Source organism: Propionimicrobium sp. BV2F7 (assembly GCF_000510445.1).
GTDB classification, from domain to species: Bacteria; Actinomycetota; Actinomycetes; order Propionibacteriales; family Propionibacteriaceae; genus Propionimicrobium; species Propionimicrobium lymphophilum.
The window spans coordinates 1-57,671 of the sequence record NZ_AZIS01000004.1 but is presented as its reverse complement, the minus strand read 5'-3'; the positions used below and the strand labels follow the sequence as shown (position 1 = coordinate 57,671).

Below are 57,671 nucleotides of genomic sequence, written 5' to 3'. Positions count from 1 at the left end.
AGCCCGTCTATTCGTGGCATGGCTCGCGCTGTTCGTCACCTGGTTACTGTCGAAGAGGTGAAGTGACATGGCGATCAAGATTCATCACCTTCGTCCGGCTCCGGGCGCTCACCGTGATGCCTATCGCGTTGGCCGTGGTGAGGCCGGTAAGGGCGGCAAGACCGCTGGCCGTGGCACTAAGGGCACGGGCGCTCGCAAGAATGTCCCCGAGGCATTCGAGGGTGGCCAGATGCCACTGCACATGCGCATGCCGAAGCTGCGTGGCTTCCAGAACCCGTTCAGGGTCAACTATCAGGTGATTAACGTCGCCAAGTTGGCCGAACTGTTCCCGGAAGGCGGCGACGTTACTGTTGCCGATCTGGTTGCTGCCGGCGCTGTGCGCGCTAACCGTCCGGTTAAGGTGCTTGGCACTGGCGAGATCGACGTCAAGGTCAACGTGACCGCTGACAAGTTCTCTTCCAGCGCGAAGGAAAAGATCGAGAAGGCTGGCGGCTCGGTTAACGAGGCCTAAGGCTAAAAGTAAAGGGCCGTCTGGGTGAAAACCCGGGCGGCCCTTTTCTATTGTTTTCGTTACAGAGTCAATTTTGGCTCGGCTACGAACCAAAATTGACTCTGTAACGCAGCGAGTGCTTCACGCTGGATTCCTAGGGCACTGTAGAATGGGCGGAGCTACCGGCAAGCCCATTGAGCGTGTCAACTGGGCGCGTATACCGATCACGATTCACGTTGTCGAGTTCGTGCTGCCCAAGACGGGCGTGGTTAGCCTCAACTACGTTGCGGGTTACGCGGTGCTGTTGGTAGTTGCTTTGACGGGGGTGGCTACCTGCGTCAGAATAGACACGGAGAGTCCACGGCTTAAGTGGGGTCCGCTGGCCGGGCAGCCGAAACTGGCCGACCGGTGGAAAGCCAAACGCTTCACCGCGTGTCTAAAAGCGTTTAGGCACCGATGTAAGAGACATAATCAGCAACCTGGTTGCTGCACATAATAGGGGGCATCGGATTGATGCCGAAGGCTGATTTTCGAATCAGCAAAACAAGACATCAACTGATGTCAAAAATGAAATTGAAAGGAATGGTAATGACTAAGAGAAAGTCATTCCGCAAGCTGCTAGCCGCAGTCTGCGCGCTGACCCTGGTCGGCGGCATGGGTGCGGCGGCCACGGCCAACGCAGCCGATCCTGCCCCATGGGCACCAGGGGCTCCGGCAAAAGGCTCCATCACAATCACTAAGACTCAGCCTGACAAGACAACTCCAGTTAAGGGCGCCGAGTTCACCGTTACGCCGGTGACCGAGATCAACGGGGCAACTTTCGACCTCAAGACCCAGGATGGCTGGGAGACCGTCGCCAAACAGGTCAACAAGTTGAACGCTGACCCGACCGAAGGTGTCAAGCTGGGCACCGCTCAGAAGAAAGATACTGACGCTCAAGGCAAGGCGAAGTTCGGCTCGCTGAACATTGGTCTGTATAAGGTCGAAGAAACCAAGGTTCCTGCCGGTTACTCTTCGGACGTTAAGCCGTTCTTCATGACGATCCCCGAGATCACCGGAACAGACTCCGCTAACCTGACCTACAACTACAATGTTGAGGCCAAACCAAAGAACAAGGACGTCAAGGACTCTGTGTCCAAGACTGGCGACTACTCAGCGACTGTCGGTGAAGGCGACAACGTTTCCTACACCATCACTTCTACCCTGAACAAGAAGGGCAAGTTAACGAAAGATGACATTCAGGGCTTCGCGATCTTCGATGACGCGCAGACTGACGCTTTCGCTACTATTGATGGAGCGGCCGTCAAGTCGGTGAAGATTGACGGTGGCGCTGACCTGAACCTCACTGAGGACTACACCGTTGACGTTACTGCTGATCCTGCCGGATATGAGGTTGGTCAAAGTGGCCGTACCCGCGTTCAGGTGAATTTCACCGACGCTGGCCTTGCCAAGATCGCCGCAGCTTCCACCGATTCTGCTGCACCTAAGGTTCTCGTTAATTTGACCTTCAAGCTGAAGACTGGCGACGCCGCTCCCGACAGCGTAACTAACAAGTTCGGCTTCGTCCCGGGTAAGGGCGCCGGCGAGCCGGTGCAGCCTCCGGTCATCCGCGAGCCTAAGGATCCGGATCCGAATAACCCGAACGACCCGAACTACCCGAACCCGACTGTGAAGTTCCGTCAGTTCCAGATCAACAAGACCAACGCGACTGACAACAAGCCACTTGCTGGTGCCGATTTCATTGCGTTTGCTGATAAGACCAAGGCTGAGAAATGTGTCGAAAACGACAACCGCGGTTCTTGCGAAGGTGCCTCTGCTAACTTCGGCACCAGGACTACCGGCACCGACGGCAAGACCCCTGCCTACAAGGCTAGGGTCGGAGCAACCTTCTACGTCGTTGAGAAGAAGGCTCCTGAGAAATTCATCCTCTCCAACACGGTTACCGAAGTGACCATCGACGCTGGTAATGACGCCTTCGAGACGAACATCGCCAACGTCCCGATCCCGAACTCCGACCCAAAGATCGCCTGGTTCAAGATGCCGAGCACCGGTGCCGTCGGAGTTGGCATCTTCGCGCTGCTGGGCGCTGGCCTGGTAGCTGGCGGCACCGCGATGCACATGCGTTCGCGTCGTCGCGAGAATGCCTAAGCTCGTCTGCTAATGACTAGCTGCAGCTAAATAACCTTGTGGGGCTGACCCAATCCGGGTCGGCCCCACAAGCTGTGTGAAAGAGCGACCCGACAAAAATCAAGGGATACCGGCGCTTCTCAAATCGAAAGCGAAACGCCTTGTCAACGCACTTCAGCTTTTCAAAGGGCTAAAGCGGGCGAGCCCATGTTGCAGCTTTTGTCTGGTCGAACCAAAACCTTACTGTTCAGATCGGCGGAAACATGACTGATTCGCGAGACCCTCAAGGGTTCGGCGAAGACAACGGCCCCGAGCGGACGGCAGCCGAGACGCGTCCCGCCGAGCAGCTGACCGAGGTGGAAAAGGCCAAGAAGGCTCGCCGCCAGCGTATGCTGCCGCTGATTTTCATTCTGCTGGGCGTGCTATGCCTGGCATATCCGATCACGTCGACGGTCTGGAACAACCACCAGGCTAAACTGGTCAGCAAGGCTTACGAGAACCACGTGAACACTCAGTCGCAGGAGTTGAAAGACTCCTACATCGCTCGCGCCCGCGAATACAACGCAACCCACAAGGGCTTCCCGGTTCTTGACCCCTTCCTGGGTGACGTGGCGCCAGATTCGCCGGAATACCGCGAATACCTGAGCGTGCTGGATCAGCCGTCGGGCATGATCGGCGTCGTCAAAATTCCGAAGATTGAGGTCAAACTGCCGATGCGGCACGGCACCGACCATGACACCTTGAATGCCGGTGCCGGCCACATGTTCGGCACTGACCTGCCCGTCGGTGGGGTAGACCGTCACGCGGTAATCACCGCGCACACCGGCCTGCCCAACTCCACGATGTTCGATCGTCTGACAGACCTGGAAATTGGCGACGAGTTCTTCTTCGAGGTGCAAGACCAGTCGTTTGCGTATCGCGTCACTCGTATAGACGTGGTGGAGCCGAACGACCCGAGCCTTCTTGGTCGTGAAAAAGACAAAGACCTCGCCACGCTTTTGACCTGCACGCCATACGGTATTAACTCTCACCGCTTATTGGTGACAGGTGAACGAATTATTCCAACACCCATGAGCCCCGCTGTCGACGGCACCCAATGGAGCTGGTGGATGACGCTCTTCCTGCTGGCGATCCTGATCTCGCTTCTCCTCGCGGCTCGAGTGGCCCGCTACCTGGCGGCAAGGCGCAAGAAAGAGAGAGAAGAAGAGGCCCCCGAGTCGCTTGCCGAGGACGAACTCGCCTAGCCAGACCCGTTTGGCTTCCGGTAAACCTGGCTTATTTGAAGAATGCCGAGGTGGTGGCCTGGTGTCTGGAGCGTCGTCGTGTTCCTGCGCCGCGCGCACGATCACGCGGGTGCAAGCCATTCACTTTTTGATGGTGATTCGATTGAGTTTCAACAACCAATCAATAAAGTTACTTCGATAGCTGCAACCGTTTGGCTATACCCCGAAGGACGAACGTGTTGGAAAACAAAAGAATGATAAAATAAATCAGGGTGTCTAATACTGAAAACATGAAATCGGAAGACTGCATGCACAACGTCAAAAATGAAGCTGGTTCTTTTCTAGCAGTAAACTCCGGCAGGGCGGTGCGAAAATTCGCCAATTTCTTAAAGAGATTGGCTGCCATCGCTCTCGTCTGCGTCTTGGGTTTTACGCTATCTAGCTCGTCTTTGGCTAATGCCGAAGATCAGCAGATTGGCTCGCGCGCTGGCGAACAAAGCGTCAGCCCGACTTTGGAAAACACTCCAGGCTTCGAAGCTACTTTGCAGTCAGGCGACGGGCTAGAGATCGGGCCGGAGATTATTGGGCAACCCGTGCGGGGCACTATACCGGCACCGACCATTAAAAAAGTCTTTTACGATGCCACAACTATTTCCGGCGGTAATGTTCAACGAAAAAGAGTAAAAGGTGTAGGGACTGTAAGATCGACTGTGTATGTGACCCTAAAAGATAAGAATGGTAACGAAAAAGCCACTGTTTCCGTTACCCCTACAAGTGGAACTGCTTGGACGGTAAATCTACCTAACAACATTAAAGTTGCTCCAGGCGACACCGTGACGGCCTATCAAACTTTGCTTGGCGATACATCACCTGTGGTGACCGCAAATGCTCAGCCATCAAAAGCCTTGGAGAATAAAGACAAGATCAAAATGCCAGTAGGCGAAATCTGGATTGAACAAACTAACGCCAACATTGTAAATAACGATGAGCAAGCAGAAGCTATCGAAATGCTGAAGAACGCCAATCCGGACATTGCGAATGACTTTAAGAGTGTTAATTTCTCTATCGATGGCACGGAACATGCCTACTATGAAGTGACCTATACCGATGGATCAACTTCCGGAAAAATTGAAGCTACGGACCTAAAAATCAAAACGGTAACGGAAAAATCTACTGCTCTGACAATAGAAAAAGTCCAGGTAACAGACGGACAGATTATCGTCACACTTGCTAATGAGGTTGCCGCAGGTACGAAATTTAATTTTATCAAAAACTTTACAGACGGAGAGGAGAAGAATTTCAGCCCAAATGGAAGCTGTACAGTGGACAAATCTGACTCAAAAGAGATGTCTCAAGCAGTATCCGTTAACGGCACAACAGTTACTTTCCCAATCACGGATAAGGTTAATGATTTAAAACTCGGAAGAGAGTTCGGCATCCTTGTCAAAGAGCCACATAAACTCCGTTCTTGCGCGAAGTCTGAGCCGGTAGTAACAACCCCCGACAAAGTCGCCGTGAGAGATCCTCACAAATTAACGGATGAAGATAAAGAAGCCATCGATAAAGCTATTCGAGATGCCAATACGGTAAATGGCGTATCCAAACTCCCCGATGGAACTGGATATGTAAGCGATCCTGCGTTTATTGAATTTGATAAAGACGGAAACGTTACAATAATCAGTCCTAATGATGTGGAAACTGATTGGGATAGTAACTACAATCCGGTATATGTAAAAAATGCCGATGGAACCTATAAAGTAAAAGATGGGGCCAAAGTCACTAAATTCCCTGCCAAAGATCTGGTGAAGAATATCGCACCTAGATCTCCGGCGATTGCGGTAGATACGAATACCGGCAAAGTCACCATTACCCCACCGGCTTATAAAGATCCCGGTGATGATACCGACTTGGCGTCCTACACGATTACCTATAAAGATAATTCGGGAGCGAAGAAAACCGTCACAGCAACGCGAACCGTAGACAAAGCTTCCGGCAAGACCACTTGGGCAGCCGATAATGCCGAGGTTGATACGAACACCGGTGTGATTACTCTGAGTGTCGAAGACATCGAACTCGCCGGGACCATCACGGCAACCGCAAAGGATAATGGCGGCTTAATTGAGGAAGAGAAACCGCTCGATTCAGATGAGGCCAGCAAGACGCTCGGAACTGCCACTGTTAGCTACGATGGCAACGGCGGTACCGGCGAAATGGATAGCAAGACGCTCAACAAGGGTTCAAAGTATACGATTTTGGATAATGTTTTTTCTGCTCCTAGTGCCACTCCGGAGTTTAAGACTTGGGAAATTGATGGTAAGGAAGTAGCGCCAGGCACCGAGATTACGGTGACCAAAGACACCGTGGTGAAAGCTCTCTGGAAGGCCGCTGAGCAGAAAATTGAGCTGAAAGTCGATCCCAACGAGGTAACCATCGTTAAGGGTTCGCCGATGCTCAAGCCGATGAACGTCGAGGCTCACTCTACGTCTGTGGGCGGCGACATCACTCTGCAGACGATCTGCCTGCCGAATCACGATGGTGCTGCAAATACGGATAATCAAAGTATGCCGAGCGGTGTGGAGCTGATGGAACCCACGCAGGATGAGACGCCGCCAACCGGCTACAAGGCCCGCGCCACGGCAAAGATCGACGGCAACGCTAACAAGGCTGACGTCGGCACCTATCGCTGCTGGGTTTACGCTAACCTGAACGGCATCACCATCGACGCGAATGGCAATGCCACCGGCAGCGGCACGACACAAGCCGCAGAGGGTGTCAACTGGGTGCGCCAGCCGATCACGGTTCACGTTGTCGAGTTCGTGCTGCCCAAGACGGGCGTGCTTAGCCTCAACTACGTCGCGGGCTACGCGGCGCTATTGATAGTTGCTTTGACGGGGGTCGGCTACCTGCGTCAGAACAGGCGTGAAAAGTCCACGGCTTAAATGAGGTCCGCCGGCCGGGCAGCCAAAACTGGCCGACCGGCGGAAAAGCCAGATAACTAATCTTGTGTCTGTTGGCGACCTTGATCTCGCTGATCCTGGCCGCGCAAGTGGCCCGCCACCTGGCTGCAAGGCGCAAGAAAGAAAAGGAAGAGGAAACCTCCGAAGAATCCTCTGACGAATCCGATATCCAGAGCGTTGCGGGGCGATAAATCGCCAAAATGCGGACACAAATAACGCTCATTTAATGGACAAAATTATTTTTTTAATGCAGTTTCAGTGGCTGTACTAGTAACGAATAATTATTCTCTATGTCACAAAGTAGTCACAAATCGGACAGCCTCCGCAACCTATCCGCTAACCCCGCTAAAGTCTGTACCTAAATAAAAGGGCGGCCACTAAGACGAGCCGCCGCCCTGCGTCCCAAAAGGGCCCAGTGGGGAAATCCCGATTTTAGGAGAGACTATGAGGCTGAAGAAGTCTTTGGTGGCTGCAGCCGCCGTCTTTGCTCTCGCGCTTTCTGCCTGTGGCGGCAACGCGACCAACGAAAAGGCCACTTCCGGCGACGGTGCCTCCACCGGCGTCGTTCTGGCTAACTGTTCAGAGCCGCAGCGCCCGCTGATTCCGGCTGACATCAACGAGACCGGTGGTGGCCGCATTGCCGACCTTCTGTTCAGCGGACTGTTCTACTACGACGCTGAAGGCGAGTCCAAGCCCGAGATGGCTGAGTCTGTCGAATCTGACGACAACATCAACTGGACCGTTAAGCTGAAGAAGGGCAAGAAGTTCTCTGACGGCACCGAGGTCAAGGCCCACAACTTCGTCGACGCATGGAAGATGGGCGCAAAGGAAGGCTTGCTTTCCAGCGCCTTCTTCGAGCCGATTGAGGGTGCTTCTGCTGACGGCACTGGCGATCTGACCGGTCTGAACGTCGTTGACGATTACACCTTCACCATCAAGCTGAAGCAGGCAGAGTCCGACTTCCCGGCACGCCTAGGCTACTCCGCCTTCTACCCGCTGGCTGATGCCGCCCTAGCCGACACCAAGGCTGCGGGCGAGAACCCGATTGCCAACGGCCCCTACAAGTTCGCAAACGATAAAGCTTGGGAGCACAACGTTAAGCTCGAGCTCGTTCCGAACGAGGCCTACGAGGGCGACCGCAAGGCTCAGAACGGTGGCATTAACTTCATCTTCTACACCAGCCAGGATGCGGCATACGCCGACCTGCAGGGTGGCAACCTGGACGTCATCGACCAGGTTCCCGAGTCTGTTTTCGCAACCTACGAGAAGGAACTCGACGGCCGCGCTGTAAACCAGCAGACCGCGGTATTCCAGGGCTTCACCATTCCGATGGGTCTGGAACACTTCAAGGGTGAAGAGGGCAAGCTGCGTCGCCAGGCTATCTCGCACGCTATCAACCGTGACGAGATCACCAAGGTCGCATTCAATGGCACCCGCACCCCGGCTAAGGAGTTCACCTCCCCGGCAGTTCCTGGCTTCGACGAGAACATCAAGGGCAACGAGGTTCTGAAGTACGATCCGGAGAAGGCCAAGGAGCTGTGGAGCAAGGCTGAAGAGATCTCGAAGTACGAGGGCACCTTCACCATCGCCTACAACTCCGATGGCGGTCACCAGACCTGGGTTGACGCAACCGCCAACTCCATCAAGAACTCTCTTGGCATCAATGCAGAGGGCAAGCCTTACCCGGACTTCAAGTCCCTGCGTAACGACGTCACCAACCGCACCATCACCGGCGCCTTCCGCACCGGCTGGCAGGCTGACTACCCGTCCATGTACAACTTCCTGGCCCCGGTCTACATGACCGGCGCTGGCGCTAACGACGCCGACTACGCCTCGCCCGAGTTCGACGGCATGATGAAGGAAGCCGCTGGCATGACGGATCATGAAGCTTCTCTGAAGAAGCTGAACGAGGCTCAGGAGAAACTCTTCGAGGATCTCCCCGCCATCCCGCTGTGGTACGCCAACGTTAACGGTGGCTGGTCTGCAAACGTCGACAACGTTGCGTTCGACTGGCACTCGGTGCCGGTGTATTACAAGATCACCAAGCAGGCATAACTGACTGAATTAATCAGTCTCTGAGACGGCAAGCGCGCTGCAAGCAATTGCGGCGCGCTTTCCGTCTCATTTATGAAATTTTGTGGCAGATAGACACCCTTTTGGGGTATCGTCTCAAAAGTTCAGGATGCGGTTTACTGTTTTCCGCCTTCCAGATGTAAATTGAAGAGCTAAAGCTGTCGATACAGCCAGGCTCAAAAACAAGTTCGTTTAAGGAAATGCGTATGCTCCGATATGTCGGGCGAAGGCTCTTGCAGACCATACCGGTCTTCTTTGGAGCCACGTTTCTGCTTTTTGCCATGGTTTACCTGATGCCGGGCGATCCAGTCGCCGCACTTGGTGGCGACCGCGGTTTGAGTCCCGAAGTTGAGGCCCGAATCCGTGCAGACTACAACCTTGATAAGCCTTTTTGGATGCAGTATCTGCTGTACATGAAGGGCGTTTTCACTCTAGATTTCGGCAACACCTTCTCAGGCCGTCCAGTTATCGACGTGATGGCACAGGCGTTCCCGGTGACCATCAAGCTGGCCGTCATGGCGCTGCTCATCGAGGCGATCTTCGGTATTACGCTGGGTGTCATCGCCGGCATTAAACGCGGCGGCTTCTTCGACTCATCGGTGCTGGTGCTTTCGCTAGTTGTTATTTCTGTGCCGACGTTCGTTATCGGCTTCGTGATGCAGTTCATCTTCGGCATCAAACTGGGCTGGGTGCCGCCCACGGTCGGCCCCAACGTGTCATTCCATAGCCTGATATTGCCTGCGATCGTGTTGGGCGCGCAGTCTTTGGCATACGTTTTGCGCCTGACCAGGCAGTCCATTTCCGAACACGTCACGGCTGACTACGTGCGAACCGCTCGCGCGAAGGGCCTGACCGGCGGCTTGGTTATGCGTCGCCACGTGCTGCGCAACTCGCTGATTCCGGTCGTTACGTTCCTCGGCGGCGACCTTGGTGCTTTGATGGGCGGCGCGATCATTACCGAGGGCATTTTCAATATCAACGGAGTCGGCGGCACGCTGTGGCAGTCGATCCTTAAGGGCGAACCTTCCACCGTCGTCTCGTTCACGACAGTGCTGGTTCTGGTCTACATTTTGGCCAACCTGATCGTCGACCTGCTGTACGCCGTGATTGATCCGAGGATTCGTTATGACTAGTCACATTCCTTCCAAGTTAATTGAGCGCCACCGCGCAGGCCAGGAACACTTCGTTTCTGACGTCGACGAGACCGGTTTGGGCGCAGTAGACGCGGTTGCTGACGAATCAGCGCCGGCCTCCATGTGGGGGGAAGCCTGGAAGACTCTGCGCAAGCGTCCATTGTTCTGGATTTCTTTGACGATCATCATTTTGGCGATCACGCTTGCGCTGTTCCCTGGCCTGTTCACGTCGCTGGACCCGCGGTTCTGCGAGCTAAAGAACTCCCTTGCGGACCCGGCCCCCGGACACCCGTTCGGTTACGACAAGCAGGGCTGCGACATCTACTCGCGAGTTATCTATGGCGCCCGCGCCTCCGTGTCCGTCGGCATCGTTACCACGGTCATGGTTGTTCTGATTGGCGGCACGATCGGCGCGGCTGCCGGCTATCTCGGTGGTTGGCTCGACTCGCTGCTCTCGCGCATCACCGACATCTTCTTCGCGATTCCGCTGCTGCTGGCCGCGATCGTGTTCATGCAGATGTTCAAGGACAATCGAAACGTGGCCATGGTTATTACCGTGCTTTCGCTGTTCGGCTGGACGCAGATTGCTCGTATCACCCGTGGTTCCGTGCTGTCCACCAAGAACGAGGAATATGTCACGGCTGCCCGGGCGACGGGTGCTTCGAGGTGGCGCATTCTGACCAGCCACATCCTGCCCAACGCCGCCGCCCCCATCATCGTTTACGCGACGGTTGCCCTTGGCACGTTCATCGTTGCGGAGGCGTCGCTTTCGTTTATGGGCATCGGGTTGCCGCCGAGCGTCGTCTCGTGGGGTAACGACATTTCCGCTGCCCAGCACGTACTGCGCACCAAGCCGATGGTGCTGTTCTACCCGGCTATCGCGCTGGCCATCACAGTATTGAGCTTCATCATGATGGGCGACGTCGTTCGCGAGGCTCTCGATCCGAAGGCTAAGAAGAAATGACAGAAGACATTCCGGCACGCCGCCAGCTGACCGAAGAGGAGCTGAACGCGGCTGTTGACAAGGCAGTTCTTACCGACGCCGAGCCCCAAATCCACCCGGATGACGCGAACCCGCTACTCAAGGTCACCGACCTTGAGGTGCAGTTCCGCTCATCTACGGGCATGGTGCCCGCGGTTCGCGGCGCTAACCTGACGATCTACCCAGGCCAGACGGTCGCAATCGTCGGCGAGTCCGGCTCCGGTAAGTCCACCACGGCAGCCGCCATCATCGGCCTGTTGCCAGGCACGGGTGAGGTGACCGGCGGCTCTATCGAGTTTGACGGCCGCGAGATCAGCAAGCTCTCCAACAAGGAATGGGTTGAGCTTCGTGGCAGTCAAATTGCGATGGTTCCGCAGGATCCGATGACTAACTTGAACCCGGTGCACCGCATCGGCAAGCAGGTTGCGGAGACGCTAGAGGCCAACAACGTCGTCCCGAAGTCTGAGACGGGTAAGCGGGTGGCCGAACTCTTGGAGGACGCCGGCCTGCCAGATGCGGAGCGTCGGGCTAAGCAGTTCCCGCACGAATTCTCTGGCGGTATGCAGCAGCGCGTGCTGATCGCCATCGGCCTCGCCGCGCACCCGAAGCTACTGATTGCTGACGAACCCACCTCTGCTCTCGACGTAACCGTTCAGCGCAGGATTCTGGACCACCTGGCCAAGCTGACCGCAGAACTGGGCACCGCTGTGCTCTTCATCACCCACGATCTCGGTCTGGCTGCCGAGCGCGCCGAGCAGCTGGTCGTTATGCACCGAGGCCGAATCGTTGAATCCGGCCCCGCTTTGCAGATTCTGCAGCACCCGCAGCACCCGTACACTAAGCGTCTGGTTTCGGCGGCCCCGTCGCTGGCGTCGGCTCGGATCGAGTCCGCGCACGCCCGCGGCATTCAGGTCACCGAGGAGGAGCTGACCGGTGCTGGCGCCGGCCGCACCGCCAAAGACGAAATCATCCGCGTCGAAAACCTGACCAAGGAATTCGACGTTCGTGGCGCAAAGGGCGAGGCGAAGAAACTGCGCGCGGTCGACGACGTTTCATTCGGTCTGCGTACCGGAACGACGCTTGCTCTGGTGGGGGAGTCCGGTTCGGGTAAGTCCACCGTTGCGAACATGATTTTGAACCTGATCGACCCAACCAAGGGCAAGGTTTATTTCAAGGGCCGCGATTGCTCCACGATGAACAGCGAGGAGCTGTTCAAGCTGCGTCGCAAGCTGCAGGTTGTTTTCCAGAACCCGTACGGCTCACTCGACCCGATGTATTCGATCTACCGGATCATCGAGGAGCCGCTCGTCGTGCACAAACTTGGCAGCAAGAAGGAACGCACCGAGAGGGTAAGCGAACTGCTCGACCTGGTCTCGCTGCCGCGCTCGGTGATGCGTCGCTACCCGAACGAGCTGTCTGGCGGTCAACGCCAGCGCGTCGCGGTGGCCCGTGCGCTAGCCCTCCACCCAGAGGTTGTTGTGCTTGACGAGGCGGTTTCCGCGCTCGACGTGCTCGTCCAGAACCAGATTCTGTACCTGCTAAATGATTTGCAGGCGCAGCTCAACCTGTCCTACCTGTTCATCACCCACGACCTCGCAGTTGTTCGACAGATCGCTGACGACGTCGCCGTGATGGAACACGGCAAGTTGGTTGAGGCTGGTTCCTCCGACGAGATATTTAACAATCCGCAGCGCGATTACACCCGCGAACTGATCGAGGCGGTGCCTGGACGAAAGATCCAGTTGAACCTGTAGGGCAACGACTTTTAGGAGTCTGCTAGCGCCGTGCGGTAGGCTGGTCAGGTTGCGTCTATGCGCATTTCACGAAGTTAGTCAAAGAACGAAAGCGAGCTCGGATGGTTTCCGCGTTCCTTAATGCATTCAGGACACCGGACCTTCGCAAGAAGATCCTGTTCACACTAGGCATTCTGGTGCTTTTCCGCTTGGGGTCCTCGATCCCAACGCCAAACGTAAATATGGTTTCGATTCGCGAGTGCGCGCAGTTGTCTGCCGAGCAGAACAGCTTATACACAATGGTGAATCTCTTCTCCGGTGGTGCGCTGCTGCGGCTGACTATCTTCGCGCTGGGCATCATGCCGTACATTACGAGCTCGATTATTTTGCAGCTGCTCGTGGTGGTCATTCCTAAACTGGAGCAGCTCAAGAAAGAGGGCAGCGCCGGCCAGGAGAAGATCACCCAGTACACCCGTTGGCTGACCATCGTCCTAGCGGTGCTGCAGGCGACGTCCTTCACCATGATGGCCGTCAACGGTCAGCTCTTCCCGGGCTGCAACAAACCGGTCGTTTACGACAAGGGCATCTTCGCCATCGTCGTCATGATCCTGATCATGACCGCAGGCACCTCGATCATCATGTGGATGGGCGAGCTGATCACCGACCGCGGCGTCGGTAACGGCATGTCCCTGTTGATCTTCACCCAGATCGTCGCAACCTTCCCCTCTGCCATGTGGAACATCCGCCAGGCGCAAGAAGGCAACAAGGGCCTGGTCGTCATGCTGCTGGTTATCGGCATCGGCCTGCTGGTGATGGCTGGCGTGGTCTTCGTCGAGCAAGGCCAGCGACGCGTTCCGGTTCAATACGCCAAGAGAATGGTCGGCAACAAGCTTCTCGGTGGTACGAGCACCTACATCCCGATCAAGGTCAACCAGTCCGGCGTTATCCCGATCATTTTCGCCAGCTCCATTCTTTACCTGCCGATCCTCTGGACGATGTTCAACTCAGAAGGTTCGGTTTCCGAATGGATCGCCACCCACCTGTCTAGGGGCAGTGGCGCCTGGTACAACATGATTTACTTCGTGCTGATCATCGCGTTCGCATACTTCTACGTGTCGATTACCTTCGACACTAAGGAGATCAGCGACAACATGAAGAAGTACGGCGGTTTCATACCGGGCGTCCGCGCGGGCAAGCCGACCGAAAATTATCTGCAGTACGTGCTTAGCCGTCTGCTGGCGCCGGGCTCGTTATACCTGGGCCTGATCGCGCTAATTCCGTCCATCGCAATCGCTGCTCTTGGGGCCGACCAGAACTTCCCGTTCGGCGGCACGAGCCTGTTGATTATGGTCGGTGTAGGCCTGGACACGGTCAAGCAGATTGAAAGCCAGCTACATCAGAGGCAATACGAAGGGTTCCTAAAGTGAGACTTCTTATCATGGGTGCTCCCGGCGCGGGTAAAGGTACCCAGGCCGACGGCATCGCAAACCGCTACGACGTTCCTGCTATCTCCACCGGAGACATCTTCCGTGCCAACGTGAAGAATCAGACTCCGCTGGGCAAGCAGGTCAAGGCAATCATGGATTCCGGCGACTACGTTCCCGACGAGCTAACCGAGTCGATCGTTTTCGATCGTCTAGAGGCCCCGGACGCTTCCGCAGGCTTCCTGCTCGACGGCTTCCCTCGCACCATGCACCAGGTTGACGCGCTTGACGACTACCTCGAAAAGCACAACCTGGGCCTCGACGCAGTCGTCGTTCTGGACGTCGACGATGAGACCCTGATCGAGCGCCTCCTGAAGCGTGCCGAGATCGAGGGCCGCAGCGACGACAACGAGGAGACCATTCGCAACCGCATGAAGGTGTACAACACCTCCACCGCTCCGCTGCTGGATCACTACAAGCAGCTGGGCCTTGTCCTCGCGATCAATGGTGAAGGCACCGTCGAGGAGATCTCCGAGCGAATCCACAACGCGCTGGACAAGCTAGACAAGTAATCAATTTTTTAACGCCTCCAGAGCATTCTCTGGAGGCGTTATTTTCATTGGAGGAAATATGTTTGGACGCGGCATCGAAATCAAGTCCGACGACCAGATAAAGCTGATGCGCAAGGCGGGCCTCGTGGTTTCCGAAGCGCTGAACCTGATGGTTGCCGAGACGAAGCCGGGAATGACCACCGGCGACGTCGACCAGATGGCCAGGGAGGTGCTAGCCAAGCACGGTGCTGACTCCAGCTTCCTGAACTATGGCGCAGACTGGGGAATCATGCCTTTCCCAGGCGTGATCTGCTGCTCCGTTAACGAAACTGTTGTGCACGGCATCCCCGGCGATAGGGTCATCAAAGACGGCGATCTAGTTTCCGTTGACTTCGGCGCTATCGTTGACGGCTGGCATGGCGATGCCGCCCGCAGCTTCATCGTGGGGCAGGGCGCAGACCACGAACAGCGTGCCGAGCGCGAGGAGCTAATCAACGTAACGCGCGAATCCATGTGGCGAGGCATCGCCCAGGTCAAGCCCGGCAACAGGGTAGGCGACATCGGCCATGCTGTTGAGGACTACATCAACTCTTGCGGCAGCTACGGCATTCTGCGCGACTACACCGGTCACGGAATCGGCACCGCCATGCACCAGAATCCCGACGTGCCCAACTACGGGCGCAAGGGCAGGGGCGCGAAGCTGACAACCGGCATGTGCATCTGCATCGAGCCGATGGTCACGCTAGGCACCGAAGAAGTTGCGGAGCTGGACGACGATTGGACAGTAGTCACCCAGGACAGCAGCGACGCAGCGCACTGGGAAAACACCATCGCGATGACCAGCAAAGGTCTGTGGATACTAACCGAACCCGACGGCGGCGAGGAGCGTCTGAAAGCGCTCGGCCTGCCCTTCGGCGGCTTGGGCGATTAGGGCGCACCTGGCAAGCTATAGACATGGCAAACCGACTCAAAGAGGCCTCTTCCGCATATTTACGCGCACATGCGGGAAACCCCGTCGACTGGTGGCGGTGGGGCGCCGAAGCGTTCGAGGAAGCTAAGCGCCGAGACGTGCCCGTATTCGTCTCGGTTGGTTATTCATCGTGCCACTGGTGCCACGTCATGAACAAAGAATCGTTCAGCGACGAGGCCACGGCCGCCCTGCTGAACGACAATTTCGTCGCCATCAAGGTAGACCGCCAGGAACGCCCCGATGTGGATGCCGTCATGATGAGGGCCACCCAAGCCATGACAGGGCAGGGCGGTTGGCCGAACACAGTCTTTCTGACTCCAGATGGGCGGCCATTCTTCGCGGGCACCTATTACCCCGATAAGCCGCGCGATGGGCTGCCCAGCTTCCGTCAGGTTCTGCTGGCGATCTACGACGCCTGGAACTCGCGCAAACAGGAAGCCGTGGAGTCCGCCGCCACTCTCACCGAGCACCTGAAAGAGATGAACGAGACCCGTCCCGTCGAAGGCGATGTCGATCCGGTTCAGCTCGTCGGAAACATCCTCAGCACATTCGACGAGAAACACGCAGGCTTCGGAGGCGCGCCCAAGTTCTTTAACGCGCCCGTCTTGGACGCGCTGCTCGTGCGAACCGACAAGCTGGCTAACGAAGTGGCGCTAATAACGCTCGAGTTCATCACCCGGGGTGGCGTCTACGACCAGGTGGGCGGCGGTTTCCACCGCTACGCCGTCGATGCGGGATGGGAAGTTCCGCACTTCGAGAAGATGCTTTACGACAACGCACTCATGCTCGGCACGCTGACCCGCGGCTGGGTGCGCGCGTTACCCGGCCAGGAAACCGAGCAACGCGAGCTGCTCGAGCGCGCGATCCGCGGCACGGTTGGTTGGCTGCTGCGCGAGATGCAGCTGCCTAGCGGCGCTTTCGCGGCAAGCCAAGACGCCGAGGCCAACTACTATTTGTGGAACGCCAAAATGCTCGACGAGGTGCTCAGCGGTAACTCGCGTTTCGCGCAGGGCGTTTTCCACGTAACTTTCGAGGGCAACATGCCGGCGGGAAGCGACGCCGAGAAGGACGGCTCCGGGCTGTCCACCCTGCAGTTCCACGGCAATCCCGCACCCGAGCGCATCAGGCGCGTTTGCGCGCAGCTGCTGGCCGCCCGTCAGCACCGTGGCCTGCCCGAGCGTGACGAAGCCGTCGTGGTGGCCTGGAACGGATACCTTATCGAGTCGCTCGTTCGCGCATCGATAGTGCTAAACGAGCCCGATTGGTTGGCTGCCGCAAAGACAGCCGCCGAGGACATTTGGAGCCGCTGGGTGAACTCGTCGGACACTAAAATCGGCTCCACCAGCGACTACGCGGCAAGCGCGCTAGGCTTCGCCAGGCTCTCCGGCGCCTTAGGGGACGCCACCTGGCTGCTGCGCGCCCAGCAGATTTTGGATGCGGCACCCGAACTCTTCGGCCACCCGGATGGTGGCTTTTGGGACGCCGTCGAAGATCCGCTGCTCTTCGATCGTCCGCGCCAGCTCAGCGACGACGCATACCCTTCGGCGACAGCCACGATGATCGCCGCATTGCGGCTTGTTGCTCAACTTACAGACAAACCAGAGTATGACGAGCGAGCGGATCTGGCCTGCGAGTCCTTGCGCGAGATTCTCTCCGACGCCCCCAGATTCGCGGGTTGGGCTCTTGCCGATGAGCTTTCGAAGCTCGAGGCTGCAGATGGCCGCGGTCCCGCGCAAATCGTTATCGTCGACGAGTCCGCCGACGCTTTCAGCGAAATGAGCCAGGCGGCCTTCCGGTTGGCACCTTTCGGCTCGGCGATCGTCGTCGCGCAACCAGAAACTGAAGGTTTCGGTGAACTCCTCGAGGGCCGCAACGCCATCGACGGCAAACCCACCGCATACGTCTGCCACGGCAACCGCTGCGAACAGCCCGTCACCGATTGGGCCGATCTTCGCGAACTGCTGTGGGGCCCAGCACCAGAGGACGCCCAGACCTGCTGATCGGTTGCCGCAGATACCAGTAACTCGGTAACCATACTGGACGTTGTGAGATTAACGAGGAAGAAAATATTCGTAGTCGAGCTTTTTTCTCCTCGTTGTTTCTGGTGACGTTCGTGGTTGGCCTGGTTGTTTACCGGTTGTTGCTGATTAATTAGCTTTTGGTCGGCCGCTGGTCTGGCTTGGTTTGTCGAGCGAGTCGCCGTGTCTTCGCTTATCTCTTATCGCTGTCGCGATTGTCGAGATGTCACTCTCTCCACGCCTCGATGCTCGCCAAACCAACCCAGCCCAGCATCCTCACCTTCAAAAGTGGTCAACTAGTTGGGCGTCGTCGAAATTAACGAGGAAGAAAAAGCCCGATATCGAGCCTTTTGGTTCCCGTTAACTGCGGTTTAGCTATTTGCCGAAGCGGCGCTCTCTTTGGCCGTAGCTTCGTAGGGCGCGGTAGAAGTCGACGCGTCGGAAGTCGGGCCATAGGGCCTCGCAGAAGTAGAACTCGCTGTGTGCGCTCTGCCACATCAGGAAGCCGCTGAGCCGCTGCTCGCCGGAAGTGCGGATGATCAGATCCGGATCGGGCTGGCCCTTCGTATATAGGTGGCTTTCTACCTGCTCCAGGCTCAGCGTCTCGGCAACCTCGCGCAGGTCTTTTCCTGCGTTTGCCTCTTCGGTCAGGAGATCTTTGAAGGCACTGATCAGCTCGTGACGTCCGCCGTAGCTGACTGCAACGTTGATGTGGATGCCGGGGTTGTCTTCGCTGCGCTCTTGTGCGGCGCTCAACTTTTCAGAAATCTCGTCGGGCAGGAGCGAGAGATCGCCGACGATTTTTACGCGGTGCTCTGCGGCCAGCGAATCCACCAGGTCGACTATCACGTGCAGAAGCGGCAGCAAGACGTCTTTCTGGGAGCGCTGCAGGTTATCGGTGGAAAGTACCCAAAGCGTCACAATCGGGATGTCGATCTCTTGGCACCAGTTAACGAACTGGCGAAGCTTATCGGCGCCTGCCTTGTAGCCAACCTCGAGGGTCTCACCGGGCGCGTTGGCTCTAGCCCACCGCCGGTTTCCGTCAGCAAGCACTGCGACGTGCTCGGGTAGCTGCTGTTTGGCGAAGCCTCGACGCAGGCGTCCCTCGTAGAACCTGTACAGCTGGTCGGAAACTATTTTGGGCGCGTAACCGACAGCCGTCGAGATTAGATCTTCGGCCCCCGCAAAAAATTTGTGGATCAGCTTGTAGTCGGTCATGGAAAAAGACTAGCCGGAAAAGCTGTGAAAAGTTTGTTTCACCCATAACCTACGGTAGCGTAGGTTATGTGAAAATTCCTGCGAAACCACGCATGCGCGGCGTCCTACACGCCATCAATACACCGATAGCTCTCGTCTGCGGTTTAATCCTGTTGATAATCGCCGACGACGTCTGGATACGGGTGGGCTGCGCGGTCTGGACGCTGACCGCCATCCTCCTATTCGGCAACAGCGCCTTCTACCATCGGGGCAGCTGGTCTCAGCACATGAGCGAGCTGCTGCGTCGGATCGACCACTCCAACATCGCGATCTTCATCGCAGGCACCTACACGCCGCTAGCGATCGGGCTCACCTCGGGCGCGTCGATGGCAATCCTGCTGTCGGTGATCTGGGGGTGCGCGCTGCTAGAGGTAGTCTTCAGGACGCTTTGGCTCTCGGCGCCCCGATGGCTGTACGTAGCCCTGTACATAATCATGGGTTGGGTTGCACTGTTTTGGCTGCCAACATTCTGGCGCACCGGCGGGGTGGCGGTCGTCGTGCTGCTGATCGCAGGCGGTCTCTTCTACACGGCGGGCGCGCTAATGTACGCGCTCAAACGCCCAAACCCGTGGCCGGAAACGTTCGGTTTCCACGAGTTCTTCCACGCTGGCACGATCCTTGGTTCCATCTGCCACTGGGTGGCGATCTTGCTTGTCGTGCTGTGAGGCAGGTTAGCTGCGCGTGACGAAAAGGTGAACAATCCGCCATAACGTAAGCGCACTTGGCCAGGCCTCGGTAAGTTCAAGTTATGGGCGTTAAGACCTACGTAATAGATACATCCGTCCTACTGAGCGACCCGAGGGCTATCACCAGGTTCGCAGAACACCACGTCGTGTTGCCGATCGTGGTTATCTCGGAGCTTGAGGGTAAGCGTCATCACCCCGATCTTGGCTATTTCGCCCGGGGAGCGCTGCGACTTCTGGACGAACTAAGAACCAAACACGGCAGGCTCGATCAGCCAATCCCAGTCAACGACGAAGGCGGCATCCTGCACGTCGAGTTAAACCACACGAGCCAGGCGAGAATGCCGGAGGGCTTCAGGCTTGGCGATAACGACACGAGAATTCTTTCCGTCGCGCTCAATTACAAAGCCGAGGGTGCAGACGTCATTGTCGTTAGCAAAGACCTGCCGATGCGAGTGAAAGCGGCGGCCATGGGCATCGAGGCCCAGGAATACCTGAACGAGCAGGTCGCAGATTCCGGCTGGACCGGCATGGCGGAGCTCGACGTAACTTTCGCGCAGATGGACGAGTTATTCGAGGCCGGCAAGGCGGATCTCGAACCCGCCAAGGAGCATCCGATAAACACCGGATTCGTGCTTCACGCGCCTGGATCAAGCGCGTTGGGCAGGAACGTCGGCGAAGGAAAAGTGAAGCTCGTCCGCAGCGATCTGGAGGCGTTCGGCATTCATGGCAGGAGCGCGGAGCAGCGTGTCGCGCTGGATCTTCTTTTGGATCCGAGCGTCGGAATCATCAGCCTCGGTGGCAGGGCCGGAACCGGTAAGTCCGCGCTGGCGCTATGCGCGGGGCTGGAGTTGGTCATGGAGCAGCACCAGTTCGAGAAGGTCATGGTTTTTCGCCCGATGTATGCGGTGGGCGGCCAGGAGCTCGGCTATCTGCCGGGCACCGAGACCGAGAAGATGTCGCCCTGGGGGCAGGCGGTTTTCGACACTCTCAGTTCAGTCACAAATAAGTTCGTCATCGACGAGTTGCTGGACCGCGAAATGATCGAAGTGCTGCCGCTAACCCACATCCGTGGGCGCTCACTGCACGACGCGTTCGTGATCGTCGACGAAGCCCAATCCCTCGAACGGAACGTGCTGCTGACCGTTCTCAGCCGAATCGGGCAGAACTCTCGGGTTGTGTTGACTCACGACGTTGCACAGCGCGACAACCTAAGGGTTGGACGATACGACGGCATCGCGGCTGTAGTTGAAAGGCTCAAGGGCAACCCGCTCTTCGCCCACGTGACGCTGACCCGTTCGGAACGTTCGGACATCGCCGCTCTCGTGACCGACCTGCTCGAGGATTTCTAGCTCTCGGTCTGCTTGGAGGCCTCGATCTTCTCTTTCGCGGAGTCTAGGAACTGCTGGCAGTAGGCGGCGAGCTTCTCGCCCGCCTCCCAAAGCTTCATGGACTCGGCTAGGGGAGCGCCGCCGGACTCCAGGCGAGTCACGATCTCCTCCAGCCGCGTGCGCGCCTGCTCGTAAGTGGGTTTCTGCTTGCCGTCTTCTTCGCTCATGCGGGCTCCTATTCTTCTATTGCGTCAACCTCGGCGAACAGTTGCCCGTCGCTGAGGTAAATCTGTAGTTGATCGCCAGGTTCGACGTCGCTGACGGACGTGACCGAAACGCCCTCGTCGTCGGCAATAATGGCGTAGCCGCGCTCGAGGGTGGCTTTGGGGGACATCGCCCTGATGCGGGCGAGAGCATTGGATAAGAATGCGTTCTCTTCGCGGATCTTTAGCTGTGTCGATAGCCCCAGCCTGCGACGAAGCTCTGCGATCTTTTCGGCGTGAACGCAAAGGGCTGCGGAAGGGTCTTTCAAGACCGGCCGAGAACGTAACCAGGTCAGCGCCTCTTGCTCCTTCGAGATGCGATTGGTGATCGCATTCCTTGCGCGTATCTTGGTGGCCTCTAAATTAGCCAACTCCTCGGCAGCTATTGGCACGACGATCTTCGCGGCGGCGGTTGGCGTCGACGCCCTTACGTCGGCTACCAGGTCCAGAATCGGGGTGTCCGGTTCGTGCCCGATCGCGCTGATGATCGGGGTTTTAGCCGCGGCGGCTGCACGCACCAGGCCCTCGTCGCTGAACGGCAGCAGGTCTTCTAGCGATCCGCCCCCACGGGCGATGATGATCACCTCGACCTGAGGATCGGCGTCCAATTCTTTCAAAGCCGCTATGACTTGCCCTGCGGCCTGCGGACCCTGGACGAGCGTGTTAATCACCCTGAACTCGGCCAGCGGCCAACGCAATTCAACGTTTCGGAGCACGTCCCTCTGAGCCGCGCTGTCGGCACCCGTGATCAAGCCGATCTTGCCGGGTAAAAACGGCAGTTTTTTCTTGCGAATCGGGTCGAAAAGTCCCTCGGCCTGCAACTTTCGTTTGAGCGCCTCGAGTTGGGCAAGCAGCTGGCCCTCGCCGACTATCCGTAGACTCCGGCACTCAAAACTTAGGCTCGAGTTCTTCTGCCAGACCGTCGGATGGACCTCGGCGATGACCTGCGTGTTGACCGTCAACGGACCGGCCGCGTCCAGCACGTGCGCCTGGCAACTGAGCCGTGCGGAAATCTCCTGATCGCGATCTCGAAGAGTGAAGAACTGCCTTCCGGTGCGACGGTTCAGCTCGATGATCTGGCCCTCGACCCAGACCCAGCCGCAGCGCTCGACCCAACTTTTAACATCGCGTACGACATCGGCGAGCGGGCGAGATTGCGGCATGTTCTGATTCACGTTGTCTACTTTAGATGCCGGCACTGACAATTTTCTGCTTCGACTTTCGCGCATTTTGAACGGGTTTCCTAGACTGGCTTGCTAGGAGGTCTGATGACGAAGAGAGTGATTGTGGCCGCACCGCGTGGCTACTGCGCGGGAGTGGATAGGGCTGTGGTGACGGTTCACCGTGCCCTGCAGAAGTACGGCGCGCCCGTTTACGTGCGCAAACAGATCGTTCATAACTTGCACGTCGTCAAGACCCTGGAAGAAAAGGGTGCCATCTTCGTTGACGAGCTAGACGAGGTGCCAACTGGTGAGTTGGTTATCTTCTCCGCGCACGGAGTTTCCCCCGCGGTTAGGGAAGAGGCGAAGAGCCGAAACCTTCGCACCATCGACGCGACCTGTCCTCTAGTCACCAAGGTGCACAACGAGGCTCGTCGTTTCGCGAAGCAGGGCTTACCCATTCTGCTTATCGGCCACGAGGGTCACGAAGAGGTCGAGGGCACCCAAGGCGAGGCGCCTGAAAACATCACTCTGGTTCAGCATCCCGACGAGGTGGACGGCCTGGACGTGCCCACCGATCAGCAGGTCGCTTGGCTCAGCCAGACGACGCTAAGCGTCGACGAAACCAGTCAGACCGTCCAAAAACTCAGGGAAAAGTACCCGCAGCTGTTGGACCCGCCCTCCGACGATATCTGCTACGCAACCTCCAACCGGCAGGCAGCGATCAAGGAGATCGCTGCTGAGTCCGACCTGGTGATTGTGGTTGGTTCCGCCAACTCGTCCAACTCGGTGCGGCTCGTCGAGGTCGCCGCGGAAGCTGGAGCGAAGCGGGCCGAACGAGTCGATTACGCCGAGGAGATCGACCCGTCTTGGCTGGAAGGAGTCGAGACCGTGGGGCTGACCTCCGGCGCTTCCGTGCCTGAGGAGTTAGTGCAGGGCGTCATCGAGCGGCTCGCCGAACTCGGCTATCCGCAGGCCACCGAAGAGCAGCTAGTCGACGAGCAGATGAGCTTCTCGCTGCCTCCGCAGCTTCGCACCCGACGCAGCGCAGCGGATGCCGAGGCTCAGGTGGCTAGTCGGAAGAATCACTAGTCAGCTCGGACGCCTGCGGCTGCCTGGCGGAAGCCGTTAGCGCCTGCGGGCCCTCCAAGCCGGAATCCGCAAGCTTCATCTCATTGAACTTCCTGGCGGTGACCAAAACCCTGGATTCCAGAGAGCCGATGGCATCGTTGTAGCTTTTTACCGACGTGGTGAGGGATTTGCCGAGCTTGACTAGGTGATTGGAAAGAGTGCCTAGGCGATCGTAAAGTTCGCGCCCGGTCTCGAAAACTTCTCGCGCGCTATCCGCCAATGCGGCCTGCTTCCAGCCGTAAGAGACCGCCCTCAACATCGCGATCAGTGTGGTGGGGGAAGCTAAAATCACGTCCCTTTCAGCGGCGTATTCGATGAGATCTGGCTGCTGGCTCAGCGCCTCCGCGGCGAGCGCCTCGGAAGGTAAGAAAAGCACCACGAACTCCGGACTATTCGCGTCCAGGCGCCAATATCTTTTAGCCGACAGCTGGTCTACGTGGCTACGCACCGCGTTGCCGAACTGCGCCAAAAGCCTGGCCTTCGCCGCCTCGTCCTCTGAAAGTTGAGCATCCAAGAAAGAAGTCAACGGAGTTTTGGCATCGACATAAACGAACTTGCCGTCGCCGAGCAGCACCTTCATGTCTGGACGAAGCCTGCCGTCAACCGTCGAAACGCTGTCTTGCGTGTAAAAATTGCAGTGATCGACCATCCCCGCGAGTTCGACCACTCGTTTGAGCTGCAGTTCTCCCCATTGACCGCGCACCTGCGGCTTGCGCAGGGCGTTCGAAAGTGCCCCTGTCTCGCGGCGCAGATTTTCGTTGGTGGAAACCACCGTCCGCACCTGTTCTGACAGCTGAGCGCCGAAGCTTGCCTGCTGTTTCTCGACCGCTTTCAGCTGATCGTTGAGCCGGTTCAGATATGCCGTCACGGGCTCCAGCTGGGGTGTTTGCGGCGCGGGGTTTTGCTGCCGCCTTGACCCCAGAAACAACCCGAGAAGGACGCAGATCATGGCGATCAGCGCGACGATGATTACTTGCGTGGTGTTCATGGTAGAGAGTCAATCACTCGCCACTGACAAAAAATGACTAGGCTTGGGCGCTGTGAGCACGCGAACATGGTTGAAGACATTTAGTGAATACATCGAGGCATCCCCGACGGCTTATCACGCGGCGCTGAATGCCGCTGAGATGCTCAGGAGCGCAGGCTTCACGTCGCTCGACGAGACGAAGCCTTGGGACGACGTCGTCGGCGCCCACTTCGTCGTTCGTGGCGGAGCTATTTTGGCCTGGCGGATGCCTCAGCGCCTGACAGAATCGAGCGGTCTGCGAATCCTTGGTGTGCACACAGACTCCCCGGCTCTTCAGATCAAGCCCGACTTCGATTTCGCTCGTTCGGGTCATCGACTGGTGGACGTCGAGGTTTACGGCGGCCCCCTGCTGAACACTTGGTTCGATCGAGAACTACGCGTAGCGGGACGAATCGTCGACAAGCAGGGCAAGATCTATCTGCTGAACACGGATCCGATCCTGCGGCTATCGTCGCTGGCGCCGCACCTGGACCGGGGTAGGGCAACCGAATTCAAACTCGACAAGCAGAATGATCTGCTGCCGCTATTCTCGATCGCGGATGCGGACGAGCCGCTGTCTGAATACTTATTAGACCTTGCCGGCGTGTTACCTAGCGAGGTCGCGGGCGCAGACCTATTCGCAGTGCCCAGCGAAAAACCCGCTATTTACGGTAGCCGCGACCAATTCTTCGCTTCCTACCGACTGGACAACCTGGCCAGCACTTACCCCGCGTTGCTGGCGATGCTCGAAGCCCGTCCCACCGAGCACGTTCAGGTCTTTGCCGCGTTCAACCACGAAGAGATCGGCTCCGCCACCACCGAGGGCGCCTCCGGATCCTTCCTTTCCGATATTCTGACTCGACTCAGCTTCGCGATGGGCCTCGACACCGGCGAGCACCTGGCCTGGCTGCAGCGCGCAACCTGCGTCTCGGCAGACGTCACCCACGGTCTCAACGCCACCAAGGCCGATCACTACGACCCGCGCTGCTACCCGTCCCTGGGTTACGGGCCGGCCATGAAGATCAGCGCGGCCGGCAAATACGCAACTGACTCAGCCTCCGGACCTTTCTGGAAGCGTGCATGCGACGCGGCCGGGGTGCCTAGCCAGAACTACGTCAATAACAACAACATTCCGGGCGGCACGACCATTGGGCCGCTGGTTGCGACGAGGATGGGCATCAGCACCGTCGACGTTGGCCTGCCGATTCATTCCATGCATTCGGCTAGGGAGATGTGCGCCACCACAGACTTGATCTCCTTTAACAAGGCCGCAAAGGCCTATTTGGTGGGTTAAAAGCTCGTAGATAAAATGTCGGCCGCGTTTACTAACGCAGCCGACATTTATTTTGTGTCTTATTTTCTTGCCCTGTTTTAGTAGTCCATGGGTCCGCTAATAGCCAGCAATATCGTGATTACTAACAACACGATTCCGATGCAAAACAGAACCGTCGCCGCGATGCCTAGCCCCCAGCCAACGGTCAGCATGGTGGACTTGCCGTATGCGCCCGGATGCTGCCTGATCTCTTTTCGAGCTTTGTTGCCTATTATCAGAGTGACGATGCCAAGCGGCTGGAAAATTATCAGGCTGATGATGCCCAGAATCAGGACCGTCGTCGATTGTGGATGGTCCGGAGCGTACGGCGAGACGGTATTTCCATACTGAGAGGAGAAACTATCCTGCGGGTATGTGGTCTGCCTGTAGCTCGAATTGGTGTCGTAGCCCCGCTTCGAGTTGGGCTGGAACCGGTTGTTTTCTGGATTGAATTGGTCGGTCACTTTAAGTGCCCCTTTAATCGGTAGCTTCCAATTGCAGTCTAGGCATTAATACAGGGAGAAAGCGAGACGCCCCGATCTCTTTCTCGCTGCTATTCACCGAGGCGGCAACTGGGAAGTATTTATTCTCGATTCACGGCCATAAAGCTCAGTTAGAACCGTGCAGTCCTAACTATCTTCGACCTGCCGCAGCAAGGCGCATACCTGTTGCTAGCATGAACACATGAATCAGCAAGGGGTAAAAAAGAATTCCAACGTCTCGGGAAAACGTCAAAGAACTGGCCTGAGAGTCACTCTGGTTTTGGTCGGCGTCCTGATTTTGGGTTTAGTTGTCGGGACAATCGGATATCTGACCGCCAGTCCTGGTCTGAACGATTCGACTAAAGCGCCTGGGCTGGTGCAAATCGTCGACGTTTCTCGTGGCGGGAGCGCCCCTAAGATCGTGCCCTTCGAGTCCGGCCCTTTCCTTGAGAATGGAGAGCTTCGAGTTTTCAGGGGACAAGATTATTTTTCTGACGAGCTGATCGCCGTCGATAAGGACGACAACGGCGCAATCGCCCGCTGGAGGACCAAAGTTGTTGATGGAAGCGATTGCGAATTAAACGATTCCTCCGTCAGCTGCTCGGGCCAGAGCGTCGACCTTGAAACAGGCGAGCTGTCGGGCGAGCCGGATAGCTTCTCTAGCGCTAACTATCCATATGACAGCATGACCCCACCGTCCCTCAACGAGCTGGATGAGAGCGGTATAGAGCTGCATGTTGACGGTTTCGAGGTGTATGCCACAAAGGACTACGACGTTCTGTGGAAGAAGAACATCAGCGAAGACGATCTAAAACTGAACGGATTCTTGACCACCAGCCCGTCCGTGATCGTGTCTAACGGAACCTACATCCTCGGCTCCGAAGATGGCCTGACCAGCAATAAACTTTCTGACGACTCTCAGTTGTGGCAGATCAATGTTCCGGAAGGATCCTCGCTGACCTCATGGGTCACAGATGGCCAGCGAATCTTCATAGTCGATTCAAAAGGTAGTCTTTCCGAGTTCGATCTGGCCAAGACCGATTCTAATAACGAAAAGGTGAAAGAAGAGGCAAAGGCCAGGGCCGAGGCCGAGAAAGGTGATCAGCTTTCCTTAAAGGAAGTTACCCAGCACGAGCTGGTTCTTCCTAAGGGGTGCATAGATTTCCAGAAGTCCATGGATAGCTCGATCTCCGACCGGGGCACCTTCAAAGACGGCGTCATGGAGGGAAACTCCGGGGTTGAAATCAAGCATTCCGTCCCCGTGGACGTCGAAGGCGAGAGCCACCTGGCAATCCAGTTCGAGTGCACCACCGAGACGGGCTCCACATTCGTAGCCGTCTACGGTGCGGACGGTAGCAAGCTTTCCGACATCGGAATAAGCAACTTTACGGCCGCTCCGCCCGTGGCGAGATTCGATCTAAAAATGATGGAGCCGGCCGACGGTGGCATCAGGATGCGTTGGGGAAGCGTCCGCACTAATGGCGACGGCCCGCTTCCCGACACTATGTATCTGCTGGAGGCCAGCGCAGAGGCCGAATCAGTGCTCTCGTGGGACGGAGAAGCCTTCGTCCAGGACGTCGACAACACGACGGTTTATCTGCCGAACGGAGAATCTATCAAGTTGCCGACGACGTCTGAAGCGCACGAACTTTTGGAACAGATCTCGGCGGGCAACCTCGACGACGCAAGATTCAGCAGCAAACTTTCGCAGTCCATGGAAGAGGGCACTGACAAGGGAGAGGGCGCTCCTCGCGTCATGCCAATTAAGTACGATCCCCGATTCAAGAAATCGCTATATGTATATGGTTGCGGTTTGAAGCTTGCCGATGGCATCGGGATATCGAACGCCAAGATCGACACTCGCGACTACTTCAGCTACGGCGGTTTCCCGTCCAGCAGCAGTAAAAAGACGAATGCATCCAGCGAGGACCACTGGGTGGCGTGCGCCTACGGAACCGACGAAAAGCCGAGGGATGTTGGATACGGCTACTTGCTTTTCGACGGTGAGAAGCTGCCCGATCTCTACGCGGTTGGCCTGGTTTAGAAGAGACGAGCGCAAGAGCTCCGCCCTTAATCTCTAGGCTTGCCTGCGTCATCGGCAAAGACAAGACGCCGCGCGATGACAAGGAATACGGCTATTTCATCTTAGATGGCGAACAGCTTCCCGCCCTCTACGCGTGGCGCTGTTGTAGCGCCTAGCTAGAGACATCTCGGTGGCAAGTTTTAACTAGCTGAAGCCGGCATTGTCAGTTATCTCGGCTAGACTTATGCGCCGTGGCACTAACTATCGGAATCGTGGGCTTGCCGAACGCCGGCAAATCGACCCTTTTTAACGCTCTTACCCGTAACGACGTCCTGGCTGCGAACTACCCGTTCGCGACAATCGAGCCCAACGTTGGTGTGGTCGGCGTCCCAGACCCGAGGCTGGATAAACTGGCCGAAATCTACGGATCGCAGAAGACGATCCCCGCCACAGTTAGTTTCGTCGATATCGCGGGTATCGTCCGCGGTGCTTCTACGGGCGAGGGCATGGGTAACGAGTTCCTCGCCAATATTCGCGAGGCGGATGCGATCTGCCAGGTGACCAGGGTCTTCGAGGACCCGGACGTCACCCACGTCGATGGCGAAGTAAACCCGGGCAACGACATCGACACGATCCGCACCGAGCTGATCCTCGCCGACATTCAAACAATGGAGAAGGCGATGCCCAAGCTCGAGAAGGAAGCGCGCATCAAAAAGGAGATGCGCCCCAAGTACGATGCCTGGCAGGAGGCGTACGAGATCCTCTCTGAGGGCAAGGGCATCTTCCAGTCCGATCTCGACCCTGACCCACTTCGCGATCTGTTTCTGCTGACCGCGAAGCCCTACATTTACGTTTTCAACCTCGACCAAGACGAACTCGGCAACGAGGAGCTGAAATCTAAGCTCGCCGATATCGTCGCACCCGCCGAGGCCATCTTCCTAGACGCCAAGTTCGAATCCGAACTGGTGGAGATGAGCCCGGAAGAGGGTCGTGAGTTCTTGGCTGAGTCAGGCGTTGAGGAGCCGGGCCTCGACAAGCTGGCTCGCGTTGGTTACGACACTCTTGGCTTGCAAAGCTATCTGACCGCAGGACCGAAGGAAGCGCACGCCTGGACTATCCACAAGGGCGCAACCGCACCTGAGGCCGCTGGCGTCATTCACACCGACTTCCAGAAGGGCTTCATTAAGGCTGAAGTCATGAGCTACGACGATCTAGTCGAGCTAGGTAGTGAGCAAGAGGTTAAGGCTGCCGGAAAGATGCGTCTGGAGGGCAAAGACTACGTAATGCAGGACGGGGATATCGTTGAATTCAGATTCAACGTTTAAGGTTTTCAAAAATCTAAAACAAGCCAACGCGGCTACCGGCAGGTTCGGTGCGGTGGACGGGTTGCGCGCGCTCGCGATCATTGGCGTCATCCTATTCCATACGCGTCCCGTTACTTTGAGCGGTGGCTTCATTGGCGTCACGATTTTCTTCGTCCTCTCCGGCTACTTCGCGATGAGGACGCTGCTTCGTGCAGACAAAACCTTCAGCTGGCTTGGGTACGTTTGGCAAAGGCTGAAGCGGATCTGGCCGAGCATTCTGGTGCTGATCGTCTTAACGATGATTGCCTCGTGGCTGGTCTCGCCATCTTTGCTGCCGAAGACGCAATCTGATGTGGCGCCTAGCGCATTCTTCTTCAGCAACTGGTCTTACATACTCCGCGAAGTCTCGTATTTCGATAACGCTGGGTTGCCTTCTCCGCTAAAGCATCTCTGGTACGTCAGCCTGATTATGCAGGCCTTCGTTGTGTGGTCTCTGATCTTCGCCGTGGCAAGGCATTGGGTTAAGACCAGGCGGGGCTGGCTATTAGTAAGCTCGGCTCTGGTAGTCGCTTCGCTTGCAGTTATGTTTGGCCTCAGCCTTACCGGCCAAGACGCCACCAGCCGCATCTACTACGGCCTGGACACGCGGGCGGGGGAGTTCCTCGTAGGTGTGACCTTAGCGACGATCATCGGTCCCCGGCAGTGCAGAAAAGTCGAGGTTAGGGAGGCTAACAAGATAGATCTGGCGTCCAGCAAGGTCTCTGGTTTGCTTCGCTCGATGCTGGGTCTGCTCGCCGTCGCCATTTTGATCGCGGCCTTCTTCCTCGTCGACGGCGCTGCGTCGTGGCTGCCGCACGGAGGATACCTGCTATTCGCTTTGGTCTCGGCAGTGGCAATGTGGGCCTGCCTGAGTCCGAACACGTGGTTTGCTAAGGCGCTCTCATTCGAACCTCTAAGCTACCTAGGCACTCGTTCGTTCGCCCTCTATCTGGTTCATTTCCCAATCTTGCTGATGTTTAATCCAGCAACCCGGACAACGGACATCGGCATCCCAGAACGAGTGCTGCACGCGGCGATCATCTTGGTTGCAGCTGAGTTGCTCTATCAGCTCATGGAGAGGCCCAAGGGCATGTTTAAGAAACCAAAATCAATCGCCACGGTCCGGATCTCTGCAATTGTGGTTTGCGCTTTGCTGACGCTCGCATTCGCTTTCGTCAGCATCGACTGGAAGGGCGCGGCCGAGAAGAGGGCAATCGAGCTGCGGCCGGAACTCGCCGCAACCCCAACCCCCACTCCCATCCCGACACCTACAGAGGTTGCGCCCAAGCCGGTAGCTGCTCAGGTGCCTAGCGGGCTTGACGCGTCCGATTGGAAGATCGATTCGGCCACAGGAACATGCCAGACCCCGGTTACCCTCGTCGGCGATTCCGTCTTGCTCGGTGCCCAGCCCCAACTGCAGGAGGTGCTGCCGAACTCGTACGTGGACGGAAAGGTCAGCCGCAGCGTCTTCGAGGGGCCCGCTGTTTACCAGCAGGCGGTTGCGAACGGTAGCCCTGGCAAAGTCGTCGTGTACGCATTGGGCACCAATGGCCCGATCTTTGACGACGATCTGCTTCAAGGTTTGGTTGATTCCGCGAACGGTCTGCCGGTCTACTTTCTGACGCTTCGGGTTCCGCAGGCACATCAGGATCCCAGCAACGATGCCCTGTGGAGCTACGTTTCATCGCATCCGAACGTCGGATTGTTGGATTGGTTTTCTTTGACTAAGGACCATCCCGAATATTTGGCTGACGATGGCATTCACCTAACTCCCGCTGGAAGTCAGGCGTATTCGAACATGATCCTGCGCGGAATCTGCGTCTAATGTGGCATTAGTGCCGTCCAGCAGTGGCGCCAGATCGTCGTCAACTTCTCCATGCCGCAGGTTCGCGCAGGGGTTAACTTCGGCATGTTTACAGACTGGGAGGGTGGCGAGTTTTGTTCCGATCGAACGTCGCGAGGCCGAAATAGAAGCAATGCTCGGCGAGCTCGAGGGCCTGCTAAAGTAGATCTTCCAACCCTTGAAATGCCACCCGGAACCCCGGGTGGCGTTTTTTCGTTTTGGTCACGAGTTGTGTTGAGGCACTCCAGAAATAAGATCGAAGCATGAGTGCAGCCGATGAATCTTCAATCCGTTTAGCAAAACCTAGCGACGCGAAACGAGTTAGCGAGTTCGCTAAATCAACATTTCCGCTCGCGTGCCCAGACTTTGCGGTGGTTGAGGACATTCAGGCTTACATTGACGCGAACCTGCGCGTAGCAGACTTCGAAAAGTATCTAACCGACCCCGACACCCTCGTCATCGTCGCCGAAGATGACGAGATAACCGGCTACATCCTCATGTGGTTCGGCGAAGTAGCGAAGCCGGACCCAAGCTTCGGGGTCAAGGCAAACAAGCCCGCCTACATTTCCAAATGTTACGTCGCCGAACACCTGCATAGGAGCGGGCTGGCGGCTCGAATAATTGAGCGCGCCAAAGAAGAAGCCCGCGCCCGCGGTGCAGATGTGCTGTGGCTAAACACCAGCCAGCACAACCACCGGGCAGGGAAGTTCTATGCAAAGAACGGTTTCGAAAACGTCGGCGTCAAAACCTTCCAGTTAGGCGCAATGACCGACGACGACTTCGTCTTCGCCTGCAAGCTTTAGCGCAGAGACTGGGCAGTGCCGAACATGCCCAAGGCGGCGAAAAGCATGAACAGGAGCATGATGCCAATAGCGATCAGTTGCCAGATGAATGCTGCGCGCGCCCAGTTTTGCTTCGAGATGGAGGCGGAGCCGCCGAAAGCTGTAATTAGGCTATGAGAATAAAAGAAACTGGCACTCGAGTTGTGCGAGTGCCAATGGATGGCTAGGGTTGTTTTAGCACTCGTTGATAGCGGGTGCTAATCCTTGAGATGGCACCGCGACGGCGTCTCGAGAACAACAAGACAATTGATTTGAGAATCTATAGAGAAAGGGGCAATCGTGGCAACCACGATCAAGCCGCTTGAGGACCGCGTCCTCGTACAGCCAATGGAAGCCGAAACCACCACCGCCTCTGGCCTGGTCATCCCGGACAGCGCCAAGGAAAAGCCGCAGGAAGGCAAGGTCGTTGCTACTGGCCCAGGCCGCATCGACGACAAGGGTGAGCGCATTGCTATGGACGTCAAGGAAGGCGACGTCGTTATCTTCAGCAAGTACGGCGGCACCGAGGTTCACTACGACGGCGCTGACTACCTGCTGCTGAACACCCGCGACATCCTCGCGGTCGTAGAGAAGTAAATCTTTTTTAGAAGAGGCAGTTATGGCTAAGGAACTTATTTTTGACGAGGAGGCCAGGCGCGCCCTCGAGCGCGGTGTTGACACGCTAGCCAACACCGTCAAGGTGACGCTCGGCCCCAAGGGTCGCTACGTCGTTCTAGACAAGAAGTTCGGCGCCCCGACCATTACCAACGACGGTGTTTCCGTCGCCAAGGAAGTTGAGCTGGAGGATCCGTACGAGAACCTCGGCGCCCAGCTGACCAAGGAAGTTGCCACCAAGACCAACGACGTCGCTGGCGACGGCACCACCACCGCCACCGTCCTGGCTCAGGCCATGGTCAACGAGGGCCTGCGCGCTGTTGCCGCTGGCATCAGCCCAGTCGGCCTGAAGCGCGGCATCGAGAAGGCCACCAAGGCTGTCATCGACCACCTGCACGGTGTAGCCAAGCAGATCGACAAGGTCGACGACATGGCTTCGGTCGCCACCATCAGCTCCCGCGACAAGGAAATCGGCGACATCATCGCCCAGGCCTTCGAGAAGGTTGGCAAGGACGGCGTGATCACCGTCGAGGAATCCCAGACCTTCGGCACCGAGCTCGATTTCACCGAGGGCATGCAGTTCGACAAGGGCTACATCTCGCCTTACTTCGTGACTGACCAGGACCGCATGGAGTCCGTCCTCGAAGACCCGTACATCCTGCTGCACCAGGGCAAGATCTCCTCGATGAACGATCTGCTGCCGCTGCTGGAGAAGGTCATCGCCGCTAACGGCTCTCTGGTTGTTATCGCCGAAGACGTCGACGGTGAAGCTCTGAGCACCCTGGTTGTTAACAAGATCCGCGGCACCTTCAACTCGGTCGCAGTCAAGGCCCCGGCCTTCGGCGATCGTCGCAAGGCAATGCTGCAGGACATGGCCGTGCTGACCGGTGGCGAGGTTGTCTCGTCCGAGGTTGGCTTGAAGCTCGACCAGGTTGGTCTTGAGGTTCTCGGCCGTGCACGTCGCGTTGTTGTCGACAAGGACAGCACCACGATCGTCGACGGCGCTGGCGATGCAGAAGCCGTGAAGGCTCGCGTTGCTCAGCTGCAGGCTGAGTCGGCTAACAGCGATTCCGAGTGGGACCGCGAGAAGCTGGCCGAGCGCATCGCTAAGCTCGCCGGTGGCGTTTGCGTCATTCGCGTTGGCGCCGCAACTGAGGTTGAGCTCAACGAGAAGAAGCACCGCATCGAGGACGCCGTTTCGGCTACTCGTGCAGCTATCGAGGAAGGCATCGTCGCTGGCGGTGGCGCAGCTCTGGTGCACGCCGCTGCGTCGCTCGATAACCTAGAGGTCGCCGATAACGACGAGAAGCACGGCGTCGCAATCCTGCAGAAGGCAATTGCCGAGCCGCTGCGCTGGATCGCCGAGAATGGCGGCAAGCCGGGCTACGTTATCGTCAGCAAGGTTTCCGAGATGGGTGAAGAAGAAGGCTATAACGCAGCCGACGACACCTATGGCAACCTGATCGAGCAGGGCGTTATTGACCCGGTTAAGGTCACCCGCTCCGCTCTTGCTAACGCCGCTTCGATCGCTAGCCTGATCCTGACCACCGAGACTCTCGTGGTTACGGCCAAGGAAGAAGACGAAGAGAAGTAAAAATCTCTAAAATTTGGCCCCGGTTCAAGACGAGCCGGGGCCAAATTGTTTGTTGCGTCAGTTTTGGCTCGTTGTCGGACCAAAACTGACGCAACAAATTAATTTTGCCTGTGAATAAGTCCCAGTACGTCATTTTTGCGTCGGCAAGATGGCTGGGTGCACCAAAAATACAAGTTTTCTCCCTCTGTAAAACGACTTATTTCTCTTCAAGATGGGGTCATCTCTAGGTCTCAAGCCGTTGGTCTGTCGATGCCGGCTAGCACAGTAAAGCGATTGATTCGTGACGAACAGTGGCGAAGTATCGTTTCCGGTATTTATTTCGTTGGAGTCGCGGAACCTTCTTGGCGAGCGATGGCATGGGCAGGCATATTGGTTGGTGGCGTTGGGTCCATGCTGACTGGGCTTGCCGGAGCATATGGGTGGGGTATCGCTGATAAGGCTCCGGAAATAATCGATGTTTTAGTGCCTCCAAATAAAAGGACACAAAAGATTCAAGGACCTTGGCGCTTCGAGCGTCGACGGACGTTGCCGAGAGCGCACGGGGATTTGCCCGTTGCAGCTCCTCAAGAGGTGATTCTCGACGTATGTGATGCTCAGCCCGAAAAAGCTGCCTACTGGATTAGCCAGGCTTGCTACAAGATTAGATGGCTACGACCTGATGATGTTAGCAACGCACTCGAAGCTAGAAGTCGTTATAAGCACAGGAAGCTTGTGTCTCAAATAGTCGGCGACTACAAACAAGGCATTCAAAGCGTCCTTGAGAAGAAGTATTACATTGACGTCGAGAAGGCACATGGCCTGCCCAAGGGGAGACGCCAAAGCAGGGGCAGGTTTCAAACTGACGTCGATTACGGCGGGGTGTTCGTTGAGCTTGATGGCAGAGCTGGGCATGTTGGCGGCGGCAGGTTCAGGGATATGGAGCGAGATAATTACCACGCTGTTATGGGTGCGGTTACTTTGCGTTATGGCTGGGACGACGTAAATTACCGCCCGTGCGAGGTTGCCTTTCAGGTGAACCAAGTTCTAGGTAGATACGGAATTAGAAGCGAGGCTCACCCGTGCCCAAAGTGCAGAACCTAGGCATTGAGTCAATTTTGGCTCGTTGTCGGACCAAAACTGACGCAATAAATGGTTAAATCTCCTTGTGCCTGAAGTACATGTGAGTGCGGTCGTTTTGCGTAATAAGTCTGGGGAAGTGCTACTCGTCCGCAAACGTGGGACGAAGATGTGGATGAATCCCGGTGGCAAGCCAGAGCCGGGGGAGGACGCGCGTCAATGTGCCGTGCGCGAGGTCCGCGAAGAGCTCGGCCTGGAGCTAGACCCCGACCGTTTAGTTTCCCTCGGTAAACATACGGCCCAGGCCGCAAACGAGCCAGGATTTAACGTAGTAGCAAACTGTTTCGTGTGGCCAGATCCCATTCCTGAAACGACCGGCCCGCACGCCGAAATATCCGAAGTTCGCTGGAACGACATGTCTAATCTCGACGACGAAACTCTCAGCCCTTTGCTCGTCCAGGAAATTTATCCCCTTCTCTAAGGTTGCAGCTTGTCTTTCGTCTGTGGTAGCCGCGCAACTTAGAATCTGATTGTCCGCCTGCCGTGGCGTCCTGAAGGGGGATAATGCGAAGGTTCCACGTAGCAATAATTGCCGGCGCTCTGTTGCTTGGCGGCTGTGCTCAAAATCCTGCGTCTACTCGTCTCGAGCCGACGCAGGCGGTAGCCACGTCTCGGTCTGCCGCCGAGGTCACGCCGACGCCTTCCGTAACACCCACCCAAGTGCGCAGCGAGGCAGACTGTTCGATCGAAAAGTGCATCGCGCTGACTTTCGACGACGGCCCCGGCAAATTCACAGACAAGCTATTAGACGGTCTAAAAAAGACGGATGCAAAGGTCACCTTTTTCTTGGTGGGTAACAGTATCGCGGGAAACGAAGACACCGTGAAGAGGATGGTCGACGAGGGGCATGAGGTTGCCAACCATTCTTTTAACCACCCTGATTTCGTAAAGGTGGGGCCTGCTTCTGCCGCCTGGCAGCTCGACATGACTTCGGCGGAGATTCAGCGCGCAGCGGGTGTAGCGCCCAAACTTGCTCGCCCGCCCTACGGCTCTTTTAACAATTACACGCCGAGACAGAATATGAGCTTCGTGCTGTGGAGCGTCGACACCCTTGACTGGCAGAACCGTGACGTGGACATCATGACGAAGAATGCTCTCGATGGTGCGTATCCCGGCGGAATTATTTTGATGCACGACATTCACGAGCCAACGGTTAAGGCCGTTCCCGCGCTCATAGAAAAGCTGGAGGCGATGGGCTACCGCCTAGTGACGGTGTCGAAATTGCTCGGTGACGACCTCGTCATCGGCAAGGTCTACGCGGGCGTGCGCAAACCGTATCCGGCATCGTAACTATCCGAATAGGGTGGAATGTGAGACCTGCCCGGAACGTTATAGACTTACATCAATATCAAGCGTAAACGGGAAGGTGCCAAGTGTCTGAACTTACCGAGGCCGGCGTGCCGAAGATGTTCCAAGTATTGGGCTTAACTTTTGATGACGTGCTGCTGCAGCCGCGCATGTCGGATGTGATCCCCAGCGAGGTGAATACCGCCAGCAAGGTCAGTAAAAACATCACGTTGAATGTGCCGTTATTGAGTGCGGCAATGGACACGGTTACCGAGGAGCGCATGGCAATCGCTATGGCTCGCGAGGGTGGCATCGGTATCTTGCATAGGAACCTTTCCGTCGACGCCCAGGCCCACATGGTCGATCAGGTTAAGCGTTCCGAGGCCGGAATGATTGATGAGCCGATCACCATCACCCCCGACCAGACGCTTGCTGATGCAGAGAAGCTTTGTGGCACTTACAAAATCAGCGGTATCCCGGTTGTCGATAAGGACATGACGCTGGTCGGCATCATTACTAACCGCGATATGCGTTTTGAGCATGATCTTTCGCGCCCGGTCAGCGAGGTCATGACGAAGATGCCGCTGGTTACCGCAGACCGTGGCACCAGCCGCGAGGACGCTTTGGCTCTTCTGGCTAAGCACAAGATTGAGAAGCTCCCGCTGGTCGACGCTAACAACAAGCTGACCGGTCTGATAACTCTTAAAGACTTCGTCAAGACCGACCAATACCCGATGGCCGCAAAGGACGCCCAGGGCAGGTTGCGCGTCGGTGCAGGTATCGGCATTCTCGGCGACGCCTGGGAGCGCGCTATGGCGCTCGTTGATGCGGGCGTCGACCTGATCGTCGTCGACACTGCGCACGGCCACTCCACCGCTGAGATCGAGATGATCAAGCGTCTGAAGAAGGAGCCGGCTGCTAAGGGCGTCGACATTATCGGCGGTAACGTGGCCACCTACGAGGCTTCTAAGGCGTTGGTTGAGGCCGGCGTCGACGGCATTAAGGTTGGCATTGGCCCTGGCTCGATCTGCACCACCCGCGTTGTTGCGGGCGTCGGTGTTCCTCAGATCACCGCTATTTATGAATCCGCTCGCGCTGCTAAGCCTGCTGGTGTTCCGATCATCGGTGACGGCGGCCTGCAGTACTCCGGCGATATCGCCAAGGCAATCGTTGCCGGCGCTGACACCGTGATGCTCGGTTCCATGCTTGCCGGTTGCGACGAGAGCCCGGGCGAGCTCGTCTTCATCAATGGTAAGCAGTTCAAGGAATATCGTGGCATGGGCAGTCTCGGTGCGATGGCCACTCGCGGCAAGCACATGAGCTACTCGAAGGACCGCTACTTCCAGGCGGACGTCACGAGTAACGACAAGATCATTCCCGAGGGTATTGAGGGCCAGGTTGCTTACCGTGGCCCGCTCGGCCAGGTGGTATACCAGATCGTTGGCGGCCTGCACCAGTCGATGTTCTATTCGGGCGCCTCTACTGTCCCGCAGCTGCAGGAGAATGGTCGTTTCGTACGCATCACCTCTGCTGGCCTTCGCGAATCGCACCCGCACGACATCCAGATGACTGTTGAAGCCCCGAACTACTCGAGTCACAGGTAGGTAGAAATGATTGATATTGGCGGCAGCAAGAGGGCCAGGCGCTCTTACTCGTTGGACGACATCGCGGTTGTGCCGAGCAGGCGCACGCGAGGCATCGAGACTGTTGATCTGCGCTGGCAGATCGACGCACTGAATTTCGATTTCCCGCTTATTGCGGCTCCGATGGATTCGGTGATGAGCCCGAAGCTCGCCATAGAGTTCGGCAAGTTGGGTGGCCTTGGCGTCATCAACCTTGAGGGCCTGTGGACGCGCTACGAGGATCCGCAGCCGTTGTTCGATGAGCTCGCCGAGATCAAGGATCAGTTGACGGCTACCAAGCGTATGCAGGAGCTTTATTCTGAGCCGATCAAGAGCGAACTTATCGTCGAGCGCATGCGCGAGATCCGTGCGGCTGATGTGCCGGTTGCCGGCTCGCTCAGCCCGCGCAATGCCCGTGAGTACGCCGACGCGGTGCAGAATTCCGGCGCCGATTTCTTCGTCATTCGTGGCACGGCTGTTAGCGCGGAGCACGTCTGTTCCGCTTCGGAGCCGCTGGATTTGCGCAAGTTCATCTACGAGCTGGACGTTCCCGTCATCGTTGGCGGCTGCGCCAGCTACAAGACGGCCCTGCACCTGATGCGCACCGGTGCCGCCGGTGTTCTCGTCGGTTTCGGCGGTGGCGCCGCTTCTGCCAACAAGCAGGTTTTGGGCATCCAGGTTCCGATGGCTAGCGCTATCGCCGAGGTGACGGAGGCCCGTCGCGATTACATGGATGAGTCCGGTGGTCGCTACGTGCACGTGATCGCAGATGGTGGCATGGGCCACTCCGGTGACATCGTCAAGGCCTTTGCATGCGGTGCTGACGCAGCCATGATCGGTTCGCCGCTTGCCCGCGCCTCTGAGGCGCCAGGTAAGGGCTGGCACTGGGGGCAGGAGGCCTGGCACGAATCGCTGCCGCGTGGCCGTCGCGTCCACTTCGACCAGGTCGGAACGCTTGAGGAGATCATCCACGGTCCGTCCAGGGTGCCGGATGGCACGATGAACGTCGTTGGCGCGTTGCGTCGTGCTCTGGCGACTACGGGTTACACGGACGTCAAGAGCTTCCAGCGGATCGACGTGATAGCTAACAGTCACTAAATCTGTAAGGAGCCCAGATGAGTGAATTACCCGCTGAGCTGATCGCCATGCGCGACAGCATCGACAATCTGGACGCCGCTGTTATTCACCTGATGGCCGAGCGGTTTAAGATCACCCAGCAGGTGGGGGAGCTGAAGGCTGCCGTGAAGCTGCCTCCGGCTGACCCCGACCGTGAGGCGAAGCAGGTGGCACGGTTGCGCAGACTCGCCGAGGACTCGCACCTCGACCCTGCGTTCGCCGAGAAGCTGTTGAACTTTATCGTTCGCGAGGTAGTAAGGCACCACACGGAGATCGCTGAGCGCTCCGATAAATAGCAATCAGCTCGGGATTCTTTCTGGGCAACGAAATGAGGAAGAGACTATGAGGCATGACGTTGTTTTGGTCGTCGATTTCGGCGCCCAGTACGCCCAGCTGATCGCTAGGCGAGTGCGCGAGGCGCAGGTTTATTCGAAGATCGTCCGCAATTCCATCACTGCCGACGAGGTTGCTGCCGAGGAGCCGAAGGCGATTATTCTTTCGGGTGGTCCGCAGTCGGTTTACGCCGACGGCGCACCGCAGCTGGATAAGGGCATTTTCGATCTGGGTATCCCGGTGTTGGGCATCTGCTACGGTGCTCAGGTGATGGCTTCGTCGTTGGGCGGCGAGGTTCGTCAGACCGGAACCAGCGAATTTGGCCGCACTTGTGTGACCGTAAAGGAGCCGGGCAAGCTGCTGGCTAGCTTGGCAACCGAGCCGAAGGTTTGGATGAGCCACGGTGACGCCGTCTATTCCGCTCCACAGGGTTTCGAGGCTCTCGCCACTTCAGACGGCGCGCCCGTTGCGGCTTTCGAGGATGCCGAGCGCGGCTTCGCCGCCGTCCAGTGGCACCCTGAGGTTGCCCACAGCGAGCAGGGCCAGAAGGTCATCGAGAACTTCCTTTACGACATTGCTGGCTGCTCCAAGACCTGGACCAGCGCGAACTTTGTTGACGAGCAGGTCGCGAAGATCCGCGAACTGGTTGGTGACAAAAAGGTTCTTTGTGGCTTGTCCGGTGGCGTCGACTCCGCGGTTGCTGCAGCGCTGGTTCAGAAGGCTATCGGTTCGCAGCTGACTTGTGTGTTCGTCGATCACGGCTTGCTTCGCAAGGGCGAGGCCGAGCAGGTGAAGAAGGACTACGTTGCCTCAACTGGTGTGGACCTGGTTGCCGTCGACGAGACCGACCGCTTCCTTAATGCTCTAGCCGGTGTCACCGACCCCGAGACTAAACGTAAGGCTGTTGGACGCGAGTTTATCCGTAGCTTCGAGGATGCTGCCCGCCAGATTGCTGGTAGCAAGGGCGTCGATTTCCTTGTTCAGGGCACGCTTTATCCTGACGTCGTCGAGTCCGGCGGCGGTGACGGTGCTGCGAACATTAAGAGCCACCACAACGTTGGCGGTTTGCCCGACGACTTGCAGTTTACCCTGATTGAGCCGCTGCGCGATCTGTTCAAGGACGAGGTCCGCGCGGTCGGAACGAAGCTCGGCCTGCCCGACGAGATCGTTTGGCGTCAGCCTTTCCCAGGCCCAGGCCTTTCGATTCGTATTATCGGCGAGGTGACCCGTGAGCGTCTCGACATTCTGCGCGATGCCGACGCGATTGCCCGCGAGGAACTCACCAAGGCTGGCTTGGACCGCGAGGTCTGGCAGATGCCCGTCGTGCTGCTGGCGGACGTCCGCTCGGTTGGTGTTCAGGGCGACGGCCGCACCTACGGTCACCCGATCGTCCTTCGTCCGGTTTCGAGCGAGGACGCCATGACCGCCGACTGGTCGCGCCTGCCGTTCGACCTGCTCGAGCGCATCAGCACCCGAATCACCAACGAATGCCGACAGATCAATCGAGTGGTGCTCGACGTGACGAGCAAGCCCCCGGCGACGATCGAGTGGGAATAGATCCCGGTCATTTGAAAAGGCATCTTGGCAAATTCGGGGTAACCGGCGAGAGATCAAGAATAATATGCGGAAATGGTCTAATCGCTTTAGTCCGGAGGCGCCGGATTATGCGGTGGCAGCGGCCGGCTCTCTCCTTAATCTCTCAGCTCATAAATGATCCGGTTACCCCGTGGGTAAGGCGCGATGCGCTGAACCTTTACCCGTTGAGCTTCCGCGAGTTTTTTCGATGCAACCGGGAACGTCCCTCTGCGGAAGCTACTGGATTCCGAGAACACCGACAGCGTGAAATCGTTTGTGTCAAAACTTACGGCGCTGTTACGCCAATACTACGTGGTCGGGGGCATGCCGGCGGCGGGTTGACGCCTTCGCGCAGAATGCGGGACTCGCGGAGGTGCGTATGATTCAAACCGGCATTGTAGAGGGGTACCAGCGTGATTTCGCGAAGCATGCGCCTTTCGCGCTACCGCCCGGGATGGCGGAAGCGTTGGAGTGCGCAACGTGCCACTGTACGCAATGTCGAATACGCGGGAGTGTGGAATCTCTGCTAATGGCAGCGTTAGTTAAGCGCACGTACTTTTCTGGATGCCAAACCTGCACCGGCGGCAGCGGCTAGTCCCAAAGCAAGAATTGCTGACAATCCGCTAGCGCCGGTCTTAGGCATTTTGCGACGCACTCTCTTTACCGCTGTGGAGCCCTCTTCGCCTGGCTCGTTCGGTACCACAGAGCTCTTGGCGACCTTGACGGTTAGCTGGATCGTGTCGTCGTCAGTTGCTACTGCGTCCTTGCCGTCCGGCCACTGGATTGCGTCCCAAGTGAATGAGAATGCTTTTCGCGTGCCAGATTTTGAGGTGGCCATCGCGCTGAATCTACCCTCTACTGTGCCGACAATGGTCAGGTTCGCGTCAACGTCCGCATCTTCGTCAATCATGATTCCAGGGACGGTAATCTTCATCCAACCTTCCGCACCGCCGGCGGCGTCCACAACCTGTTCAAGATCGGAATAAGTCTTGATGGCGGCGGGGTCAGTCAGCGCGAAGACGACGGTTACGGTCTGGGCGTTAGCTGTCACATCTTTGACTGTGAAGCCAGCACCGAAATCGGCAACCCTAACCTGTGTGGCGTCGAGATTGGCCGGCAGGCTCATGCCATCCGGAATAGTGAACGTGGCGACGAACGAGAAGTCTTTCACGTCCAGAGCGATTTCATCGTGATTAACCTCAGGATACAAGGCTTCAATTCCGCCCATCTGTTCATGAATAGGCGTCACTTGCAGGGCACCGGTCAGGTCGAATGTGGAACCTTGAGGCAGGGTAATGACTTCATCATGCTCGGTGTCGGTGCCGACCAGCATGTCGCCGGGCAGCTCGCCAGCTATCGGCGACGGGACTTGCACAGTGAACTGGATAGCCTTGCTGTTGGCGGGTGCCATCACGTCTTTGCCCTCGGGTGTTTGTTCCCCAATCCACTTGAAGAAGAACTCCCGCTGGGTGCCAGCGGCTGAGGTCGCCAGGCCATTGAATGTACCAGACACTTCGCCCATAACAGTCAACTGTGTGCCGCCTGCGACGTCCTTATTCACGGTTACGCCCGGGATCGTCACCTTCATGGTCGAGTCAATCTTGTTGACGGCGTCCTTGAGCTGCTGATAATTCACAATCCCGCTCTTAAGTGTCATGGTCACTGTGACGGTTTTACCCTCCACTGCAACGTCAGAGATAGTGAATGTGTCGGCAAGACCTTCGGCTTTCACCGTATCTTTGGTTAGGTTATCGGGTAAGGTCATGCCGTCCGGAATCGTGAAAGAGGCGGCAAATGTCGAAGCCACATCGCTAAGGTTGATGCTCGACAAGTCTGTGACACCAGGGTATTGGAGCTCAATCGCGTTCATCTGATTCTTGACGACCTCAGAGCCTAGGGTGCCGGTGAAATCAATATTCTCGCCTTGAAAAGCGTCATAAACGTGAGTGTTCTCAGTGTCGTTTCCGACCAGAATGTCGCCAGGCAGTACAGCTTCATAAGGTTTAACCACCAGCAAGGTTTGCTGGATTGTGGAGTCGTCCTTGGCGCGAACGTCCTTGGCCGTATCGGTTTGGTCACCTGTCCAGGTGAAAGTGAATCTATGCAACCTTGGTGCAGGGTTTTCTGCCTGAGCCCTAAAGAGCGCCCTAGCGCTGCGAGCAGACACTTTACTGGCTGTCGAGCCTTGCGCGACAGCGTTGAAATTGCCTTTGACAGTTCCGGTTACAGTGATTTCTTGGCCGTTGGTCACCTGTGCGGCGTCCAAGGTTAGACCTTTGACGGTGGCCGTAATCAGGTTTCGATTTCCAGCTCCGGTCGAAAAGACGGCATCCTTTAGCTGCTTATAGTTTTCGATGCCGGGCTTTAACTTGAAAGTTACGTCCACTGTTTGACCGGTTACGCTAGTGCCTGCAAGCTCGAAGCAATCACCCAACCCCGCCATCTCAACGGTGGGGTTAGCTGGGATAACTACGCCATCCGGGAAAGTGATGGACGCGGTGAACGTCGAGCTCAGGCTGGACAATGCAATCTTGTCCGGGGTCTTAGCGTCCTCTGGGAAGACCCCTTCTATGCCCGTCATCTGGTTCTTTATACCGGCGGGATCAACGGCTCCGGTAATCTCGAAGGTGCTCTTCGAGCCCTCCGTGTAAACCCTCTTTATCTTGGTGGTCGCGTCAATCGAGTCAGCCCACATATCGGCGTCAATCGTCAGATCCGCTTTGGTCTCGAGCACTGTTGGGTCAGTTTTCCAAGACAAGTAATACGTGGTGTCAGCCGTAATATCTGGGTTTGCGCCAGGTATCTTGATGCCAAAGAAGCTGGAGTCATCAAACCGGACGCCCGAACCGCCTGCGCCGGCAGCCGTGCTCCAATAAGACTGGTTGGCTAGCAAATACCCCAATTTCTTGGCGTCCGCCTTGGCTGGGGTGATGTCGCCATAAGCCACATTGTGTAGCAGTGTGCGGAACTTCTGCCCGTATGTAGCTGGCTGTTTCAGGACGGCAATCTCGCCGCCGCTGGCGTCGGTCTCAACAGTAAACTCTTCAGGATTTGTCTTGAATATGCTTGTTTCAGAGAAAATCCCGCCGTTAGCGGAGAAAGCGACCCGGTATTCGTTGTCTTTATATTGGGCGTACAAGTCAATTTGGGTGGTCTCTCCAGCGAATGTTAGCCCAGCGCCCGGTGCGACCTCGTCACCAGAGCCGTCTGGAGCGGTCGTCCACTTTACGAATGTCTTTCCTGCTGGCGCAAAAGCGCTGACCTTGGTGGCGACTTCGTCGAAAGCTAGCGCAGTGGCCGTGGTGTCGTTGGGGTCAACATTTTGGATGTACTCTTCACCTGCACCATTGTGGTAAATGACGGTTTTTGCGTCCCATTTCGCATAAACCTCGATGTTGGTATCGAGCTGGGCATTCGCATAATCGAAAGTATGCTCTGCGCCTGCCGCGTCCTTATAGAACCAGCCTAGGAACTTTACGCCGTTAGCGTCAGTTGGTGTGTCGGGGTCAGTGTTACCCGTCACATAGTCGAGTTTGTAGCCGCGAACGGTTGATTTCGCCTTGTCAGCGGTGGTGCCGTCGGCGAAAGACGCATTAGCGTTTTGCAATTTGAAGGTGGCTGTGGCGGCTGGCGCCCAAATGTGCTTTTGCCCGTCTTTGGAGGCCTGCGCTACCGAATAGTTGTACCTGACGCCGTTGGCGTTGATCGGGTTCACGGTATTAATGGTGTTGTCCGCCAGCGTGAATAGCGAAAGCCATTCGTTACCGTTTTGGTCGCCGTTGGTTGGCGTAACGACATCGTGGTTGAAATCGGGGCTATAGGCAATCAAATATGACCCGCCGGTAACCACGTAAGAGCTTCCGGTGCCACGGTTAGCCCCGCCATTGTCAGCAGTGTTATTGCTGGCGTCGGTATTGACCACGCTATTGCCAGTAAAGGTGATCGAGCACGGCCCTGACGACTGCCCAGCGCCATAGGAGGGGTAATACTTCATGTTGGTGGTTTCCAGCACAGAGTTGGTGAATGTCGCCTCGCCAGGCTTGTAGTTGACGTTCAGGCCGCCGTCCGTGCTGTTCTTGATGACTACCTTTGAGTCGGTCACCGATAATTTCGCCGAGACCGTGATGCGTGAGCCATCAGCAGTGAGAGTGGAGCCGTTGACTAGCTCAGACGCGCCCAATAGGGCGAGGGTATTTTTGTAGGCTCTGACTCCTGTAGCTTTGTAAGCATAAAAGTCAGAGTGGTCGAGGTGCACCCCGCCTTTGCCCTTGTCCGGGTCGAAGTAATACCAAACGCCGCGGGTGGTAAGCGAGGAATTCGTCATGTAGAGGCCGGCGTACTGTTCGCTTTTTCCGGGTGTGGCTTGGACATCCACCGTGCAATTGATGAACCTGGCGTCTGAGTTATAGACAAACCCCCGCCCCAAGCTGTTCTTTGCCGAGATCGTTAAAGCCTCGCGTGAGGTGCCGTTAATTTTGCCTTTTAGGTCGAAGCCGATGGTGTTGCCATCGAGGACGTAGTTGCCATCGTTAAGCTCGGCGCCAGCCTGGATGGTCAATGCGGTGTTGTAGCCGGTCATTGTGACCGTCTTGCCTGGGGCGCTTAGTTTCGCACCACTTGTGATGGTTAGAAAATTGCCAGAGCCTGTGAATGTGACGTTCTTGTTGATAGCCAGGTCAGTGCCGGACGTGAACGCGCCGACGGTATGTATCGTCCCGCCATCGGATACTAGACCAAGCGCTTTCTCAAGAGTTTTGACGGCGGCGGTTTGACTGCCATCATTGTCGTCTGAGCCCGCTTTGCTATCTACCCAAACCTCAGAAGCACCTTGCGGGGAGCGTAATTGCGGTTGGTTGGCGGTAGTGGCTTTCAGCGTTGTCTCAGATGCGGTCGACGAGACTGGGGTTTGGTTTTCTGCTGTTGGGGACGCGGCAGAATCGTCGGCGCTTGGTGTCGGGGTGCTTGACGCCTCGGTGGGTTGAGGAGAAGCAGTCACGACATTTTCCCCTGGTGCGCTGCTAAGGGTTGTCGTCGCAGTAGCGCTTGGCGTGGCATCCTCCGACCCGGCTTGATCCTCAGCGAAAGCCGCTGCTGGTGTCATAAACAGCGCCAAAATAAGCGACAACGATGCAGCAACGATTCGCTTAGGCATTGCGGCGTTGCTTTGCAATTTTCTTTCCCTAGTCGCACCCATTATTTCCCCCAGGGTCGTGAGCGGATGGCCATTCGTCGGCCAGAAATAAATATATTTTCACTGAATAATACCGTCTGTTCGGTTAACTAATCTAGGTAGATCAAAAAAGTTCACCCGCTAGTCGAGGGTTCCGAGGCGCAGAGTCTGTCGTATTCCTGGTTTTGTCACGCCATTCACGCTCCGTTGATTCCAGGCTGCCGATTAGAAACGTTCCAGCCGTCTCTAGGTGCGTATAAGGATGGTTTTCGAGATTAGCCGACGCCTAGCCAGAGACTCGTTCCACTAACTCGCTGCCCAGGATTACCGGGCTGGTGATGATTGCCGGACGGCGAGAACCCCTTTCGATGAGCCGCCGAGCCCCGAGGCGTCCAGACTCAGTATTGTCTACGTCTACCCATGAGTTAAAGGTTGGGGCTTGTGTAGGTCTGCCGATGAAAACCATAGGAGCATTTTGGAGAGTTTGGATTTGGTGCGGCACCTGGTGATGCGAGGTGACGATTGCGCCATCGACGTGACCCTCATATAGGAAGGGACGTAGTTTAGTGTCCTCGCACCCACGATCAGCTAGCATAAGCACCAACTGCAGATGGGTGTCCTCGAATTCGCGGTTCACTGCGTTGGCTATGACTGAGAAGAACAGATCCGAAAATAAGCGAGGTCTGGTAGATGCCCGTCGTGCTGCTGGCGGACGTCCGCTCGGTTGGTGTTCAGGGCGATGGCCGCACCTACGGTCACCCGATCGTCCTTCGTCCGGTTTCGAGCGAGGACGCCATGACCGCCGACTGGTCGCGCCTGCCGTTCGACCTGCTCGAGCGCATCAGCACCCGAATCACCAACGAATGCCGACAGATCAACCGAGTGGTGCTCGACGTGACGAGCAAGCCCCCGGCAACGATCGAGTGGGAGTAAAAACCGGCAAATCGTTACATTCGGTAACGATATATTGAAGCATCATCCCGGGGAACAGAAGCTCTTGTTAGCTGGTTCCTCGGGATAGCTTTATAATTTTTAATAATGTGGATTGCGTAATTAATTGCGCGAGCACGCATAGATACCAATGAGAAAGAGAAGTTCGGTCATGAAGGAAGATGCAGATAAGACTGGAAATAATCTTGATGCAGCGCGTGACTTTGTTAGCAGTCTGGAATTTAAAGCTGATTCCTTCGATATTAACTTAGAAAAAGACGTGCTCGTAAAAATTCCTTTCGATACGTTATCCACACTGGGTTCTGGGTTTTCTTTGCTTAATGATTATTTTGCAAAACCTGATTTATTGGAAGAAAGAGTGGTCATTAGAGATAAGTCTGGAAACATACTTCCGCTAAGTGTCCTGAACAAGTTTAAAGACGGCAGCGGCATGTTGGGCAGCTATAGAGACGCCTCGGGTGTTCTTCAGCAGGCCAGAATATGCTCTGAAACCGGAAAAGTAGTTAGTACTACGGCTGGCGGGCCAGCCCTGCTTCTAGTCGCCGCCGCCATTACCCTCATAAAAAATAGGTTGGACTCGATTCAAGCGTCTGTCGATGACGTGTTGACCTATCTTGAAGAAAAAGACAAGGCGGAGCTGCGGGCTAACATTCGTGATCTTGAGCGATTGCTGAATCAGTATCGCAATAACTGGGGAAACGAAACCTGGATGATGAGCGCTCACAACGAGGTGGCCTCCATACTGTGTTCAACTGATGCGGCAACGATTCATCTCGGAGTCAGGCTCAAAAATGATATAGCTAAGAAAGAAATGTTCTCTAGACGAGGGAACACGGCTAAGCGTCTTAAGAATGTGATCGAGCTTCTGAAGGAATATAAAATTGCTTGCGGCGCCTTTGCATTTGCATCTTCCTTAGAGCCTATTCTTAGCGAAAATCTTTCTGAGGAAAATCTCGAATCTGTTGCAAAATCTATTGAAGCTAAATCGGATGAATACAGAGCGATTTTTAAAACTTGTCGTGATAAATTTCAAGAGTTGGCGAATCGTGATTTGCAAATGCTTTTACCGGAGTTTGCTGATAATGTTTTCTCCGCTTTTTCAGATCTAGCTAAGGGACTTTTAAGCACAAAAGACAGTGAGAAAGAACTAGAAGATTCTGAAAAACCAAAGAAAAGACAATTAAAGGTAGAGAATCTACTAGAACTAATGGCACCGGTTCAGCCAGAAGAAGAAAATCCATTCCATGAAACAGTCGTAGCGCTGAACAATTTGTATAACCAACCTCACATGGTCGCTGTAGACGCAGAAAATGTTTATGTCCTGCCAGCGCCAAAAGAAGAAAAGCCAACTGGCGCTAGCGACTGATACGCGATAATGAGCAAGCCGGCTCCCCGAAATAACCATCTGCTATTTCGTCTAGCTGCTTTCTGATCGAATCGAAGGGGCAGTCTAAGTTCAGTGTTTTCACGCTGATTTCGTTACCACTCATCTTGTACGTCACATCGGGCTGGGCGTCTTCGTCAGTTCGTGCATACAAGAGCAGTCCTGTGACTCGGTGGTTGTCTCCTAAATCTGCCTGCATGTTTTTCGTGTAGGTGAATATTTGGTACAGATTGCCCGAGTGGATGCTTTTGCGGTCGAATTGTTCTTGAGTGGTTTTCGAATAATATTTCGCGTCGATAATCAGCGAAACATTCCCAGATGAAAGAACCACATCACTTTTCATCGTGGGCAGCATGTAATCAAAATTGTCGTCAAGGCTCCATGGAATGTGGGGAGCCGCCGCGCTGAGTTGAGGATGCTCCTGGCGGAAATACTCCAGGATGAATTTTTCGTACAGGCTGTGCATCCGTTGCTCGTCAAGGAAATCCATCATTCGCACGCTGCCGTCCGATTGGGTCTGCAGCAGACCGTTCCAAACAAGCCAGCAAACGTTAATGAGCATCCTATAGGTTTGGTTATTCCTGTCGTATCGGAACCGCCATGCGGTATTGGATAAATCGATATTTTTCACTTCTGCGAAATAGGGCAGAAGCCGCTTAATTTTCCTCTCTAATGCCTTTGAAATATCCGAGCGGATAAGCAACAAACAGGTGGCTTTAAGAATTCTGTTCATCTGCGTATCCACTGAAAAATTGCCGTAGCTACACACCAACTGCCTACGCGTAATGGAACGAGTTTTAATCGATTCGCCGAGCTCTATTTTTCCGCGAAGTGAAGATATCGGTTCCGTTTGCTCTATATATTCTCTGCCCAGTCCGCGTTTTAACTGGGCGGATATACCGCGCGTGAGGATCGCCGCGCAGAGTTCTGCCACGTTGCTGAACTCTTCTGTCGCAACGTCACGATATCCCTGTTTGCGTAGCACCTTGAAGGCGTACGCAAGCATGTAATAGATGTTCTGAATTCGAATCATTTGATTGCGCTACGCAGTTTCCCAGCCCATTCGGAGGTCTTCGATTTATCGTCGAACCAATACTCTTTGAGCATTGGGATCAGCTCGTATTCGACTATCGAAGACAGCTTTTGATCGGAGGGCGCCTCGCTGAAGCCGCAGAAATAACTGTGGCCGATACGGAATCCTTCGCCTAGGGCGTCGTCGCTGGAGATGGCTTCGTTTAGCTGGGCGACGCAGCCCACCAAGTTGTTAAGTTTCGGGCAGGCTAACGCGTCCAAGTAGCCGACGAATCCCTCGGTCTGGAATCCCGGCTTCATCTCGAAGAACGCGAATCTGCGGCGCAGCGCGTAGTCGAGCATCGCCAGCGATCGGTCTGCAGTGTTCATCATGCCGATTATGTATAGGTTGCTTGGCACAGAAAACAGTTCGCGCGAATAAAGTAGCTCGAGCTTATTTTTGGGGCCGCGTTTATCGTTTTCTATGAGCATGAACAATTCGCCGAAAATTTTCGAGAGATTGCCGCGGTTTATCTCGTCGATAATGAAGAAGTAGTCATTTTCAGAGTCAGCTTCAGCTTCCTTGCAGAATCGGTAAAAGGCTCCTCTGGTTAGCTCGAAACCGTTCTCCGACGGGCGGAACCCTTCGACGAAGTCTTCGTAGGAGTAGCTCTGATGGAACTGCACCATCTTCACGCGCGCGATATCTTTCACGCCCATAATCGAATAGGCGAGTCGCTTCGCGATGAAAGTTTTCCCTACCCCAGGAGCGCCTTGGAGGATGATGTTTTTCTTTTTCCTCAGCACGCCGGTGAGCTCTTCGTACTCTTGCTCAGACATGAAAACTTCTGCTAGGAAGTCTTCTTCGGTGTAGGCGGGGTAAGCGGTGGCGGGCTGGGGCTCGATAGCCTCCTCCGCTTCTTCAGAAAAGTAGGAATTTAGTTTGGCAATAAGATCCGTGTAGTCAGTTACCTCTGTGAGCGTCTTCATAGCGAAGTCGTCGTCGGTCTCTAGGTCGCATTTGTGTGTCCATTCGACACTTCTGCGGTTGGGAAATTCCGGCATCGAATCGTCGTATTCGTAGTCACCCTTGACGACGCCCTTGCCCACGATCTTCCTGCGTCCCTGCTTGACGAAGACCACATCCCCAGGCTTTATCTCGTTCACGAACTGCCACACGGCATGAGCGTTATTTTTCTGCGAGCTATCGCCTCCATCTAGCTCGACAAGCTTGAGGCGCATGTCTTCTTTTGACGGATACGCGCGAAGATCGCCGAGTTCCTTCCAGGAGATCGCCATGATCCGGGTTTCGTAAAATTCGTCCCACTTTTCAGCTTGTGTGCCTGGGGAGTAGACCCAGTAGCGCACGGTCTCGACGTCCGCATCACCGAGTGCGTTCTGTTCGGCCTCACTCTGCGATGCCTTCTCTTCGGCCTTTCGCTCTTTGTTGACCCTCTCTGATTCGAGATAAGCGGCATTCGCCAATTCGGGGAAACTGGCGAAGGGGCATTCGGGCGTACCTAGTCTTTTAGAGATTTCATCGCAAATGGCTAAGTATTCGTTGCCGTCGGTTATCAGTGGGCCTCGTTCCTTAGGGAACAGCCCCGCTATCTCTTCACCGATGGCCGCCATGTCTCCGATGAACCAGCGATTCCTGGAGTCCAGGCTTACGAACCTAAAGGGACGGGCCCAGTAGAGACCAATGAACGTTTTCCACTTCAGGCCGGACAGATTTATGGTTCGCTCGTAGGCCTGAACGAATTTTTCCCTGGTGGACGCGGTCTCCGATTCCGTTAATTCCAAGCCTGCGGTGAATAGGTCCCATAGGTTTTCGATGTCTTCTTCGCCGCGCCGCGGATCGGACGAAAATCTGTAGAAAGTTGCGTTCAGATTATTGAGGGTTGGAATGCCTTCGAAATTCGTTGGCAGTTCAGCATCAACGGAGAGTGCCTTTGCCAGTGAGGTGATGATCTTCAGCCGGTTTTCAGGTGTGATGCCTTTGTTGAAGAGGCCGAAAACTGTGAATGGATCTATGTCTGCTATTTCATTTCCACTATCAAGCTTTGGAAATTTAATTCCAGATGAAGCGTAGGCTTCTGTGATTTCGTGGATTAACCGATTGCGGTTTTCCCGGTAGTCAAGCAGCCTGTCTGCCAACGCCATGTAGAAATTAGTCCAGGTGAAATTTTGGTTGCTCATATGCCGCGTCTTTCGGGATTTCCTATGCGTCAAAAGTATCTATTAACTAGCGAATATTTTGTTCCGATGTCATGAAGAATAATTAAAGGCGCCGGCTAATGTCAGCCGACGCCTTTAATCTTTTAGTCTTTTTACTCGCTGCGGAACGAGTCCCTCGGGCCGTCGTTCTTGTTCAGCATGCCGTCCAGGACGCTCTTGTCCGAACCTTCCTCGGGGATCAGCAGGTAGCCAACGACGTAGGCGCCGATGCCGATGCCGCTCGAAACGATCGATAGCACCACGACAACCAGGCGAATGATGTTCAGATCAAAGCCGGTGTAGTCAGCGATACCCGAGCAAACTCCTGCGAGCATGCGGTTGTCTTTGCTGCGAACTAGCTGTTTCTGCTGGCTCATAATTCCTCCTGTGTACACATGCAGGAGTTGGCCTGCACGTTATTGGTTCGTCCCTGCTATTAATTCCAGAATATGGGGTGGGCGATACTCTCGCGGGGAAACCTTCAGTTAGGCTGCCTCGGCGTCCAACTTCTCGCGCGCCTGACGATAAAGCCTGCCAGCCCGGTACGACGAACGAACCAGTGGCCCGCTCATCACGCCCTCGAAGCCGATCTCCTCGGCCTCCTCGGCCAGTTCGGCGAATTCGAGCGGTGTTACCCAGCGCTGAATTGGCAGCAGTGTGACCGCCGGACGCAGGTACTGAGTGATGGTCAAAATGTGCGTGCCGGCGTCTCGGAGATCCTGCATGGCCTGCGAGATCTCCTCGCGGGTTTCACCCATGCCGAGAATCAGGTTCGACTTTGTGATTAGTCCGTAGTCTCGGGCGCGGGTGAGGACGTCCAGCGAAAGCTCATACTTGAAGCCGGGGCGAATACGCTTGAAGATCCTCGGGATGGTCTCGACGTTGTGACCAAAAACCTCCGGCCGCGTCTCGAAGACCTGATTCAAAAACTCGTCCTTGCCGGAAAAGTCCGGGGCGAGCATCTCGACGCCAACCCCCGGATTCATCTCGTGAATCTTGCGGATGGTCTCCGCGTATAGCCATGCGCCCTCGTCAGGCAGATCGTCACGGCAAACCCCTGTGACGGTCACATATCGCAACCCAAGTTTGCTAACCGACTCCGCAACCCGCTGGGGCTCGCCGGGATCAAAGCCCCTCGGCTTCGCCGACTCGATCTGACAGAAATCACAGCGCCTGGTGCAGGCGTCGCCGCCAATAAGGAAGGTGGATTCGCGATCCTCCCAGCATTCGAAGACGTTCGGGCAGCCGGCGGATTGGCACACGGTGTGCAGGTCCTCGCGGCCGATTATGTCCTTGATGTTCTGATAGTTGGGGCCCTGAACGAGTTTCGTGCGGATCCATTCTGGCTTGCGCTCGATTGGGGTCTCTGCGTTCTTGCGTTCGATGCGCAGCAATCGCTTTTCAGACATCGCTGTCCTTCCTCACGGTGGGGCCGGCTATACGTTGAATCAGTGGGGTGGCGGGCCGCTTCGGAGCGGAGTCGCTGGTCTGGTTTGGGTCCCTAGGCCGCCACCAGTGGTCGTGGATGTCGAACGGGCCGTAATCTTCGAGAAGCTCGCGCATGTGCGGCTCGAGAGCATCGGCAACCTGCGAAAGAGACGGAACCGTCTCGAGCTCCTGAGCCAAGCTGGTCACGCCTGCGTCGGCGATGCCACAAGGCACGATGTTCCCGAACGCGGCCATGTCATCGCGCACGTTAAACGCGAAACCGTGCATCGTGGTTCGCTTGGCAACCCTAACCCCGATGGCGATCAGCTTGCGTTCTGGCCTGTCATCCGTTGCGGGCAGCCAGACGCCAGTGCGTCCGTCGACGCGGCCGGCTAGTACACCCAAATCGTCGCAGGTGCGGATCAGGGCTTCCTCGAGGCGGCGCACATAATCGACGACGTAGTAGCCGTCTGCAAGATGAATGATGGGATAGCCGACCAGCTGCCCGGGGCCGTGCCAAGTGATTTTGCCGCCCCGGTCGATGTCTATCACCGGAGTGCCGTCGAACGGTTTTTCGTCGGGTTTAGTTGAACGACCGGCGGTGTAGACGCTCGGGTGCTGCAACAACAGGACGGTGTTCTCATGCCTGCCCTCAGCCACTGCCTCGTGGATGCGTCGCTGCATGTTCCAGGCGCTCATGTATTCGGTGAGGAACGAATCCTCATCGGAAATTCCGATGCGCTGGAAATTGAGCTTCCGTTGCTCGTCCAGGTGAGATTGAGTAGTCATCAAGTTTAATCTTATGCGCTGGCCAATAACCCCGCTAGGAAGCCGAGATACGGGCCAAGCCAAAGCCCAGGACCATATGGGAAAGCCTTGCCCAGCGGGGACGGTTTTCGTTTTCGCCGCGCAGCCGTGACGAGCCCCCAAGCGGCTGCGGCAATCGTGCCAAAAAGCAAAGAAAAGATACAGCCATCTAGGCCCAGCGTGCCGGCTGTCGCCCCGACGAGGAGACTCAGCCTTACGTCACCGAAACCTAGGGAATCAGATAGCCTCCAGGCAATAAAAAAGAACAAACCCAAGCAGGCAGCGCCGAGCAGCGGCCCAACAGTAGATGCGGGCCCCATCGAGAAGGCCTGGTAAATCAGCGCCAGCGCAGTCAGCCCCCAGCAAAGATGCATGATCCTGTTTGGCAGCCAGGTGGTGCGGGCATCGCATGCCACCAACACGAGCACGCTAGAGCCGTAAACCACCCAGATGGGCTCCGGACGCAGAACCGTCACAAAACCGAGCAGCACACTCGCGCACATGCAGAAGACCACGAACTTTACGTCCACCAGGTCTCGGTAAGGAATCTTTAAGCTTGCATCTGGGTCATCTGGCTCAGGCAGCCCGCGAAGCAGCACCAGCGTCAACACAGTCAGGGCACTGGCTAGGGCGATCATGGAAACGAGCATAACCGAGCTAGGCGGCATCGACGAGCCTATCCTTGCAGTCGAAACGCGCAGATTCAAAGATGTCATCGTGGTCTATGCCTCTCGCCTCACATGCTGCCAAGAGCCAGGCCTGCTGCAAACCGTTAGCGAGGCCGAAGCCGCGCTCCAGATAACTGCGAGCACTGAATTCGTCCAGACCCGCGAGCCGGGCAGCGTTCGGCACCTGGCTGCCCAGTCTGGAAAGGCCCTCGCGCATGATCAACGGGTCGGCTACCATCCCCTTCAACTGCTCCATCCGCCCAGAAGCCAGCCTCATCAGGGCCTTTGCGTCGCAACTTCTTATCCGGGGACGATCTTTGAACAACATATTTTTCACGACCATCGACGGCACGCCTGCCGCCACAGCCACGACCCTCCAAGGCAATTGATGAGTCGCCATTAAGTGGCAAACAAGAGACTTGAACGGCTGCGCCTTAACCCAGGAGTAGTGAGACGAGGTTTCCATGGCTTTACCTTTCGGATTAAAAAATGTGGTCACTAGGTAAAGCCCATTTAGAACGTCGATTTGTGAGGTTAGGTAACAAAATAACTTCATTAGTTTTGGATCAGTACTAGTCGACGACGAAAAACATCTACTATTGCCAACATGAGCGTGCTTTCCACTTCGCCACGTAAACACGTCGCTTGGCTGTTTGAAACTGCCCGTTACGCCTACTCAGACCTGCCAGCCACGAGAATAAGAATCGGCGACGAGTGGCACACCCAAACATATGAAGAACTGCACGCCAGGGTTCAGCAGATCGCCGCAGCCTTAATCAACGCAGGCATCGAACGCGGAGACCGTGTCGGACTTCTAGCCTCGAACATGCCGCAGTGGACACAGATCGACCTGGCTACGGCGACGATCGGCGCGGCTTTGGTGCCGCTCTATTCGACCTCCACGCCCGATCAGATAGTGCACATCTGCGCGGACGCCGGCGTGAAAATCATGTTCGCCGGCGACGAGCCCCAGACCAAGAACGTGCTCGAAGCAGCCAAGGAGCTGCCCGAGCTGGAGCGCATCATCTCGATCGCTCAGGTGGACGGCACCGAGAACCTCGAGAGCTTCGCGCCCTTCGTCGACCCGAACGAGGAACGGGCCGAGGCCATCCGGGGCAGGCTGGAGGCGGCTGACCCGAAAGACATCTTCTCGATCACCTACACCTCTGGCACCACCGGCGACCCGCGCGGCGTCGTCGTCAGTCACAAGGCGATGTTCGCTCAGCTCGAGGCGCTCGATCAGTTCTTCGACCTCTCGCCCAACGAACACAGCCTCTGTTTCCTGCCGCTCTCGCACGCGCTGGAACGCGGCTGGAGCGCATTTGTCATGGCATGCGGCTGCATGAACACCTACGTTCCCGACACCCGCAAAGTCGCCGACCTGCTGGTGCTTGCGCGCCCAACCATGCTTGTCAGCGTGCCTAAGCTCTACGAAACCGTGCTCGCCGAGGCCAAGCGAAAGGTCGCCAAATCGGCCGTCAAGAAGGCCATCTTCAAGTGGGCGCTGCAGGTTGGCGGCCAGATGCAGAAGTCCAACACCAAGGGCAAGAAGCCGAGGCTGTGGTGGCGCGTTCAGCTGCCGCTGGCAAACAAGCTCGTCTTTAAGAATGTGCGCGAGGCGTTCGGCGGGCCCAAAACGCTGCTGGCTTGTGGCGGCGCGCCACTGCGCCTTGAGGTCGAGCATTTCTTCAGCGCCTGCGGCATGCCGATCCTGAACGGCTACGGGCTGACCGAGGCCTCGCCGTTGGTCAGCTTCAACCGGCCTAACTACCACCGCGAGGGCACCTGCGGCCCCGTCATGCCCGGCGGGCAGTTGGCCATCGGGCAGAACTCCGAGATCTTCTACCGTGGTGAGAACCTGATGGACGGCTACTGGAACAATCCCGAGGCTACTGCCGAGGCCATCGACGACGAAGGCTGGCTGCACACCGGTGACATGGGCTATGTGGACGAGGGCGGCTTCCTGATCATCACCGATCGGCTGAAGGACATCATCGTTACTATCGGCGGCAAGAACGTCTCGCCGACGCCCATCGAGGACATGCTGCTGTCTGACCCGCTGTTTGAGCAGGCCGTGATCTTGGGCAACAACCGGCCCTACCTGACGCTGCTAGTCAAGCCGTCGAGCCCGGCGTTGCAGGAGCTCTCGGAGAGGCTGCAGATCGCCCATGGCGACTTCAAGCAGATGCTCGAGAACTCCGAGGTGGTCGAGGAGATTCGCAAGCGCGTCGACGAGCTGACGGCCAAGCTGCCCAGGCAGGAAAAAATCCGAGACATTCGGCTGCTGCCCGAGGGCTTCACTCTAGAGAACGGCCTGATGACGCCCTCGCTCAAGATCAAGCGCAGAGAGGTGGAGGAGCGCTTCCGAGAGATGATCGAGGACATGTACGCCAAGCTCGCCGAGAAGAAGCAAGAGCGAAACGAGAAGTAAAAAAATTTCC

Annotated in this window: 47 protein-coding genes and 1 pseudogene (1 of these 48 running past the window's edge); 34 read left to right on the top strand and 14 right to left on the bottom strand. The window is 56.5% G+C overall.

The window, feature by feature from the left end; all coding sequences use genetic code 11:
- The 14 genes from rpmD to HMPREF1255_RS04535 all read left to right on the top strand — a co-directional run.
- Positions 1–66, top strand: the final stretch of a protein-coding gene (rpmD, locus tag HMPREF1255_RS04600) for a 50S ribosomal protein L30 (RefSeq protein ID WP_016455388.1). It extends 117 nt beyond the left edge of the window; 66 of the gene's 183 nt are visible here — the last part of the coding sequence; the start codon falls outside the window, past its left edge; the stop codon is at positions 64–66.
- 1 nt (position 67) lies between these two features.
- Positions 68–511, top strand: coding sequence for a 50S ribosomal protein L15 (gene rplO, locus HMPREF1255_RS04595; protein WP_024111081.1), 444 nt, complete (start codon positions 68–70; stop codon positions 509–511).
- A 567-nt stretch (positions 512–1,078) separates the two neighbouring features.
- Positions 1,079–2,638 carry a SpaH/EbpB family LPXTG-anchored major pilin gene (locus tag HMPREF1255_RS04585; RefSeq protein WP_024111157.1) on the top strand — a complete coding sequence of 520 codons (1,560 nt, stop codon included), beginning with the start codon at positions 1,079–1,081 and terminating at the stop codon, positions 2,636–2,638.
- A gap of 242 nt (positions 2,639–2,880) precedes the next feature.
- Positions 2,881–3,861, top strand: a complete 981-nt coding sequence (locus HMPREF1255_RS04580) for a class C sortase (protein WP_024111245.1) — start codon at positions 2,881–2,883, stop codon at positions 3,859–3,861.
- A 251-nt stretch (positions 3,862–4,112) separates the two neighbouring features.
- Complete coding sequence (locus HMPREF1255_RS04575) at positions 4,113–6,779, top strand: hypothetical protein (protein ID WP_231477452.1); 2,667 nt, start codon at positions 4,113–4,115, stop codon at positions 6,777–6,779.
- A gap of 71 nt (positions 6,780–6,850) precedes the next feature.
- Positions 6,851–6,988, top strand: a complete 138-nt coding sequence (locus tag HMPREF1255_RS09810) for a hypothetical protein (RefSeq protein ID WP_155948477.1) — start codon at positions 6,851–6,853, stop codon at positions 6,986–6,988.
- Positions 6,989–7,241: 253 nt separating this feature from the next.
- The gene (locus HMPREF1255_RS04570) at positions 7,242–8,852 is read left to right on the top strand and encodes an ABC transporter substrate-binding protein (RefSeq protein ID WP_024111216.1); all 1,611 of its coding nucleotides are present in this window, start codon (positions 7,242–7,244) and stop codon (positions 8,850–8,852) included.
- A gap of 224 nt (positions 8,853–9,076) precedes the next feature.
- A complete protein-coding gene (locus tag HMPREF1255_RS04565; protein ID WP_024111033.1) occupies positions 9,077–10,003 on the top strand; it encodes an ABC transporter permease in 927 nt (308 codons plus the stop codon).
- On the top strand, positions 9,996–10,967 hold the full coding sequence (locus HMPREF1255_RS04560; RefSeq protein WP_024111032.1) for an ABC transporter permease: 972 nt from the start codon (positions 9,996–9,998) through the stop codon (positions 10,965–10,967). Before HMPREF1255_RS04565 ends, HMPREF1255_RS04560 begins: the two co-directional genes overlap by 8 nt.
- Positions 10,964–12,739, top strand: a complete 1,776-nt coding sequence (locus HMPREF1255_RS04555) for an ABC transporter ATP-binding protein (RefSeq protein WP_024111179.1) — start codon at positions 10,964–10,966, stop codon at positions 12,737–12,739. Before HMPREF1255_RS04560 ends, HMPREF1255_RS04555 begins: the two co-directional genes overlap by 4 nt.
- Positions 12,740–12,840: 101 nt before the next feature.
- Positions 12,841–14,145 carry a preprotein translocase subunit SecY gene (secY, locus tag HMPREF1255_RS04550; protein WP_016455400.1) on the top strand — a complete coding sequence of 435 codons (1,305 nt, stop codon included), beginning with the start codon at positions 12,841–12,843 and terminating at the stop codon, positions 14,143–14,145.
- Entirely contained in the window at positions 14,142–14,714 is a 573-nt protein-coding gene (locus HMPREF1255_RS04545) for an adenylate kinase (RefSeq protein WP_024111052.1), read from the top strand. Before secY ends, HMPREF1255_RS04545 begins: the two co-directional genes overlap by 4 nt.
- A gap of 58 nt (positions 14,715–14,772) precedes the next feature.
- A complete protein-coding gene (map, locus tag HMPREF1255_RS04540) occupies positions 14,773–15,624 on the top strand; it encodes a type I methionyl aminopeptidase (RefSeq protein ID WP_024110997.1) in 852 nt (283 codons plus the stop codon).
- 23 nt (positions 15,625–15,647) lie between these two features.
- The gene (locus HMPREF1255_RS04535) at positions 15,648–17,663 is read left to right on the top strand and encodes a thioredoxin domain-containing protein (RefSeq protein WP_024111191.1); all 2,016 of its coding nucleotides are present in this window, start codon (positions 15,648–15,650) and stop codon (positions 17,661–17,663) included.
- A gap of 393 nt (positions 17,664–18,056) precedes the next feature.
- Here the strand turns inward: HMPREF1255_RS04535 and uppS are convergent, their stop codons facing one another.
- Positions 18,057–18,899: a polyprenyl diphosphate synthase gene (uppS, locus tag HMPREF1255_RS04530; protein WP_024111128.1), complete on the bottom strand. Its 843-nt coding sequence runs from the start codon at positions 18,897–18,899 to the stop codon at positions 18,057–18,059.
- Positions 18,900–18,991: 92 nt separating this feature from the next.
- Between uppS and HMPREF1255_RS04525 the strand changes: the two genes are divergently transcribed.
- Both HMPREF1255_RS04525 and HMPREF1255_RS04520 read left to right on the top strand, forming a co-directional pair.
- Complete coding sequence (locus tag HMPREF1255_RS04525; RefSeq protein WP_016455405.1) at positions 18,992–19,603, top strand: hemolysin III family protein; 612 nt, start codon at positions 18,992–18,994, stop codon at positions 19,601–19,603.
- 83 nt (positions 19,604–19,686) lie between these two features.
- Positions 19,687–20,973 (top strand): PhoH family protein, encoded by a 1,287-nt coding sequence (locus tag HMPREF1255_RS04520; RefSeq protein WP_024111091.1) that lies wholly within the window; start codon positions 19,687–19,689, stop codon positions 20,971–20,973.
- Here the strand turns inward: HMPREF1255_RS04520 and HMPREF1255_RS04515 are convergent.
- Positions 20,970–21,179: an exodeoxyribonuclease VII small subunit gene (locus tag HMPREF1255_RS04515; protein ID WP_016455407.1), complete on the bottom strand. Its 210-nt coding sequence runs from the start codon at positions 21,177–21,179 to the stop codon at positions 20,970–20,972. The two genes, HMPREF1255_RS04520 and HMPREF1255_RS04515, sit on opposite strands and share 4 nt — an antisense overlap.
- Positions 21,180–21,187: 8 nt before the next feature.
- Positions 21,188–22,378: an exodeoxyribonuclease VII large subunit gene (gene xseA / locus HMPREF1255_RS04510; RefSeq protein WP_036917301.1), complete on the bottom strand. Its 1,191-nt coding sequence runs from the start codon at positions 22,376–22,378 to the stop codon at positions 21,188–21,190.
- Positions 22,379–22,483: 105 nt separating this feature from the next.
- Between xseA and HMPREF1255_RS04505 the strand changes: the two genes are divergently transcribed.
- Positions 22,484–23,467 (top strand): 4-hydroxy-3-methylbut-2-enyl diphosphate reductase, encoded by a 984-nt coding sequence (locus tag HMPREF1255_RS04505; protein ID WP_016455409.1) that lies wholly within the window; start codon positions 22,484–22,486, stop codon positions 23,465–23,467.
- Here HMPREF1255_RS04505 and HMPREF1255_RS04500 read toward each other — a convergent pair.
- Positions 23,448–24,494, bottom strand: a complete 1,047-nt coding sequence (locus HMPREF1255_RS04500; RefSeq protein ID WP_016455410.1) for a DNA recombination protein RmuC — start codon at positions 24,492–24,494, stop codon at positions 23,448–23,450. The two genes, HMPREF1255_RS04505 and HMPREF1255_RS04500, sit on opposite strands and share 20 nt — an antisense overlap.
- Positions 24,495–24,546: 52 nt before the next feature.
- Between HMPREF1255_RS04500 and HMPREF1255_RS04495 the strand changes: the two genes are divergently transcribed.
- Entirely contained in the window at positions 24,547–25,806 is a 1,260-nt protein-coding gene (locus HMPREF1255_RS04495) for a M18 family aminopeptidase (RefSeq protein ID WP_024111044.1), read from the top strand.
- Between the two features lie 77 nt (positions 25,807–25,883).
- On the opposite strand, the gene HMPREF1255_RS09390 is transcribed toward HMPREF1255_RS04495, so the two are convergent.
- The gene (locus HMPREF1255_RS09390; protein ID WP_024111195.1) at positions 25,884–26,288 is read right to left on the bottom strand and encodes a DUF4190 domain-containing protein; all 405 of its coding nucleotides are present in this window, start codon (positions 26,286–26,288) and stop codon (positions 25,884–25,886) included.
- Between the two features lie 220 nt (positions 26,289–26,508).
- On the opposite strand from HMPREF1255_RS09390, the gene HMPREF1255_RS04485 reads away from it, so the two are divergent.
- From HMPREF1255_RS04485 to guaA, 13 genes are all read left to right on the top strand, one after another.
- Entirely contained in the window at positions 26,509–28,350 is a 1,842-nt protein-coding gene (locus tag HMPREF1255_RS04485) for a hypothetical protein (protein WP_024111249.1), read from the top strand.
- 230 nt (positions 28,351–28,580) lie between these two features.
- The gene (ychF, locus tag HMPREF1255_RS04480; RefSeq protein WP_024111147.1) at positions 28,581–29,654 is read left to right on the top strand and encodes a redox-regulated ATPase YchF; all 1,074 of its coding nucleotides are present in this window, start codon (positions 28,581–28,583) and stop codon (positions 29,652–29,654) included.
- Positions 29,632–31,497 (top strand): acyltransferase family protein, encoded by a 1,866-nt coding sequence (locus tag HMPREF1255_RS04475; protein WP_024111099.1) that lies wholly within the window; start codon positions 29,632–29,634, stop codon positions 31,495–31,497. The genes ychF and HMPREF1255_RS04475 overlap by 23 nt, the downstream gene beginning before the upstream one ends.
- A 281-nt stretch (positions 31,498–31,778) precedes the next feature.
- Positions 31,779–32,318 (top strand): GNAT family N-acetyltransferase, encoded by a 540-nt coding sequence (locus HMPREF1255_RS04470; protein WP_024111240.1) that lies wholly within the window; start codon positions 31,779–31,781, stop codon positions 32,316–32,318.
- 318 nt (positions 32,319–32,636) lie between these two features.
- Complete coding sequence (groES, locus tag HMPREF1255_RS04465) at positions 32,637–32,933, top strand: co-chaperone GroES (protein WP_016455418.1); 297 nt, start codon at positions 32,637–32,639, stop codon at positions 32,931–32,933.
- 22 nt (positions 32,934–32,955) lie between these two features.
- Positions 32,956–34,545, top strand: coding sequence for a chaperonin GroEL (groL, locus tag HMPREF1255_RS04460; RefSeq protein WP_024111188.1), 1,590 nt, complete (start codon positions 32,956–32,958; stop codon positions 34,543–34,545).
- Between the two features lie 249 nt (positions 34,546–34,794).
- A complete protein-coding gene (locus HMPREF1255_RS04455) occupies positions 34,795–35,625 on the top strand; it encodes a hypothetical protein (protein WP_155948475.1) in 831 nt (276 codons plus the stop codon).
- 79 nt (positions 35,626–35,704) lie between these two features.
- Positions 35,705–36,082: an NUDIX domain-containing protein gene (locus HMPREF1255_RS04450; RefSeq protein ID WP_231376302.1), complete on the top strand. Its 378-nt coding sequence runs from the start codon at positions 35,705–35,707 to the stop codon at positions 36,080–36,082.
- Between the two features lie 83 nt (positions 36,083–36,165).
- Positions 36,166–36,951, top strand: a complete 786-nt coding sequence (locus HMPREF1255_RS04445) for a polysaccharide deacetylase family protein (protein WP_024111154.1) — start codon at positions 36,166–36,168, stop codon at positions 36,949–36,951.
- A 116-nt stretch (positions 36,952–37,067) separates the two neighbouring features.
- Positions 37,068–38,552, top strand: coding sequence for an IMP dehydrogenase (gene guaB / locus HMPREF1255_RS04440; RefSeq protein ID WP_036917290.1), 1,485 nt, complete (start codon positions 37,068–37,070; stop codon positions 38,550–38,552).
- Between the two features lie 6 nt (positions 38,553–38,558).
- Positions 38,559–39,668 carry a GuaB3 family IMP dehydrogenase-related protein gene (locus HMPREF1255_RS04435; protein WP_016455424.1) on the top strand — a complete coding sequence of 370 codons (1,110 nt, stop codon included), beginning with the start codon at positions 38,559–38,561 and terminating at the stop codon, positions 39,666–39,668.
- A 17-nt stretch (positions 39,669–39,685) separates the two neighbouring features.
- Positions 39,686–39,982 (top strand): chorismate mutase, encoded by a 297-nt coding sequence (locus HMPREF1255_RS04430; protein ID WP_016455425.1) that lies wholly within the window; start codon positions 39,686–39,688, stop codon positions 39,980–39,982.
- A 46-nt stretch (positions 39,983–40,028) separates the two neighbouring features.
- The gene (gene guaA, locus HMPREF1255_RS04425; protein WP_024111185.1) at positions 40,029–41,576 is read left to right on the top strand and encodes a glutamine-hydrolyzing GMP synthase; all 1,548 of its coding nucleotides are present in this window, start codon (positions 40,029–40,031) and stop codon (positions 41,574–41,576) included.
- A 556-nt stretch (positions 41,577–42,132) separates the two neighbouring features.
- On the opposite strand, the gene HMPREF1255_RS04420 is transcribed toward guaA, so the two are convergent.
- Positions 42,133–46,746 (bottom strand): LPXTG cell wall anchor domain-containing protein, encoded by a 4,614-nt coding sequence (locus tag HMPREF1255_RS04420; RefSeq protein ID WP_231477451.1) that lies wholly within the window; start codon positions 46,744–46,746, stop codon positions 42,133–42,135.
- A gap of 304 nt (positions 46,747–47,050) precedes the next feature.
- Entirely contained in the window at positions 47,051–47,401 is a 351-nt protein-coding gene (locus HMPREF1255_RS04415) for a hypothetical protein (RefSeq protein WP_024111272.1), read from the bottom strand.
- A 53-nt stretch (positions 47,402–47,454) separates the two neighbouring features.
- Here HMPREF1255_RS04415 and HMPREF1255_RS04410 point away from each other — a divergent pair.
- Both HMPREF1255_RS04410 and HMPREF1255_RS04405 read left to right on the top strand, forming a co-directional pair.
- A pseudogene (locus tag HMPREF1255_RS04410) lies at positions 47,455–47,697 on the top strand (GMP synthase (glutamine-hydrolyzing)); the annotation flags it as partial.
- 169 nt (positions 47,698–47,866) lie between these two features.
- Positions 47,867–49,081 carry a hypothetical protein gene (locus HMPREF1255_RS04405; protein ID WP_024111093.1) on the top strand — a complete coding sequence of 405 codons (1,215 nt, stop codon included), beginning with the start codon at positions 47,867–47,869 and terminating at the stop codon, positions 49,079–49,081.
- Here HMPREF1255_RS04405 and mcrC read toward each other — a convergent pair.
- From mcrC to HMPREF1255_RS04370, 7 genes are all read right to left on the bottom strand, one after another.
- Positions 49,071–50,132 carry a 5-methylcytosine-specific restriction endonuclease system specificity protein McrC gene (gene mcrC / locus HMPREF1255_RS04400; protein WP_024111170.1) on the bottom strand — a complete coding sequence of 354 codons (1,062 nt, stop codon included), beginning with the start codon at positions 50,130–50,132 and terminating at the stop codon, positions 49,071–49,073. The genes HMPREF1255_RS04405 and mcrC overlap by 11 nt on opposite strands.
- Positions 50,129–52,309: an AAA family ATPase gene (locus tag HMPREF1255_RS04395; protein ID WP_024111061.1), complete on the bottom strand. Its 2,181-nt coding sequence runs from the start codon at positions 52,307–52,309 to the stop codon at positions 50,129–50,131. The genes mcrC and HMPREF1255_RS04395 overlap by 4 nt, the downstream gene beginning before the upstream one ends.
- A gap of 131 nt (positions 52,310–52,440) precedes the next feature.
- Entirely contained in the window at positions 52,441–52,704 is a 264-nt protein-coding gene (locus tag HMPREF1255_RS04390) for a PspC domain-containing protein (protein WP_024111131.1), read from the bottom strand.
- A gap of 108 nt (positions 52,705–52,812) precedes the next feature.
- On the bottom strand, positions 52,813–53,736 hold the full coding sequence (gene lipA, locus HMPREF1255_RS04385) for a lipoyl synthase (RefSeq protein ID WP_024111278.1): 924 nt from the start codon (positions 53,734–53,736) through the stop codon (positions 52,813–52,815).
- Entirely contained in the window at positions 53,729–54,544 is an 816-nt protein-coding gene (lipB, locus tag HMPREF1255_RS04380) for a lipoyl(octanoyl) transferase LipB (protein ID WP_024111036.1), read from the bottom strand. The genes lipA and lipB overlap by 8 nt, the downstream gene beginning before the upstream one ends.
- Before the next feature lie 11 nt (positions 54,545–54,555).
- Positions 54,556–55,230, bottom strand: a complete 675-nt coding sequence (locus HMPREF1255_RS04375; RefSeq protein WP_024111107.1) for a prepilin peptidase — start codon at positions 55,228–55,230, stop codon at positions 54,556–54,558.
- Entirely contained in the window at positions 55,220–55,696 is a 477-nt protein-coding gene (locus HMPREF1255_RS04370; protein ID WP_155948473.1) for a hypothetical protein, read from the bottom strand. Before HMPREF1255_RS04370 ends, HMPREF1255_RS04375 begins: the two co-directional genes overlap by 11 nt.
- A gap of 141 nt (positions 55,697–55,837) precedes the next feature.
- On the opposite strand from HMPREF1255_RS04370, the gene HMPREF1255_RS04365 reads away from it, so the two are divergent.
- Positions 55,838–57,661: a long-chain fatty acid--CoA ligase gene (locus HMPREF1255_RS04365; RefSeq protein ID WP_024111133.1), complete on the top strand. Its 1,824-nt coding sequence runs from the start codon at positions 55,838–55,840 to the stop codon at positions 57,659–57,661.
- Positions 57,662–57,671 lie beyond the last annotated feature (10 nt).

Bases quoted from the DNA above. Each gene is read 5' to 3' on its own strand.
- groL (WP_024111188.1), top strand. From the start codon at position 32,956: ATGGCTAAGGAACTTATTTTTGACGAGGAGGCCAGGCGCGCCCTCGAG.
- HMPREF1255_RS04535 (WP_024111191.1), top strand. From the start codon at position 15,648: ATGGCAAACCGACTCAAAGAGGCCTCTTCCGCATATTTACGCGCACAT.
- HMPREF1255_RS04470 (WP_024111240.1), top strand. From the start codon at position 31,779: ATGAGTGCAGCCGATGAATCTTCAATCCGTTTAGCAAAACCTAGCGAC.
- HMPREF1255_RS04500 (WP_016455410.1), bottom strand. From the start codon at position 24,494: ATGAACACCACGCAAGTAATCATCGTCGCGCTGATCGCCATGATCTGC.
- HMPREF1255_RS04445 (WP_024111154.1), top strand. From the start codon at position 36,166: ATGCGAAGGTTCCACGTAGCAATAATTGCCGGCGCTCTGTTGCTTGGC.
- guaA (WP_024111185.1), top strand. From the start codon at position 40,029: ATGAGGCATGACGTTGTTTTGGTCGTCGATTTCGGCGCCCAGTACGCC.
- HMPREF1255_RS04585 (WP_024111157.1), top strand. From the start codon at position 1,079: ATGACTAAGAGAAAGTCATTCCGCAAGCTGCTAGCCGCAGTCTGCGCG.
- lipB (WP_024111036.1), bottom strand. From the start codon at position 54,544: ATGACTACTCAATCTCACCTGGACGAGCAACGGAAGCTCAATTTCCAG.
- guaB (WP_036917290.1), top strand. From the start codon at position 37,068: ATGTTCCAAGTATTGGGCTTAACTTTTGATGACGTGCTGCTGCAGCCG.
- HMPREF1255_RS04405 (WP_024111093.1), top strand. From the start codon at position 47,867: ATGAAGGAAGATGCAGATAAGACTGGAAATAATCTTGATGCAGCGCGT.
- uppS (WP_024111128.1), bottom strand. From the start codon at position 18,899: ATGACCGACTACAAGCTGATCCACAAATTTTTTGCGGGGGCCGAAGAT.
- HMPREF1255_RS04560 (WP_024111032.1), top strand. From the start codon at position 9,996: ATGACTAGTCACATTCCTTCCAAGTTAATTGAGCGCCACCGCGCAGGC.
- map (WP_024110997.1), top strand. From the start codon at position 14,773: ATGTTTGGACGCGGCATCGAAATCAAGTCCGACGACCAGATAAAGCTG.
- lipA (WP_024111278.1), bottom strand. From the start codon at position 53,736: ATGTCTGAAAAGCGATTGCTGCGCATCGAACGCAAGAACGCAGAGACC.
- mcrC (WP_024111170.1), bottom strand. From the start codon at position 50,132: ATGATTCGAATTCAGAACATCTATTACATGCTTGCGTACGCCTTCAAG.
- HMPREF1255_RS04505 (WP_016455409.1), top strand. From the start codon at position 22,484: ATGACGAAGAGAGTGATTGTGGCCGCACCGCGTGGCTACTGCGCGGGA.
- secY (WP_016455400.1), top strand. From the start codon at position 12,841: ATGGTTTCCGCGTTCCTTAATGCATTCAGGACACCGGACCTTCGCAAG.
- HMPREF1255_RS04485 (WP_024111249.1), top strand. From the start codon at position 26,509: ATGAATCAGCAAGGGGTAAAAAAGAATTCCAACGTCTCGGGAAAACGT.
- HMPREF1255_RS04565 (WP_024111033.1), top strand. From the start codon at position 9,077: ATGCTCCGATATGTCGGGCGAAGGCTCTTGCAGACCATACCGGTCTTC.
- HMPREF1255_RS04420 (WP_231477451.1), bottom strand. From the start codon at position 46,746: ATGCCTAAGCGAATCGTTGCTGCATCGTTGTCGCTTATTTTGGCGCTG.
- HMPREF1255_RS04370 (WP_155948473.1), bottom strand. From the start codon at position 55,696: ATGGAAACCTCGTCTCACTACTCCTGGGTTAAGGCGCAGCCGTTCAAG.
- HMPREF1255_RS04520 (WP_024111091.1), top strand. From the start codon at position 19,687: ATGGGCGTTAAGACCTACGTAATAGATACATCCGTCCTACTGAGCGAC.
- HMPREF1255_RS04515 (WP_016455407.1), bottom strand. From the start codon at position 21,179: ATGAGCGAAGAAGACGGCAAGCAGAAACCCACTTACGAGCAGGCGCGC.
- HMPREF1255_RS04390 (WP_024111131.1), bottom strand. From the start codon at position 52,704: ATGAGCCAGCAGAAACAGCTAGTTCGCAGCAAAGACAACCGCATGCTC.
- HMPREF1255_RS04365 (WP_024111133.1), top strand. From the start codon at position 55,838: ATGAGCGTGCTTTCCACTTCGCCACGTAAACACGTCGCTTGGCTGTTT.
- HMPREF1255_RS04430 (WP_016455425.1), top strand. From the start codon at position 39,686: ATGAGTGAATTACCCGCTGAGCTGATCGCCATGCGCGACAGCATCGAC.
- HMPREF1255_RS04455 (WP_155948475.1), top strand. From the start codon at position 34,795: ATGCCGGCTAGCACAGTAAAGCGATTGATTCGTGACGAACAGTGGCGA.
- HMPREF1255_RS04525 (WP_016455405.1), top strand. From the start codon at position 18,992: ATGCGCGGCGTCCTACACGCCATCAATACACCGATAGCTCTCGTCTGC.
- HMPREF1255_RS04435 (WP_016455424.1), top strand. From the start codon at position 38,559: ATGATTGATATTGGCGGCAGCAAGAGGGCCAGGCGCTCTTACTCGTTG.
- HMPREF1255_RS04395 (WP_024111061.1), bottom strand. From the start codon at position 52,309: ATGAGCAACCAAAATTTCACCTGGACTAATTTCTACATGGCGTTGGCA.
- xseA (WP_036917301.1), bottom strand. From the start codon at position 22,378: ATGCCGCAATCTCGCCCGCTCGCCGATGTCGTACGCGATGTTAAAAGT.
- HMPREF1255_RS04570 (WP_024111216.1), top strand. From the start codon at position 7,242: ATGAGGCTGAAGAAGTCTTTGGTGGCTGCAGCCGCCGTCTTTGCTCTC.
- rplO (WP_024111081.1), top strand. From the start codon at position 68: ATGGCGATCAAGATTCATCACCTTCGTCCGGCTCCGGGCGCTCACCGT.
- HMPREF1255_RS04375 (WP_024111107.1), bottom strand. From the start codon at position 55,230: ATGCCGCCTAGCTCGGTTATGCTCGTTTCCATGATCGCCCTAGCCAGT.
- HMPREF1255_RS04580 (WP_024111245.1), top strand. From the start codon at position 2,881: ATGACTGATTCGCGAGACCCTCAAGGGTTCGGCGAAGACAACGGCCCC.
- HMPREF1255_RS04555 (WP_024111179.1), top strand. From the start codon at position 10,964: ATGACAGAAGACATTCCGGCACGCCGCCAGCTGACCGAAGAGGAGCTG.